General features: G+C 63.6%; 52 protein-coding genes and 1 tRNA gene (1 of these 53 running past the window's edge). 32 read left to right on the top strand and 21 right to left on the bottom strand.

All coding sequences use genetic code 11. The features are described 5' to 3' along the window. Together ruvX and EC86_RS0119805 are read right to left on the bottom strand one after the other, a co-directional pair. A protein-coding gene (gene ruvX, locus EC86_RS0119810) for a Holliday junction resolvase RuvX (protein ID WP_051676079.1) crosses the window boundary here: on the bottom strand, positions 1–38 show its beginning. The gene continues 433 nt to the left of window position 1, outside the view; only the first 38 of its 471 coding nucleotides appear in the window; it begins with the start codon at positions 36–38; its stop codon lies off the left edge, out of view. After that, positions 31–621 carry a YqgE/AlgH family protein gene (locus EC86_RS0119805; RefSeq protein ID WP_029527614.1) on the bottom strand — a complete coding sequence of 197 codons (591 nt, stop codon included), beginning with the start codon at positions 619–621 and terminating at the stop codon, positions 31–33. The genes ruvX and EC86_RS0119805 overlap by 8 nt, the downstream gene beginning before the upstream one ends. 132 nt (positions 622–753) lie before the next feature. Here EC86_RS0119805 and EC86_RS0119800 point away from each other — a divergent pair, with 132 nt between their 5' ends. After that, positions 754–2226 (top strand): cryptochrome/photolyase family protein, encoded by a 1473-nt coding sequence (locus tag EC86_RS0119800; RefSeq protein WP_029527613.1) that lies wholly within the window; start codon positions 754–756, stop codon positions 2224–2226. Positions 2227–2287: 61 nt separating this feature from the next. Here EC86_RS0119800 and EC86_RS0119795 read toward each other — a convergent pair whose 3' ends face one another. From EC86_RS0119795 to EC86_RS27940, 6 genes are all read right to left on the bottom strand, one after another. Then, positions 2288–8107, bottom strand: a complete 5820-nt coding sequence (locus EC86_RS0119795; RefSeq protein WP_029527612.1) for a hybrid sensor histidine kinase/response regulator — start codon at positions 8105–8107, stop codon at positions 2288–2290. 56 nt (positions 8108–8163) lie between these two features. Next, positions 8164–10434: a methyl-accepting chemotaxis protein gene (locus tag EC86_RS0119790; protein WP_029527611.1), complete on the bottom strand. Its 2271-nt coding sequence runs from the start codon at positions 10432–10434 to the stop codon at positions 8164–8166. Between the two features lie 43 nt (positions 10435–10477). Further along, the gene (locus EC86_RS0119785; RefSeq protein WP_029527610.1) at positions 10478–11008 is read right to left on the bottom strand and encodes a chemotaxis protein CheW; all 531 of its coding nucleotides are present in this window, start codon (positions 11006–11008) and stop codon (positions 10478–10480) included. 21 nt (positions 11009–11029) lie between these two features. Next, positions 11030–11395 (bottom strand): response regulator transcription factor, encoded by a 366-nt coding sequence (locus EC86_RS0119780; RefSeq protein ID WP_029527609.1) that lies wholly within the window; start codon positions 11393–11395, stop codon positions 11030–11032. Continuing rightward, the gene (locus tag EC86_RS0119775) at positions 11395–11793 is read right to left on the bottom strand and encodes a response regulator (protein ID WP_029527608.1); all 399 of its coding nucleotides are present in this window, start codon (positions 11791–11793) and stop codon (positions 11395–11397) included. The genes EC86_RS0119780 and EC86_RS0119775 overlap by 1 nt, the downstream gene beginning before the upstream one ends. A 77-nt stretch (positions 11794–11870) precedes the next feature. Beyond that, the gene (locus tag EC86_RS27940; protein ID WP_084181462.1) at positions 11871–12044 is read right to left on the bottom strand and encodes a rubredoxin; all 174 of its coding nucleotides are present in this window, start codon (positions 12042–12044) and stop codon (positions 11871–11873) included. Between the two features lie 82 nt (positions 12045–12126). Between EC86_RS27940 and thiD the strand changes: the two genes are divergently transcribed. Next, entirely contained in the window at positions 12127–13089 is a 963-nt protein-coding gene (gene thiD / locus EC86_RS0119770; RefSeq protein WP_029527607.1) for a bifunctional hydroxymethylpyrimidine kinase/phosphomethylpyrimidine kinase, read from the top strand. Beyond that, positions 13070–14401 (top strand): glutamate-1-semialdehyde 2,1-aminomutase, encoded by a 1332-nt coding sequence (gene hemL / locus EC86_RS0119765; protein WP_029527606.1) that lies wholly within the window; start codon positions 13070–13072, stop codon positions 14399–14401. The genes thiD and hemL overlap by 20 nt, the downstream gene beginning before the upstream one ends. Positions 14402–14564: 163 nt before the next feature. Here hemL and purH read toward each other — a convergent pair whose 3' ends face one another. The 3 genes from purH to dusB are packed head-to-tail and all read right to left on the bottom strand — an operon-like array spanning position 14565 to position 17516. Then, on the bottom strand, positions 14565–16163 hold the full coding sequence (purH, locus tag EC86_RS0119760; RefSeq protein WP_029527605.1) for a bifunctional phosphoribosylaminoimidazolecarboxamide formyltransferase/IMP cyclohydrolase: 1599 nt from the start codon (positions 16161–16163) through the stop codon (positions 14565–14567). 49 nt (positions 16164–16212) lie between these two features. Next, on the bottom strand, positions 16213–16449 hold the full coding sequence (locus EC86_RS0119755) for a helix-turn-helix domain-containing protein (protein ID WP_029527604.1): 237 nt from the start codon (positions 16447–16449) through the stop codon (positions 16213–16215). Beyond that, on the bottom strand, positions 16446–17516 hold the full coding sequence (gene dusB, locus EC86_RS0119750; protein ID WP_029527603.1) for a tRNA dihydrouridine synthase DusB: 1071 nt from the start codon (positions 17514–17516) through the stop codon (positions 16446–16448). The genes EC86_RS0119755 and dusB overlap by 4 nt, the downstream gene beginning before the upstream one ends. 142 nt (positions 17517–17658) lie before the next feature. Between dusB and EC86_RS0119745 the strand changes: the two genes are divergently transcribed. Then, positions 17659–18141 carry a YqaA family protein gene (locus EC86_RS0119745; RefSeq protein ID WP_029527602.1) on the top strand — a complete coding sequence of 161 codons (483 nt, stop codon included), beginning with the start codon at positions 17659–17661 and terminating at the stop codon, positions 18139–18141. 7 nt (positions 18142–18148) lie between these two features. Here EC86_RS0119745 and EC86_RS0119740 read toward each other — a convergent pair whose 3' ends face one another. The 4 genes from EC86_RS0119740 to EC86_RS0119725 all read right to left on the bottom strand — a co-directional run bounded on the left by EC86_RS0119740 (position 18149) and on the right by EC86_RS0119725 (position 23141). Then, entirely contained in the window at positions 18149–18904 is a 756-nt protein-coding gene (locus EC86_RS0119740; RefSeq protein ID WP_029527601.1) for an RNA pseudouridine synthase, read from the bottom strand. Between the two features lie 153 nt (positions 18905–19057). Continuing rightward, entirely contained in the window at positions 19058–20149 is a 1092-nt protein-coding gene (ychF, locus tag EC86_RS0119735) for a redox-regulated ATPase YchF (RefSeq protein WP_029527600.1), read from the bottom strand. Between the two features lie 217 nt (positions 20150–20366). Next, positions 20367–22157 (bottom strand): SulP family inorganic anion transporter, encoded by a 1791-nt coding sequence (locus tag EC86_RS0119730; protein WP_029527599.1) that lies wholly within the window; start codon positions 22155–22157, stop codon positions 20367–20369. Between the two features lie 75 nt (positions 22158–22232). Beyond that, positions 22233–23141, bottom strand: a complete 909-nt coding sequence (locus EC86_RS0119725; RefSeq protein ID WP_029527598.1) for an MOSC domain-containing protein — start codon at positions 23139–23141, stop codon at positions 22233–22235. Positions 23142–23278: 137 nt separating this feature from the next. On the opposite strand from EC86_RS0119725, the gene EC86_RS0119720 reads away from it, so the two are divergent. The 4 genes from EC86_RS0119720 to EC86_RS0119705 all read left to right on the top strand — a co-directional run bounded on the left by EC86_RS0119720 (position 23279) and on the right by EC86_RS0119705 (position 27938). Continuing rightward, positions 23279–24391: an FAD-dependent monooxygenase gene (locus EC86_RS0119720; protein ID WP_029527597.1), complete on the top strand. Its 1113-nt coding sequence runs from the start codon at positions 23279–23281 to the stop codon at positions 24389–24391. 35 nt (positions 24392–24426) lie between these two features. Continuing rightward, positions 24427–25164: a DsbC family protein gene (locus EC86_RS0119715; RefSeq protein WP_084181460.1), complete on the top strand. Its 738-nt coding sequence runs from the start codon at positions 24427–24429 to the stop codon at positions 25162–25164. A gap of 156 nt (positions 25165–25320) precedes the next feature. After that, complete coding sequence (locus EC86_RS0119710) at positions 25321–26013, top strand: MarC family protein (protein WP_029527595.1); 693 nt, start codon at positions 25321–25323, stop codon at positions 26011–26013. 44 nt (positions 26014–26057) lie between these two features. Continuing rightward, a complete protein-coding gene (locus EC86_RS0119705; RefSeq protein WP_051676078.1) occupies positions 26058–27938 on the top strand; it encodes a M61 family metallopeptidase in 1881 nt (626 codons plus the stop codon). A 147-nt stretch (positions 27939–28085) separates the two neighbouring features. Here the strand turns inward: EC86_RS0119705 and EC86_RS0119700 are convergent, their stop codons facing one another. After that, positions 28086–28904, bottom strand: coding sequence for an enoyl-CoA hydratase-related protein (locus tag EC86_RS0119700; RefSeq protein WP_029527593.1), 819 nt, complete (start codon positions 28902–28904; stop codon positions 28086–28088). A gap of 128 nt (positions 28905–29032) precedes the next feature. On the opposite strand from EC86_RS0119700, the gene EC86_RS0119695 reads away from it, so the two are divergent. Together EC86_RS0119695 and EC86_RS0119690 are read left to right on the top strand one after the other, a co-directional pair. Beyond that, a complete protein-coding gene (locus EC86_RS0119695; protein ID WP_029527592.1) occupies positions 29033–29821 on the top strand; it encodes an enoyl-CoA hydratase in 789 nt (262 codons plus the stop codon). A 38-nt stretch (positions 29822–29859) separates the two neighbouring features. Beyond that, positions 29860–29936 (top strand) — tRNA-Met (locus tag EC86_RS0119690). A gap of 476 nt (positions 29937–30412) precedes the next feature. On the opposite strand, the gene EC86_RS0119685 is transcribed toward EC86_RS0119690, so the two are convergent. After that, entirely contained in the window at positions 30413–31750 is a 1338-nt protein-coding gene (locus tag EC86_RS0119685) for a sigma-54 dependent transcriptional regulator (RefSeq protein WP_232229940.1), read from the bottom strand. Positions 31751–31763: 13 nt separating this feature from the next. Continuing rightward, positions 31764–33059, bottom strand: coding sequence for an acetate kinase (locus EC86_RS0119680; RefSeq protein ID WP_084181458.1), 1296 nt, complete (start codon positions 33057–33059; stop codon positions 31764–31766). Between the two features lie 626 nt (positions 33060–33685). Between EC86_RS0119680 and EC86_RS29000 the strand changes: the two genes are divergently transcribed. The 13 genes from EC86_RS29000 (at position 33686) to mdoH (ending at position 47380) form a co-directional block, all read left to right on the top strand. After that, the gene (locus tag EC86_RS29000) at positions 33686–34900 is read left to right on the top strand and encodes a hypothetical protein (RefSeq protein ID WP_029527589.1); all 1215 of its coding nucleotides are present in this window, start codon (positions 33686–33688) and stop codon (positions 34898–34900) included. Positions 34901–34981: 81 nt separating this feature from the next. Then, positions 34982–35350 (top strand): hypothetical protein, encoded by a 369-nt coding sequence (locus tag EC86_RS0119665; protein WP_029527588.1) that lies wholly within the window; start codon positions 34982–34984, stop codon positions 35348–35350. 6 nt (positions 35351–35356) lie between these two features. Then, positions 35357–36043 carry a C39 family peptidase gene (locus tag EC86_RS0119660; protein WP_036772461.1) on the top strand — a complete coding sequence of 229 codons (687 nt, stop codon included), beginning with the start codon at positions 35357–35359 and terminating at the stop codon, positions 36041–36043. Then, positions 36043–36591: a hypothetical protein gene (locus EC86_RS0119655; RefSeq protein ID WP_051676077.1), complete on the top strand. Its 549-nt coding sequence runs from the start codon at positions 36043–36045 to the stop codon at positions 36589–36591. Before EC86_RS0119660 ends, EC86_RS0119655 begins: the two co-directional genes overlap by 1 nt. A 112-nt stretch (positions 36592–36703) precedes the next feature. Further along, positions 36704–37321: a PAQR family membrane homeostasis protein TrhA gene (trhA, locus tag EC86_RS0119650; protein ID WP_029527585.1), complete on the top strand. Its 618-nt coding sequence runs from the start codon at positions 36704–36706 to the stop codon at positions 37319–37321. 167 nt (positions 37322–37488) lie between these two features. After that, positions 37489–38124: a UbiX family flavin prenyltransferase gene (locus EC86_RS26345; protein ID WP_029527584.1), complete on the top strand. Its 636-nt coding sequence runs from the start codon at positions 37489–37491 to the stop codon at positions 38122–38124. Between the two features lie 138 nt (positions 38125–38262). After that, on the top strand, positions 38263–38673 hold the full coding sequence (locus tag EC86_RS0119640; RefSeq protein WP_029527583.1) for a hypothetical protein: 411 nt from the start codon (positions 38263–38265) through the stop codon (positions 38671–38673). 108 nt (positions 38674–38781) lie between these two features. Then, complete coding sequence (gene miaB / locus EC86_RS0119635) at positions 38782–40125, top strand: tRNA (N6-isopentenyl adenosine(37)-C2)-methylthiotransferase MiaB (protein WP_029527582.1); 1344 nt, start codon at positions 38782–38784, stop codon at positions 40123–40125. A gap of 31 nt (positions 40126–40156) precedes the next feature. Further along, on the top strand, positions 40157–41578 hold the full coding sequence (locus tag EC86_RS0119630; protein ID WP_029527581.1) for a sensor histidine kinase: 1422 nt from the start codon (positions 40157–40159) through the stop codon (positions 41576–41578). After that, a complete protein-coding gene (locus tag EC86_RS0119625; protein WP_029527580.1) occupies positions 41562–42233 on the top strand; it encodes a hypothetical protein in 672 nt (223 codons plus the stop codon). Before EC86_RS0119630 ends, EC86_RS0119625 begins: the two co-directional genes overlap by 17 nt. After that, complete coding sequence (locus tag EC86_RS0119620; protein WP_029527579.1) at positions 42230–43627, top strand: sigma 54-interacting transcriptional regulator; 1398 nt, start codon at positions 42230–42232, stop codon at positions 43625–43627. Before EC86_RS0119625 ends, EC86_RS0119620 begins: the two co-directional genes overlap by 4 nt. Before the next feature lie 202 nt (positions 43628–43829). Beyond that, complete coding sequence (locus EC86_RS0119610; RefSeq protein ID WP_029527578.1) at positions 43830–45419, top strand: glucan biosynthesis protein G; 1590 nt, start codon at positions 43830–43832, stop codon at positions 45417–45419. Further along, positions 45395–47380, top strand: a complete 1986-nt coding sequence (mdoH, locus tag EC86_RS0119605; RefSeq protein ID WP_029527577.1) for a glucans biosynthesis glucosyltransferase MdoH — start codon at positions 45395–45397, stop codon at positions 47378–47380. The genes EC86_RS0119610 and mdoH overlap by 25 nt, the downstream gene beginning before the upstream one ends. A gap of 188 nt (positions 47381–47568) precedes the next feature. Here the strand turns inward: mdoH and EC86_RS0119595 are convergent, their stop codons facing one another. Beyond that, on the bottom strand, positions 47569–48696 hold the full coding sequence (locus EC86_RS0119595; RefSeq protein WP_029527576.1) for a class I SAM-dependent methyltransferase: 1128 nt from the start codon (positions 48694–48696) through the stop codon (positions 47569–47571). A 73-nt stretch (positions 48697–48769) separates the two neighbouring features. Here EC86_RS0119595 and EC86_RS0119590 point away from each other — a divergent pair, with 73 nt between their 5' ends. The 8 genes from EC86_RS0119590 (at position 48770) to EC86_RS0119550 (ending at position 54557) form a co-directional block, all read left to right on the top strand. Beyond that, positions 48770–49537 (top strand): SDR family oxidoreductase, encoded by a 768-nt coding sequence (locus EC86_RS0119590; protein ID WP_029527575.1) that lies wholly within the window; start codon positions 48770–48772, stop codon positions 49535–49537. A gap of 70 nt (positions 49538–49607) precedes the next feature. After that, positions 49608–49979 carry a dihydroneopterin aldolase gene (locus EC86_RS0119585; protein ID WP_029527574.1) on the top strand — a complete coding sequence of 124 codons (372 nt, stop codon included), beginning with the start codon at positions 49608–49610 and terminating at the stop codon, positions 49977–49979. Between the two features lie 5 nt (positions 49980–49984). Further along, the gene (gene ttcA, locus EC86_RS0119580) at positions 49985–50929 is read left to right on the top strand and encodes a tRNA 2-thiocytidine(32) synthetase TtcA (protein ID WP_029527573.1); all 945 of its coding nucleotides are present in this window, start codon (positions 49985–49987) and stop codon (positions 50927–50929) included. Positions 50930–50963: 34 nt separating this feature from the next. Further along, the gene (locus EC86_RS0119575; protein ID WP_029527572.1) at positions 50964–51581 is read left to right on the top strand and encodes a DUF4136 domain-containing protein; all 618 of its coding nucleotides are present in this window, start codon (positions 50964–50966) and stop codon (positions 51579–51581) included. A gap of 173 nt (positions 51582–51754) precedes the next feature. Next, a complete protein-coding gene (locus EC86_RS0119570) occupies positions 51755–52429 on the top strand; it encodes a histidine phosphatase family protein (protein ID WP_029527571.1) in 675 nt (224 codons plus the stop codon). Next, positions 52429–53625, top strand: coding sequence for a DSD1 family PLP-dependent enzyme (locus EC86_RS0119565; RefSeq protein ID WP_029527570.1), 1197 nt, complete (start codon positions 52429–52431; stop codon positions 53623–53625). Before EC86_RS0119570 ends, EC86_RS0119565 begins: the two co-directional genes overlap by 1 nt. A gap of 350 nt (positions 53626–53975) precedes the next feature. After that, positions 53976–54287: a hypothetical protein gene (locus tag EC86_RS27185; protein ID WP_051676076.1), complete on the top strand. Its 312-nt coding sequence runs from the start codon at positions 53976–53978 to the stop codon at positions 54285–54287. 87 nt (positions 54288–54374) lie between these two features. Then, positions 54375–54557, top strand: coding sequence for a DUF3606 domain-containing protein (locus tag EC86_RS0119550; protein WP_029527568.1), 183 nt, complete (start codon positions 54375–54377; stop codon positions 54555–54557). Between the two features lie 135 nt (positions 54558–54692). Here the strand turns inward: EC86_RS0119550 and EC86_RS0119545 are convergent, their stop codons facing one another. Beyond that, entirely contained in the window at positions 54693–55820 is a 1128-nt protein-coding gene (locus EC86_RS0119545; RefSeq protein WP_029527567.1) for a beta/gamma crystallin-related protein, read from the bottom strand. 92 nt (positions 55821–55912) lie between these two features. After that, on the bottom strand, positions 55913–56047 hold the full coding sequence (locus EC86_RS29570; RefSeq protein ID WP_198026827.1) for an RcnB family protein: 135 nt from the start codon (positions 56045–56047) through the stop codon (positions 55913–55915). Positions 56048–56132: 85 nt separating this feature from the next. On the opposite strand from EC86_RS29570, the gene EC86_RS29565 reads away from it, so the two are divergent. Next, positions 56133–56571, top strand: a 439-nt coding sequence (locus EC86_RS29565; protein ID WP_198026826.1) for a helix-turn-helix domain-containing protein, incomplete at its 3' end; no start/stop codon positions are given.

Raw genomic sequence — 56571 nt, 5'->3', positions numbered from 1 at the left:
AAACCATCGGGTTGCGCCAGGCTTTTCGGTTCATCCATGTCCGGCGACGGGGGAAATCATCCAGCTTTCAAGGCCGAGCAGCTTGAGCGCCTTGTCGTAGCGCTCCTCGACCGGCGTGTCAAAAATCACGCCCAGGTCGGCGGCCACCGTCAGCCAGCTGTTGTCGAGCAGTTCCGATTCAAGCTGGCCCTCGCCCCAGGCGGAGTAGCCGAGCGAGACAAACACCTTGCGCGGGCCGGCGCCGGTGGACAGCGCTTCGAGCACATCCTTGGACGTCGTCATTTCCAGCCCGCCCGGGATCGACATGGTCGAGGCATACACCGATTCGCTGCCCGGCAGCATGGATTCGTGCAGCACAAAGCCGCGCTCGGTCTGCACCGGTCCGCCCTGGAACACCGGGGTGGTCGTCAGGTCTTCGCGGCGCAGCGGCAATTCGACCTTGTCGAACAAGCCCTGGACATTGATGTCGCTGGGCTTGTTGATGATCAGGCCCAGCGCGCCGCGCTCGCTGTGCTCGCACATGTAGACCACGCTTTTTGAAAAGCCTTCATCCTCCAGCCCGGGCATGGCAATGAGAAAGTGGTGCGTGAGGTTGATCGAAGGTGGGGGTTCCGTGGCCATCGCTGGATTTTACGCGTTGCCTTGCGGCTGGCGTGGCACGCCGATTGGATGTATCCGCGGTCCGGGATCATTTTTCCCGGTGAAAAGGCATTCAGGCTTCAGGTCTGGGTTCTTTTCACTACCATCGACCGCATGCAAAAAAAATACAAGACAGGGCTGATGTGGTTCAGGCGGGATTTGCGGACCGAGGACAATGCGGCGCTTCACCATGCGCTCAAATCGTGCGAGCAGGTGTACTGCGCCTTTATTTTTGACCGTTCCATTCTGGATGCGCTGCCCAGGGCCGACCGGCGCGTGGAATTCATCCGCGAATCGCTGGTGGATTTGAACGGCCAGCTGGCGAAACTGTGTTCCACGGAGTCGGCACCTCCCGCCGGTTTGCTGGTGCGGCACGAGGCGGCAGGCAGCGCCCTGCCCGCGCTGGCGCGGCACGTGTCAGCAAATGCCGTGTTCACCAACCACGACGACGAGCCCTACAGCCTGGGGCGCGACGCGCAGGTTCAGGCTACGCTGGAAAGCCAGGGGGTGGCGTTTCACACCTTCAAGGACCATGTCATTTTTGAACGCCAGGAGGTGCTGACGCTGGCCGGAAAACCGTACAGCGTGTTCACGCCCTACAAGAATGCCTGGCTGAAAAAGGTCGATGCCTTTTACCTCAAGCCCTATCCGGTTGAAGAATACGCCGCCGCATTGGCGCCCTTGCCCGCGAACGAAGCACCTGACATGCCGTCGCTGGCCGAACTGGGGTTCAAAACCACTAACTTGTCAGCGCTCAGACTGCCGGCGGGCAACCAGGGCGGGAATGCGCTGTTTGAAGACTTCCTCGGTCGAATGGAAAATTACCGGGAAACCCGCGATTTTCCCGGCATCCGGGGTCCGAGTTACCTGAGCGTTCATTTGCGCTTCGGAACCGTCTCGATCCGAAAACTGGCGGCCTGTGCATTGGCGCAGCAAGCGGGCAATGAAGGCGCGGCCACCTGGCTCGGCGAGCTGATCTGGCGGGACTTTTACGCCCAGATCCTGTCGAACTTTCCACATGTTGCCGATAGTGCCTTCAAGCCCGAATACGACGCGGTTCAGTGGGAACAGGGCGAAAAGGCCGAGTCGCTGTTCCTTGCCTGGTGCGAAGGCCGGACCGGGTATCCACTGGTCGACGCCGCCATGGCCCAGCTCAACCAGACCGGCTACATGCATAACCGCCTGCGCATGGTGACGGCCAGCTTCCTGGTCAAGGACCTGGGCATCGACTGGCGCTGGGGCGAGCGTTATTTTGCCGAAAAGCTCAATGACTTTGACCTGGCGTCAAACAATGGCGGCTGGCAGTGGGCCGCCAGCACCGGCTGCGATGCCCAGCCCTATTTCCGCATCTTCAACCCCGTCAGCCAGAGCAAAAAGTTCGACGCTGACGGAAAGTTCATCCACCGGTACCTGCCGGTGCTGGCCCGGCTGCCCAAGCCTGCGCTGCACAGCCCCTGGCTGGCTTCCGGGGTGGAACTGATGGCCGCGGACGTGACACTGGGCAGCAACTACCCGATGCCGGTGGTCAGCCATGCTAGAGCACGGGCGCTGACCCTGCAGCGTTACGCGATCGTGAAAAAGGCCTGACGCTTACATGCTATTTTTTTAATAGCATACTACGCCCTACCCGCCTGCGCAAAAGGCCTTTTTAAACCGGAACAGCGGTCAGCACCGAGCAGTACTGCCGGATCAGCCCCAGCAACTCGTCTTCGGAGTAAGGCTTGCCCAGATAATGGTTCACGCCCAGTTCCACAGCATGCTCGTTGTGCTTTCCGGCAATACGCGACGTGATCATGATGATCGGCAGGCCTTTCATGCGCTCATCGGCCCGGATGTTGCGCGCCAGGTCAAAGCCGTCCATACGCGGCATTTCAATGTCCGAGAGCACCACGGCCGGGAGTTCTTCATGCAGCCTTTCGAGTGCCTGCAAACCGTCGGCGGCCATGACCACCCGATAGCCATCGCGCAACAGCATGCGCTGGGTCACACGGCGCACGGTGATGGAGTCATCGACCACCAGAATCAGGGGGGCTCGCGGCGCGGCCAGCGCCGGTGCAGTGATTCCCGTCGGGCGACCGCCAGCCTGTTCCAGGTAGTCCTTGCTCCACACCCGTGCCTGCTTGCCATAGACGGCGGCCAGTGCCACGGGGTTGTAGATCAGCACCACGGCACCAGACGGCAGCATGGACATGCCGGTCAGTCCTGGCAGTCCCGACAACTGGGGCCCGAGGTTCTTCACCACCACTTCGCGGTTGCCCAGCACCTCGTCGACGTGCATGGCGATCCGCTGGGCGGCGCTTCGGAAAACAACCACTGGCGTGGTCTTGGCCTGGGCTTCGCTGCTGAAATGCGAGGCCTGCAGCAAGGCGCCCGACCAGAAAAACGGCACGGACTCGCCGCTCACGTCAAGCATGCCGGAGCGGTAAGCCTGTTGCAGCTCGGCAGCGGTGGCGCGCCGCACGGTTTCCACCACGTTGGCCGGCACACCGACCGACATGCTGCCCGCGCGAAGCATCACCACCTGCGTCACGGCCGTGGTCAACGGCAGCACCATGGTGAATTCCGTGCCTTTGCCCGCAACGGTCGAGGTCTTGATCCGGCCACCGAGCGAAATCACCTCGCTTCGCACCACATCCAGGCCAATGCCACGCCCGGCCAGTTCGGTCACTTCCTGCGCGGTTGAAAAGCCGGGAAGGAAGATCAGATTGGCCGTGGCTTCATTGTCAGTGGACTGGCTGGCCGTCACAAGCCCTTGCTTGATGCCCTGCGCACGGATGCGGGCCAGGTCCAGGCCGGCGCCGTCATCACCCAGCTGCACGGAAATATCGTTGCCTTCTTGGCGAAGCTGGATGGTGATCAAGCCCACAGCGTCCTTGCCAGCGCGAATCCGATCCTGGGGCGCTTCGATTCCATGGGTCAAACAGTTGCGCAGCAGGTGCTCAAAGGCAGGCATCATGCGGTCCAGCATGCCCCGGTCCATTTCAAGGTTGCCTCCGTGCAGATCCAGGCGCACCTGCTTGCCGGTTTCCTTGGACGTTTGCCGTACCACGCGGTACAGCCGCTCGGAAACGCTTTCAAACTGCACCATTCGGGTGCGCAGCAAATCGCGCTGCAGTTCCCGCGCCTGGCGGCCCTGTGCGACCAGATCGTCTTCGGTCGCTTCAATGGTTCGCTGAATGGTGCGCTGGACGGTGGCCACGTCGTTCACCGACTCGGCCATCATGCGGGTCAGCTCCTGAACACGGGTGAAGCGGTCGAACTCCAGCGGATCGAAACCGGCCTTGGCTTCCTTCGCCAGCGCCAGGCGCGACTGCATCTGCGTTTCAGCCTGCAATTCGATGTCGCGCAGCTGCTGGCGCAACCGTGTCAGGCTGCCGGTCATGTCCGTCAGGGACATGCGCAACTGGCCCACTTCAGCCTCAAGGCGTGAACGGCTGATCATGACTTCACCGGCCTGGTTGACCATGCGGTCAAGCAACTGCGTGCGTACCCGTATGCTCGCATTGGCAGCCTGGCGCAAGGGCTGCATGACCATGGCTTGCGGCCCGGGGATTTCAATTTTTCTGGCATGGACATTAGCACTGGCGGCATAACGGGTGCTGTCGATTGCAGGGGAAATTTCAACATCATTTTCCTCGACATCATTTTTGGAAAGGAAGACATAAGGATCCTGCGGATCCGGTTCAATGGCAATGACAGGCAGGGTTTCAGCCTGGGTCGGCATGGCCTGCGGCGTTGCCGCATCGAGACGGCGCAAACGCTCAAACGCGTTTTGCATCCCGTCAAAACGGGTCAACAGGAATTCAATCTCCTGGCTGGCAGGCGCATGCGAGCCAATCGACGTGAGCTCGGACTCGATGCGGTGGGCCATTTCCCCAAGGCGCATCGCCCCGGCAAGGCGTGCACTGCCTTTGAGGGTGTGCAGCACGCGCGACACTTCCGACCGGGGTCCGGAGTCAGCCGGCGCCCGTGCCCATTGGCGCAGGGCCGAACCCAGACGAGGCATGAGCTCGGCGCACTCCTCCTCAAAAATCGGAAACAGGTCAAGGTCGATGACGTCGACGGCGTCGATATCATCGATGTCATCGATGTCGTCATACGCTGCCTGGCTGATGACCCTGCCAAGTCTCGAAAGAGAACTTTCTGCGGGCAGGGGCAAGTCGGCGTTATTGGCAGGTATCAGGTCATCAAATCCGCCAAGCACGGCGTCGTCTGTTTCCGGAAAAACCGAGTCGGAAAACTCTAGCCCGGCCAGCCGCTCAAGGATGCCAGGCAGGGGCTGCTTGAGGAAACCGGCTGCAAACTGGTTCAGCAAGCGGCGTACGTCCTCGGACGCTTCGATGAACAAGCGACCGTAGGCACTGGCGCAATGACTGTGGTGGTTGCGGGAATTTTCAAGCGCATGTTCCAGCGCACGCGCCAGGTCGGACAAGGCCATAAAACCCACCGTTGCAGAACTTCCTGCCAGTGAATGGGCGAGCGCCACGCTGGAAGCGCTGATGGGCTGATGGCTTTCAAGTGCCCATTCGGCCACTTCAATGACCAGGCGGCGCGACCATTCGTCAGCTTCATTCACATACACGTTGTAAAGCGGAATGCCTATGCGCAAGCCATCGATGACCTTGATCGCGTCATCTTCTCTTTCCGTCTCGTCAGGCTGTCCGCTTTCGTGCGCTGGTTCCTGCCTGGTGCCGCTGTTGTCTGCTGGAATACCAGAAGGTGTTTCGGGCAGGAACGCAGCATCCGAAACACTGGACGCATTGACAGAATCCGCAACTGTAGCCAGAGCGCTACTTTCGAAGGCCATGGGGAACAAGCTGTCGAAATCCAGTTCTTCGAGTTCGACGGGAACAAGATCGGCTTGTCCGGCCGACCGGGAGGTCGCTGCGATGCCGGTTTCTTCTTCAAAGAAGAACTCGGACATGGGCTCGCTCTCGAAGCCAGTCCCGATCCGGGGGGCGGTCTGCGAAACAGGCACGTCGCCCAGAGAGAGAATTTTCTGCACCTTGCCAGACTGACCAGAAAGGTCCAGAGCAAGGTAACGACCGTCCGTACGCATGGCTTGTGCGCTGTCGCAAAACGCAAGGGCTGACCACGCGCCGTCTTGGTTTCCCTCGATATCTCCGATCCAGCGCTCCAGGCCGGCCATGACCTCGCTGCACAAAGCACGAAATTTGCTGCTCGCCGCATTCTGGTCAGCCAGCCAGCTATTGAGCAATTGCTCCATAGCCCAGGAGGCTTCGCCAAACTCGTCCAGCCCGACCATTCGGGCACTTCCCTTGAGTGTATGGAAGGCGCGCCGCAATACCGTCAGCTGCTCCAGGTCGTCAGGATGGCTTTCCAGCATGGCGATGGCAAGCATGGCATGGCCGGCGACTTCACGGGCTTCCTCAAGGAAGATATCGCGTAAATCGTCTTCTTCAAAATCGATGGAAGCCGGCGTCTCAAGCGTCGCTGGCGGCAAGGACAGTTCAATGGCCATCGTGCCGGTCAGTGCCGGGGCGTCAGCCGGCAGATGCAACACAGCCTCGTCCGCAAGCGGCGCAACCACGCCCTCCAGGCTTGACACTGCGTCAAGACGGGCGCCAGGCAGCTCATGCAAAGTCTTGTCAGTGGTTTTCTCCACGGCAACGACAGGGTTCGGCGAAAGCGGCTCGATGTTCACCGTGATGCTCGAAGCAGCATCGCCGGCAGCTGGCGGACGTCCCATCAAGGAGGTTAGCTGGTCTTTTTCCTCATCGTAAACAAACAGTTTTTTCACCAGCGCTGGCTGGTAATTGAGCATGTCGATGAGGAAACTTAAGACCCCCAGATTGTTGCCCAGTTGCTCGAAGGTTCCTGCCGCGCGCACCTGTTGATCATCGATCTCGGTGTCGAGCATTTGCTCGACAGTGCCCTTCATTTGCAAAACAGCCCGGGAAGCCTGGTCAAGGCCCAGCACCGACAGTACGCCACGCATCTGCGCCAACTGTCTTGGCACCGGTTGCAGACGGGTCTTGTCACGCGAATCGCGAAAAAACAGATCGAGCGAGCTTTCAACCTCAGCCAGCGCGACGCGCAGTTCGCTCACCACGCTGCTCATCGTCTGTTTGTCGCTGACCCGACGGTACAACTCCTCCATCCAGGCTTCAAGCGGCTGGGGCGCTCCGCCATCAATGACGTCTTCAAGCCGCTCTGCCAGACTGGCGGTCCGGATCGCCAGTTGTGGATCGGAAGGATCGAGGTCATCGAACACGGCTTCAAGATAAAGCATGGAAGTGGCGACTTCCATTGCCATCGCAATAGCGGGCACCTGCTTTCTGCTTTCCGTGGTTTCAATTGCCCGGGCCAGCGCCTGCGCAAGCGGCTCACTGGCTGCATGAAGTTTTCGCAGCGAATCAGTCACCAGGCTGAACTGGTCGGCTACCTGCTTGATTTTTGTGATTTCACCCGCGCACAGGGAAGACCAGGCATCCTTGGCCAGAACAATGCGCTTGCGCGCCTGTGCCAGCAGCGCGGGGTCAAAGCGGCCGAATTGAACCAGTTCATAGTCCACGGGCTTAAAACGGGCCAGGCCATAGGCAAAGCGCACAGCCGAAAGCACCGGCGTGTCGCTGGCACGGCCGGACACCGCCTGAAAGCAGAAGAACAGCAGATCCAGGACCAGCCGCTCCGGGATGGCGGCCTCGCCTCGGGACAAGGCGGCGTATTGCAACAGGACTCGGGAGGCGGCTCGCCTGACGTAAAGGTCGGAACCTAGCAGGTTGTGGGCAATGGCCTCGAAAAACCCGGCGGCAAGCAGCCAGAAAATTCTTGGCTGCCGTTGGGTCTGGCCCGCTGCGAATCCGAGGCCTAGATCCCTGAGGCTGGCGGCGGCTTGCGGAGCCTTGCCTTTCATCAGTTGCAAAATGGCCTTGTCGAGCATTTCACGCGCATCGTCGCCGTAGGAATGCGGCTCGGGCATTGGGGACACTTCCGGCTCAAGCCAGCGCCACTCGTAGGACCACAAATCGGCAGGATGAATGCGGTCGGCTCGCACCAGCTCCTGAACATCGCGGTATTGGGGAAACAGGGACACGGCGGAAAATGGCTTGTCGGCCAGTATGCCTTCGAGATACTCTGTCAAGGCGAAGCTGGCGTACTCGATTTTGGCAACTGCGTCCTGGCTGCACAGCTCTGGCTGCTGTACGAACTTTTGTACAGCGACTTCCATGGCGCGGAGCACTATGGCAGGCTCCGCAAGGCCGACCACTTCCAGGACGCCAACGGCTTGATGGAGTTGCTGGCGCGCGGCACGCAGCTGGCTGGCGTCCATCGCAGCCAGATCGGAACCGCGCGCGGCCTCAGTCTCTTTTGTAAATCGCCTGAGCGCCTTGGTGGCAGCCTCCAGCGATTTGCACAGTTCATTGAGCACCCAGGCCAGCGGGCCCAGGTCATTCATGACGACATCGGGTTTGGCGGCAATTGAATTCGTGACCATGGGGTGCATAAATAACAGGCAGGTTCAGGAATCGGCGTTCGCAGTCAGGGGCTTGGCGAGGGGCATCACACGATCTTGAATCGGGACACCGACTGCCGGAGATCTTCAGCCATACGGGAAAGATCGCGCACCTGCTGCGCCGTGGAACGGGTGCCTTCTCCCGTTTGCTCGGTCACTACGAAAATATGCTGGATGTTGTCGGCCACCACATTGGCCGAAGCCGCTTCCCTGGAGGCGGAATCGGAAATCTGCTCAATCAGTTCGGCCAGACGACGCGACACCTGGTCAATTTCACTCAATGCCGTGCCGGCGTTGTCGGAGAGCTTCGCGCCTTCGACCACACCTTGGGTCGAGCGCTCCATGGCGGCTACTGCATCCTGGGTATCGGTCTGAATGGCCTTGACCAGCACCGAAATCTGCCGGGTCGCATCGGCGGAACGTTCAGCCAGGCGCTGCACTTCCTCGGCCACCACAGAGAAACCCCGGCCCGCCTCGCCCGCCGACGCAGCCTGAATGGCTGCGTTGAGCGCCAGTACATTGGTCTGCTCGGTAATGTCCGAAATCAGTTCGGTGATTTCACCAATTTCCTGGGACGACTCACCAAGGCGCTTGATGCGCTTGGAGGTTTCCTGGATCTGGTCACGAATGGAATTCATGCCGCCAATGGCGTTTTGCACCGCCTGCAGACCGGACTCGGCCGCCGACAGCGACTGGCGGGCTACCAGCGACGATTCCTGAGCCTGGGTGGACACTTCATTGATTCGGGTGGCCATGTCAAGTACCGACTGGCCGGTTTCACGAATCTCTCGCAGTTGCTGAGTCGAAGCTGCAAGAAGTTCCGTGGAAGTGTTTTCCACCCGCGCAGTCGTCTGCGCAACCCGGGTCGCCGTGTCCTGCACATTGCCAACCAGGAGGCGCAATTCTTCTACGGTGTAGTTGACCGAGTCGGCGATGGCGCCGGTGATGTCTTCGGTCACGGTGGCCTCCTGCGTCAGGTCGCCCTCGGCGACATTCTGCAATTCATTCATCAGGCGCAAGATGGCGGCTTGGTTGGCGTCATTGACGCGCTTGGCATCCTGCTCCTGGCTCTTGGCATCTTGCCGCTGACCTTCAGCCACAGCCTGGCGCTGCTGGCTGTCAATCACCTGCAGGCGAGCCAGGCCTGCTGCGCACAGCAGGGCAACAACGGCTGCGGCAACCAGGGTCGCAAGCGGCACTATGCCCATACCCGTCTGGGAAGACAGCTTTTCCTGCAAATCCTCAAGATCACGACGCAGGGGTTCACTGTCGGCAATGATGGCTGTCTGGGCTTCCCGGGCTGACACCAGGCCTTGAAGATTGCCCAGAATGGCGCCAGCCTGGACGCGCGTTTGTTCGTAAAGCGCGATCAGGGCTGTAAGGCTTTCTCGCGTCTGCGTGTCCTTTGATGCGCCCAGACGCAACTCGGGGCTGCCATCGAGCAGGCCCTGGGCAATTTCCTTGAAGGAATTCAGGTCCTTGCCCAGCAGGAAGACCGCCTCGGGGCTGACGCCTTCCATGGTCAGGAACTCGTTGGCGGACTTGCCGATCCGCTGGGTCAGCATCACCAGTTGGCCGGACGCGGAAATCTCTGTCGGCGCGGCATTTTGCTGAAGCTTGAGCGAAGAAACCGTTTCGGCAATTTCGAGCAGGTCGGAGGACTGCCGGTTGATGGTGCGCAAGGCCTCACCCACCTGAAGCAGGATGGCTTTTTGGCCCATCACGGTATTTGCATTCTGCTCGGCCCGTTCGACCAGCGGCGTGACCTTTGTCACTTCAGGCTGCAACGCGTCACTGACCGGGGACAGGCGCAGGGTGTCGTCGCCCGATTTCATTCCGGCCACTGTCTTGCTGAGGACATCGGCGCTCTCACGCACATCAGGGAAGGCCTGGGCACTGCCGACCAGTGCCTGCGAAGCCGATTTGGCGAGGCGCTGGGACTGCATCAGCGCTTGTCCCGTTGCCGCCACCTGCTGCGCGACACGGTCAGACTTGCTGAGTGCAAAAAATGTAACCCCCGCCAGGGCAGCAACGGCAAGCGCAAGTACCACGACCAGTATCTTCTGGTGTTCCCCAAGCGGCCGTACACCCAGCACGGGAAGGCTGAGAAGTTCGGTATTCATCAGCACGCCGTCTTCCGTAACAGCCATACCGCTGGATGAAAAAATCTCCTCTTGCGCTTGCGCGACTCCAGCCCGGCCGCGTTCCGTTGTGGTGCCGGCAACAGCCCCATCCGTCATGCCAAAAGCGCTCGTACTGTCGTCAGGCCGGTCTGACTTCGTTTTAAACAGCTTCTGGATATTTTCTAGAACAGACATGAATGAGCCTTCATAAAACGGGTAAAACGTATGCCAAGATGCACTAGGCGGCAATGGTCAGGAAATCAACCTGTTGCGCAAGCAGCTGCAGATTGATTTCCTGCCAGCTAGCGCCATTGAGATCGATGTACTGGTTTCCAAAAAATGCACCGGCGCCGGCCTCGGGAGCAGAAAAATCGATGAAGTCATCCTGCTTGCGCAGGCCTGCCAGTTTGTCGATCCGCAAGACACAATTGACTTCAAGAGCGCTATTGAGCGAAACCAGGCGCGACTCGGTGCGAGCAAGTTCATTTCTGGAACCGGATGCCTGTCCGCATACAAATCCGGCCAGATCCACCACGCCATAAAGACCGCCGCGCAAGCTGGCCACACCCAGAAACCAGGAATGTGTGTAGGAAACCGGCTGGACTCCGGCCCAGGGAAAAATTTCTCCTGACTGGTCCAGCGGGAAAAGGTATTTTTTCTCACCAGCCTCGACGGCCAGCCAAGAGGGCGCGATGCCCTGTGTTTTGGCAAGCTGCAATCGCTCTGCCAAACGCATTTGCAACTCTTTGAGGGCTTGTCTGTTTGCCATGGTGTGGTTTTACGCCAAATCTTAACCAAGAGCCTTGATTTTGGCCATTAGTTCGCTGGCATTGACCGGTTTGGTGATGTAGTCACGCGCACCCTGGCGCATGCCCCAGACCCGGTCGGTTTCCTGGTTTTTACTGGTGCACATCATGATGGGGATATCCGCATACAGAGGGTCACGCGCGATGGCGCGGGTCAGCTGGAAGCCGTTTTGACCAGGCATGACCACATCCATGAGAATCAACTCCGGCTTTTCCTCGGCCAGCCGGCGAAAAGCGTCTTCCGCATTTTCCGCTGTCTTGACGCTGAAGCCGTTTTTCACCAGCAAATCGGTCAGGAACATCAATTCGGTTTTCGAGTCGTCCACCACCAGCACTTTATTGATTGCCATTAAATTTCCCTTTGTTTTGCAGAGCCCAAAGCCTGTACGGTTTGCAGCAGTTGATCTTTGGTGAATGGCTTGGTCAGGTAGTCCTGCGAGCCCGCCATGCGTCCGCGTGCCTTGTCGAATACGCCATCCTTGGACGACAGCATCACAATCGGCACATTCGAAAATTTGGCATTGCGTTTGATAATTGCACAGGTCTGGTAGCCATCGAGGCGTGGCATCAGGATGTCGCAAAAAATGAGGTCGGGCTCGAAGTCATTGACCTTGGACAGGGCATCAAAGCCGTCTTCCGAGAGCAACACCTCATGGCCTCCCTGCTTGAGGAAGATTTCTGCGCTGCGCCTGATCGTATTGCTGTCGTCGATGACCAATACCTTCAAACTGGAACTGGAAATGCTCACTGTGTTACTCCTGTTTTGCAGCCGCCGAAGCAGTTGGATTCACTGTGGCCATGTTTTTCAGCAAGCAAGCCTGATGCCTACATCTGAACCATTTCAAAGTCTTCCTTGCGTGCCCCGCATTCAGGACATGTCCAGTTCATCGGAACCTGGCTCCATGGCGTACCCGCAGCAATGCCATGTTCGGGCGAACCCAGCGCCTCATCGTAAATCCACCCACAGATCAAACACATCCAGGTCATTGATTGAGTCACAGCTTAAATTGCCTTCAAATAGAATGCAACAATTGTATCTAGATGGTGTTGCTAATTTGCGCACAGGGCAAAATCATAGTCTATGGCAAACCTCCACACACCTGAACTGGACAGCCGGCAACTCCAGATCGAGGACAGCGATGCGTCCCCGGCGTGCGTCATGACGTTCAACGCCAATGACCCGAGCGGCGCAGGCGGCCTCACGGCGGACATCACGGCCATCACGTCGGCAGGCGCCCATCCACTGGCCATCGTCACGGGCACGTACCTGCGCGACACGGCGGAAATATTCGACCACTTGGCGTTTGACGACGAGGCCGTCACCGAGCAGGCCCGCGCCGCGCTGGAAGACATGCCGGTGGCCGCCATCAAGGTCGGTTTTGTCGGCAGTCCGGAGAACATCAGCACGATTGCCGAGATTGCATCCGACTACTCGGACGTGCCACTGGTGGCCTACATGCCCAGCCTGTCCTGGTGGGACGAAAGCGAGATCGACAGCTACCTCGATGCCTTTCGCGAACTGATGCTGCCGCAAGTTACCCTGTTGATCGGCAATCACAGCACGCTTTGGCGCTGGCTGCTGCCCGACTGGTCCACCGAACGCAGCCCATCGGCCCGCGACATCGCCAAGGCGGCTGCCGCGCTGGGCGTTCCCTACACGCTGGTGACCGGCATGCCGCTGCCGGACCAGTTCATCGACAACGTGCTCGCCACGCCGCAGGCCGTGCTTTACAGCGAAAAATTCGAGCGTTTCGAGGCGGTTTTCGAAGGGGCTGGCGAAACGCTGTCGGCCGCCCTGTGTGCCCTGCTGGCCAACGGCCACGACCTGCAGGCCGCCACGTCCGAAGCGCTGACCTACCTGGACCACAGCCTGGACGCCGGCTTTCACCCCGGCATGGGCCATATCATTCCGGACCGCCTGTTCTGGGCGCAGGCCGAGCTCGATGAAGAGCCTGACGACGAAACGGCCGCTGGCACCGACGATGCCGACCTGACTTCCCATCCACCTCTCGAATTCCCCCCCAATGGAACAACCAAACACTAAGCCTCCTCTCTCCACGACCATGTCCCGCAACGCATCCCTGTTCGAACGCGCCCAAAAACTGATTCCCGGCGGCGTCAACTCGCCGGTCCGGGCCTTCAGGGCCGTAGGCGGCACCCCGCGCTTTATACAACGCGCGCAGGGCGCCTACTTCTGGGACGCCGACGGCCAGCGCTACATCGACTACATCGGCTCGTGGGGGCCGATGATCCTGGGCCATGGCCATCCGGCGGTGGTGGAAGCCGTGCAGAAAGCCGTGCTCGAAGGCTTTTCCTACGGCGCGCCGACCGAGCGCGAAGTCGAGATGGCCGAGGAAATCGTCAAGCTCGTGCCGTCGATCGAAATGGTGCGGCTGGTCAGTTCCGGCACCGAGGCGACGATGAGCGTGATCCGGCTGGCGCGCGGCGCAACCGGGCGCAACAAGATCATCAAGTTCGAAGGCTGCTACCACGGCCACTCCGACGCCCTGCTGGTCAAGGCCGGCTCGGGCCTGGCGACCTTCGGCAGCCCGACCAGCGCCGGCGTTCCGCCCGAGGTGGTCAAGGACACCCTGGTGCTGGAATACAACCACATCGCCCAGCTCGAAGAAGCCTTTTCGCTGCATGGCCGGGAAATTGCCTGCCTGATGATCGAGCCGATTGCCGGCAACATGAACTTCGTGCGCGCCAGCGTCCCGTTCATCCAGCGCTGCCGCGAACTCTGCACGCAATACGACACGCTGCTGGTGTTCGACGAGGTGATGACCGGCTTTCGGGTGGCGCTGGGCGGCGCGCAAAGCGTCTATGCGCAAAGCATTCCAGGCTTCAAGCCGGACCTGACCGCGCTGGGCAAGGTGATTGGCGGCGGCATGCCGATGGCGGCCTTTGGCGGAACCCGCGCCGTGATGGAACATCTGGCGCCCATTGGCGGGGTTTACCAGGCGGGAACCCTGTCGGGCAACCCGATCGCCACCGCCTGTGGCCTGGCCACGCTGCGCGAAATCCAGAAACCTGGTTTTTACGAGGCGCTGGGCGCGCGCACCAGCAGCCTTGTGGAGGGCCTGACGAATGCGGCGCATCAGGCCGGCGTGCCTTTTTGCGGCGACAGCGAAGGCGGCATGTTCGGCTTTTTCCTGCTGGGCACGCTGCCGCAGAACTATCCGCAGGTCATGAAGACAGACGGCCCGGCCTTCAACCGCTTTTTCCACGCCATGCTCGACAGCGGCGTGTATTACGCGCCTGCGCTCTACGAAGCCGGCTTTGTCAGCGCGGCGCACACGGCCGAGGACATCGACGCCACGGTGGACGCGGCAAGCCGGTTTTTCTCTAGCCTCTGAACGGGAGTAACGGTTGGGGTGGAATCATCCACGCGCCGTTGCTTGCTATGAATAAAATAGCTGCTTGCGCATACCCAGCGTGCGCAAACACCTTCTTTCTTATAAAAAAAGCGGCCACGGCCGCTTTTTTTGATTCCAGGCCAGCGATTCGCCAGCGCCAGGCTCAATGCCTGAAATGGCGCACGCCGCTCAGGACCATGACCACGCCGCGCTCGTCGGCGGCATCGATCACTTCCTGGTCGCGCATCGAGCCGCCGGGCTGAATCACGCACGTCGCGCCGGCATCGACCACCACGTCAAGCCCGTCGCGGAACGGGAAGAACGCATCGCTCGCCACCGCCGTGCCCTTGAGCGACAGGCCGGCGTGCTCAGCCTTGATGCTGGCGATGCGCGCCGAATCGAGGCGGCTCATCTGGCCGGCGCCGACGCCCATGGTCATGCCGCCGGCGCAGAACACGATGGCGTTGGACTTGACGTACTTGGCGACGGTCCAGGCGAACAGCAGGTCCTGCAGCTGCCCGGGCGTGGGCTGGAGCTTGCTGACCACCTTCAGGTCGGAAAGCTGCAGCTCATGGTTGTCGGCGGTCTGCATCAGGAGGCCCGAACCGACGCGCTTGATGTCGATCAGGTTGCGGCCCTGCGCCCAGGCGGTCGCGCCGCCGGGCGGCAGGTCGATCTGCAGGATCCGCACGTTGACCTTGGTCTTGAACACTTCCAGCGCCTCGGGCGTGAAGCTTGGCGCCATCAGCACTTCGACGAACTGCTTCGAAATTTGTAGCGCCGCGCGCTCGTCCACCGTGCGGTTGAGGGCAATAATGCCGCCAAATGCCGAGGTCGGGTCGGTCTTGAAGGCCTTGCTGTAAGCCTCCAGTGCATCGGCGCCCACGGCCACGCCGCAGGGGTTGGCATGCTTGACGATGACACAGGCCGATTCGCTGAAGCTCTTGACACACTCCCAGGCGGCGTCGGCGTCGGCGATGTTGTTGTACGACAGTTCCTTGCCCTGCAGTTGTTTTGCGGTGACCAGCGAGCCCGGCGCCGGGTGCAAATCGCGGTACAGCGCGGCCTGCTGGTGCGCGTTTTCGCCGTAGCGCAGGTCCTGCAGCTTGGTGAACTGGCTGTTGGACTGGCCGGCGAACAGCGCGCGCTCGGGCACATAGTCCGGAGCGAGCTTGCCGGCGTCAAACGTGACCGACGACAAATAGTCGCTGATGGCGCCGTCGTACTGGCTGATGCGGTTGAACGCGGCGACCGACAGGGCAAATTTGGTCTGGTCGGTGAGCTTGCCGTCGGCCTGCAGTTCGGCCAGCACGCTGGCGTATTGCGACGCGTCGGTCAGCACGCCGACATCCTTCCAGTTCTTGGCCGCCGAGCGCACCATGGCCGGGCCACCGATGTCGATGTTTTCAATCGCGTCTTCCAGCGTGCAGCCGGGCTTGGCCACGGTCGATTCAAACGGGTAGAGGTTGACCACGAGCAGGTCGATGGTGTCGATGCCGTGGGTTTGCAGCGCCGCCATGTGCTCGGGCAGGTCGCGCCGCGCCAGCAGGCCGCCGTGGACTTTCGGGTGCAGCGTCTTGACCCGGCCGTCCAGCATTTCCGGAAAACCGGTGTGGTCGGCCACTTCGGTCACGGGCAGGCCGGCGTCCGCCAGCAGTTTGGCGGTGCCGCCGGTGGACAGCAGCTTGATGCCCAGCGCGTGCAGCGCCTGGGCGAATTCAAGGATGCCGGTTTTGTCGGAAACGGAAATCAGGGCGTTCATGGGGTTCTTTTGTGGGGAAAACAGAGTAACGGGTCTGGAGAAAACCGGCCTACTTGATGAGCTTGTGCTCGACCAGCTTCTTGCGCAGGGTGTTGCGGTTCAGGCCCAGCCATTCGGCGGCGCGCGACTGGTTTTGCTCGGCATGCTGCATGACCACTTCCAGCAGAGGCTTTTCGACCACGCGGACCATCATGTCGTACATGCCGCCCGGCGCGGTGCCGCCGAGGTCGGTGAAATAGCCTTCCAGGCTGGTACGCACACATTCCTCCAGGTTGATTTTGCTCATGGTGCAGCTTCCTCCTTCTTTTTATCGTTGTTCATCAATTCTTCTACCGTGGCATTGGGGTCATGCAAAGCGGCCGGGATGCGGTCCATGCGCTCGCCCAGGCCGTCAAAAAATTCGTTCACCGCTTCCAGTTGCGCACGGCAATCCTCCAGGGCGTTCATGCGGCCGCGAAACGCCTCCCCGCCGGGCAGCGTCCGGACATACCAGCCAATGTGCTTGCGCGCCGTGCGCACGCCAGAATATTCGCCGTAGAGCTGGTAATGGTCGAGCAGGTGGTCGAGCAGCAGGCGCTTGACGTCGGCGACCAGCGGCGGCGCCAGGTGGCGGCCGGTCGCCAGGAAATGCGTCAGCTCGCGAAAAATCCAGGGCCGGCCCTGCGCGGCGCGGCCGACCATCAGCGCATCGGCGCCGGTGTAGACCAGCACGTCGCGCGCTTTTTCCGGGCTGTCGATGTCGCCGTTGGCCACCACCGGGATGCGCAGCGCGGCCTTGACCTCGGCGATGGTGTCGTATTCGGCCAGGCCCTTGTAGCCCTGCTCGCGGGTTCGGCCATGCACGGCGATCATCTGCACGCCGGCGCTTTCGGCGGCGCGGGCAATCGTCAAGGCATTCTTGTGGGTTTGCGCCCAGCCGGTGCGCATCTTGAGCGTGACCGGAACACCATGCGGCTGGCAGGCGGCCACCACCGCCTCAATGATCTGCAGCGCCAGGGTTTCGTCCTGCATCAGTGCCGAACCGGCCCATTTGTTGCAGACCTTCTTGGCCGGGCAACCCATGTTGATGTCGATGATCTGCGCGCCCCGGTCGAGGTTGTAGGCGGCGGCGTCGGCCATCATTTGCGCGTCGGTGCCGGCGATCTGCACGGCAATCGGCGCCGCTTCGCCGTCATGGTTGGCGCGGCGCGAGGTTTTCAGCGTGTCCCACAAATCGCGGCGCGAAGTCACCATCTCGCTGACCGCGTAGCCGGCGCCAAGCTTCTTGCACAGCTGGCGGAATGGCCGGTCCGTGACGCCGGCCATGGGCGCGACAAACACATTGTTTGCCAAGGCATAGGGACCGATGTTCATGGGGGAGTGAAAGCCTGGGGGTTGCCGAAAAAGGAGGCACGATTGTAGCTGCCCAAAATTTCAGCACTTGAAATCCGGGCGCGAAATTTGTAAATCCAGGGCGCCAGCTTGCGGCGCCTGGCCTGCCTATACTCAGGCCCCTATGCAAGCCTGGATTCAACACCTGATCGAACTGCTGGCGCTGCCCGAATTCGGGCTGAGCACGGTATTTATCGTCTCATTCATCTCGGCGACGCTGCTGCCGCTGGGCTCCGAGCCGGTGGTCTTCGGGCTGGTCAAGCTCAACCCGGCGATGTTCTGGCCGGCCGTGCTGGTCGCCACCGCCGGCAACACGCTGGGCGGCGCGCTGGACTGGTGGATTGGCTTTGGCGCGCACCGGGTGGCCGACAAGTACACGCATTCATCGCACCACGGCCGCGCCGTGCGCTGGCTGGAAAAGCTCGGCCCCAAGGCTTGTTTGCTGGCCTGGCTGCCCGTCGTCGGCGACCCGCTGTGCGCCGTGGCTGGCTGGCTGAAGTTTCCATTCTGGCCGTGCCTGGCCTACATGGCCGTCGGCAAGTTCATGCGTTATTTTTTGATGACCGGCAGCCTGATCTGGGCATTCCCGGGCGTGATCGGCAATTGAGCCTGGTTCAAAAGCGCTCGTAGGGCATCAGGTAGCGCCACTGGCCAGGAGGCAACTGGCTGAGCGGCATGCGTCCGACGCGCAGCCGCTTCATCGATTCAATCTTCAAGCCCACGCCATCGCACATGTAGGCGATCTGGCCGGGCACTTCGCCCTTGAGCGCAAAGCGCAGCCGCTTTTCGCTCTGCCAGCTGACCTTGGCCGGCGGCAGCAGCGCGCCCCGGTAGGTAAAGCCATGGTCGATGCGGTTCAGGCGTTCCAGGCCGCCGGGCTTGACCTCGCCGCTGACCTCGACCACCACCTCGTGTTCCAGCACCCGGGCGTCTTCGCGCAGCTTGCGCACCACGCGCCAGTCGCCGGAAAAGACCACCAGTCCGCTGGCCGCCGTCGCCAGCGGCGTGAGCAGTTCGGCGCCGGAGAAATGCTTTCTCAAAGGCCGGATGCCCGAACGGTCATCGGAGGCATGGTTGGCGGCCGTCAGCAGCCGGGCGGCAGTCTTGCCGGCGGAGGCATTGGCGTCGCCCGGCGGAATGCTGGCTTCGTAGCCGGCCGGCTTGTGCAGCAGGATGGTCACCGGCGTCAAGGCCAGCAGGCTGGCGTCGGGCGACACCACGATGGCCTGGTTGCCGACGCGGAACTGGGGCTCTTCCACCACCACGCCATCGACCGTGACAAAGCCGCCCTCGATGTACTGTTCGGCCTCGCGGCGTGAGCAAGCCAGCATTTCAGCGAGGCGTTTGGCGAGTCGTACCGGTTCGGTCATGGCTGCAGGCGTCCTGGTGTGTCCGGTTGAAATAAAACTGAACGCTATCAAATAAATAGCTACTTGCGCCCGTGAATAGTGCGCAAATAGCCAATAATGCTTAAAAATTGGCAGGCGCCGGTAGCTTCCGGGAGCCGCCCGCCAGTGCAGGCTTCAGGAGCTGAACAGGAAGTTCATCACGTCGCCATCCTTGACGACGTATTCCTTGCCTTCGGCGCGCATCTTGCCCGCGTCCTTGGCGCCCTGCTCGCCCTTGAAGGCGATGAAGTCGTCAAACGCGATGGTCTGGGCGCGGATGTAGCCCTTCTCGAAATCGGTGTGGATCACGCCGGCGGCCTGCGGGCCGGTGTCGCCGACATGGATGGTCCAGGCGCGCACCTCCTTCACGCCGGCGGTGAAATAGGTCTGCAGGCCGAGCAGCTTGTAGGCGGCGCGGATCAGGCGACTCAAGCCCGGCTCGCTCTGGCCGAGTTCTTCGAGGAACATCTGGCGGTCTTCGTCGTCCATCTCGGCCATCTCGGCTTCCATCTTGGCGCTGATGGCGACCACCGGCGCGTTCTGCGACTCGGCGTAGGCTTTCAGCCGGTCGAGGAAGGGGTTGTTCTCGAAACCGTCCTCGGCCACGTTGGCGACGAACATCGCCGGCTTGGCGGTGATCAGGAAAAATTGCTGCAGCAGCGGCAGCTCGTCCTTGCTGAAGTCGAGCGTGCGCACCGGCCTGGCTTCGTTCAGCGCGGCCTGGCATTTCTCCAGGATGGCGACGAGCTTGGCCGAGTCCTTGTCGCCCGAGCGGGCGAGCTTGCCCACGCGGTGCAGGGCTTTTTCGACCGCCGCCAGGTCGGCCAGGCACAGTTCGGTCTGGATCACCTCGATGTCGTCGATCGGATCGACCTTGCCGGCGACGTGGATCACGTTGTCGTCTTCAAAGCAGCGCACCACGTTGACAATGGCGTCGGTTTCGCGGATGTGCGCCAAGAACTTGTTGCCCAGGCCTTCGCCGGTGCTCGCGCCGGCAACCAGGCCGGCAATATCGACAAACTCGACAATCGCGCGCTGGACCTTTTGCGGGTTGACGATGGCCGACAGCGCATCGAGCCGCGCGTCAGGCACCTCGACGATGCCCACATTGGGCTCTATAGTGCAGAAAGGGTAGTTTTCCGCTGCGATGCCCGCTTTGGTCAACGCATTGAACAGGGTGGATTTTCCGACGTTGGGCAAGCCAACGATGCCGCACTTCAAACTCATCAATATTCCTTAGAAATCATTACGCCATTGCCCCCGCCGAGCACCAGGCGATGTCGTGGAGCGGCCCGACGTGGACCTGCAGGAGGCTTCAGGGCTGGGGACAACCCCGTCCGGACCCTGTGCATGTACCCGGCTTTGTACCGGGTTTTGTCCGGAAAGAACTGCGGCAATTGTAATGAGTCGTCAGGCCCGGGCTCGCGCGGCGGGCCGCACCGATTCATCCTTTCCCGCCCTCCCGGTCTTCCCAGTCCACCCACGGCACCTGCATGGCCTTGAGATAGCCGCTCACGGCCTGGCCCAGCGTGGCAAAGAAGCGCTGCTCGCCCAGCGTCGAGAAAAGACCGAAACGCTTGAGCTTGTCCTTGACCGGGTCCTTCATTTCCGCAAAGCACAGCTCGATGCCGGCGGCGCGCAAGGTGCGGTCGAGTTCTTCCAGCATGTCAGCGGCGGTGACATCCACGCTGGTGACCGGCTCGGCGCTGACGACCAGCCAGCGCACGGGTGTCGGCGACGCGGCCACGGCGTCCAGCGCATGGTCCCGGAACAGCTCGGCATTGGCGAAGAACAGCGGCGCATCCCAGCGGAACAGCACCAGCCCCGGAACGATGCGGGCGTGCGGGTAGCGGCTGATGTCGTGGTAGCCCTTGACGCCATCGACCCGGCCCAGCACCGCGAAATGCGGGCGCCAGCCGTCCCACAGGAACTCGATGACGGCCATCACGATCGCCAGGGCGATGCCCTCGATGGCACCGAGCACCGCCACGCCGGCCATGCAGGCGATGGACAGCCAGAACTCCCAGCGCTGGATGCGGTAGATGCGGCGCAGGTCCTGGACCTCGATCAGCGCGATGGCCGAAGCAATCACCACGGCGGCCAGCGTGGCGGTGGGCAGGTTGCCGAGCAGGCTGGGCGCCACCAGCAGCAGCCCGGCCACCGCGACGGCCCCGACGACGCCCGCCAGCTGGGTCCTGGCCCCGGCCGCCTCGGCCACCGGCGTGCGCGAAGCGCTCGCGCTGATCGGAAAGCCCTGGAAGATGCCCGCCGCCAGGTTCGCCATCCCCAGGCCGACCATTTCCTGGTTCGGGTCGACAAAAGTGCCTGCGCGCGCTGCATACACGCGCGACAGCACGCTGGTGTCGGCAAACGACACCAGCGCCACGGCCAGTCCCCCGAGCAGGACGGGGAAGATGTCGCTGGACGAGATCAAGGGAAACGCCAGCGCTGGCAATCCCTGGGGAAGCGCACCGAGGACCGACACGCCCGCGCGCGTGGCCAGGTCCAGTGCGGCGACGGTGGCGGTCGCGCCGACCACGGCGATCAGCACGCCCGGCAGGCGTTTGCTGCGCTTGAGCCCGAAAATCACCGCCAACGTACACAAGCCGAGCAGCAGCGCGGCCCCGTTGGTCCTGCCGGCCATGACTGCCTGGCCAAACGCCAGGGTTTTGTCCAGCAGCCCGTCGCCCCGGACCGAAAAGCCGAACAGCGCAGGCAGCTGGCTGACCAGCACGGTCAGCGCAATGCCGTTCATGTAGCCGTAGCGGATCGGCTTGGAGAGCAGTTCGGTGACAAAGCCCAAACGCGCCGAGCCCGCCGCGATGCACAGGACGCCGGAAACCACCGCCATCATTCCCGCCAGCGCCAGCGCACGCTGCGGATCGCCCCCGGACAGTGGCAGCACGACGCCCAGGATGAGGGCCACGAGCGAAGAATCCGGGCCCAGCACCAGCACCCGGCTGGGGCCGAACAGCGCGTAGGCCAGCAGGCCGAAGATGGTCGCGTACAGCCCCGAAATGGCCGGCAGGCCGGACGCCACCGCATACGCGATGCCGACCGGCACCAGCACGGTGGTCAGCACCAGGCCGGCCACCAGGTCATGGCGCAGCCAGGCCATCTGGTAGTGGCGCAAGGCCCGCAAACCCGGCAGCCAGCGCAGCCAGCCGGTCGCTGGCGCGGGGCGCGCCAAGCGGGCATGTTCCGGCGGTGCGGACGGGGGTGTGGAATCGCTCATCAACTGGGTCGGACGGTCAGCCGCCCGTCAAAAACACGGGACGGCCGGGTAGCGGATAGCGGAGATGGCAGGAAATCACTCAAACCGGTAGTTGGCGCCAACCGGCTGGCCAACCCTGAGCAGATGGTCGATGCCGGCAAGCACGATGGCGTTCATGCCGAAGGTCACCGCGCCCTTGAGCCGCGCATCCTGGCGGTAGCCTTGCAGCGTGTCGCCGACCTCATGACTGCTGGCGGCGGTGGCCGGGTCGATGTCGGGGATCGGGCAGCGCGCGCACGGCTTGACCGGTTTGAGGCGGACCGGGCCTTGCCCGGTGTCAACCTGGAACTCCTCAAGCCGGTCTTCGTCATGCGGCGCCAAGGCCACTTCGCCCGGTGCATCGCCCAGCACGATGTTGGGGCGAAAGCGCTCCATGCCGACGGCGGCAAAGCCCCGGGCGGCCAGCTTGTCATTGAACTGGTCCAGCGACGCCTGGCTGATGACCAGCACCGGATAACCGTCGTTGAACTGGTTCAGGGCCAGGGCGCCACCGGTCCAGTCCAGATTGCTGATGCGCTGGTGGTCCGGGTCAAAGCGCACCATCCGGGCCGGAACGCCCAGAAAGTCGGTGAACCACTGGGCGGCAATCGGCCCCATGTCGAAGGCGGTCACGTCTTCATTCCAGATCCTGACCCGCGCCGGGGCTTCGACCTGGTCCAGCGCGATGTGCAGCGCCAGCATGCCGGGCGCGCGCAGGATCATCTCGAAACGCCTGAGCTGCGGCTTGATGAGCGCCATGCGCGGCAGCTCGCGCTGCGTCAGGAAATGGCCGTTGCCGTCCACCACCATCCAGGCGCGGTCGAATTCGAGCCCCGTATCAAGCACGATGGCCTGCTGCACCTGAACGCCGGCGCAGGACTTGACCGGATAGACGTAAAGCCCGGTGATGATGGCGGCCAAGTCGGAAGGCTTGCCTTGCGCTGCAGCGTCTGCCTTGTCCGGCACGGTTTCGTTCAATGAATCGTTCACTTTTATATCCAGTCCTTGCCGTTTTGAGGGCTGCCACAGGGAAATTCCTCGCGCTTCAACCTTCACTCCAGCCCTGCAAAGCAATGATTCTGCACTGCCTCCTAAAATGGGGCATGTCCAAAACCTTTGATGTCTGTATTCGTGGCGACGGCGTGGTGGGCCGCACCCTGGCGCTGCTGCTGGCGCGCGAGCGTCTGCGCATCGCCCTGGTCAGCCGGCCTCAGCAGGCGCCGGGCGAACTGCCCGCTGCCGATGATGTGCGCGCCTATGCCCTGAACAGCGCGTCGCGCAAGGTGCTCGACGCCCTGCGGGTCTGGCCCGATGCGCCGTTTGCCACGCCGGTGCGGGAAATGCAGGTCTGGGGCGACGATGGCGGCCAGATCGATTTCACCGCCGACAGCGTCGCGCAGGAGGCGCTGGCCTGGATCGTCGATGTACCCGCGCTGGAGCAGCAGCTGATCCAGGCGGTGCGCTACCAGCCGCAGATCGAACTGGTGACCGCGCCCGCCAAGGCCGCGCTGACGGTGATTTGCGAAGGCAAGAAAAGCGCCAGCCGCGATGAATTCGGCGTGCAGTGGACGGTCAAGGCTTATGCGCAAAAAGCCATTGCCGCGCGGCTTGAAGCCGATATGCCGCACCAGGGCATTGCGCGCCAGTGGTTCGTGAACGGCGACATCGTGGCGCTGCTGCCGCTGGGCGGCAGCGACGCGAGCGCCGTGGCGCTGGTCTGGTCAGCGTCGCTGGAGCGCGCCGATTCGCTGGAGCAGATGCCGCCGGAGCAGTTCTGCGCGGCACTGCAGGCTATTTGCGGCCCCGAGGCAGGCCAGCTGCAGTTGACCAGCGAGCGCGCCAGCTGGCCGCTGGCGCTGTCGAATGCCGGCCACTGGGTCGGCAGCGGCTGGGCACTGGCCGGCGATGCCGCGCACACGGTGCATCCGCTGTCGGGCCAGGGCCTGAACCTGGGGCTGGCCGACGCCGCCTGCCTGGCCGAGGTGCTGGCGCAGCGCGAATACTGGCGCGCCCTGGGCGATGAAAAATTACTGCGCCGCTACGAACGCGCGCGCAAGGCCGACGTGGCCACCATGGGCGCCGTGACCGACGGGCTGCACGGCCTGTTCGCCCAGAGCGATGGCCGCTGGCAGGCGCTGCGCAACTGGGGCATGAAGGGTTTCTCGCGCAGCAGCCTGCTCAAGCGCTGGGTCACGCGCCAGGCCGCCGGCCTGTAAGGCCCCCGAAGAATTCGTTGAATAACAGGAACACCATGAAACACCATCGACTGACTGCCGGCCTCAGGCTTGCAGGACTTGCCGGCCTGCTGGCCTGCACCCTGGGCTCCGCGCTGGCGCAGGAAGCCGTGATCCGCAAGAACCTGGCCGAACGGCTGCCGGCGCTCTCAAAAATCGATGAAGTCAGCAAGACGCCGATGAACGGCCTGTATGAACTGCGCGTCAACGACAGCGACATTTTCTACACTGACGCCGAAGGCAACTTCCTGATCCAGGGCAACCTGATCGACACCCGGGCCAAGCGCAACCTGACCGAGGAGCGCGTCGAGAAACTCAGCGCCATCGAGTTTGATTCGCTGCCGCTGAAAGACGCCTTCACCCAGGTGCGCGGCAACGGCAAGCGCAAGCTGGCGGTGTTTGAAGACCCCAACTGCGGCTACTGCAAACGCTTCGAGCGCGACCTGCAAAAGGTCGAAGATGTGACGATCCACACCTTCCTGATTCCCATCCTGAGCGCGGACTCGGTGGAAAAGTCGAAAAACATCTGGTGCGCCAAGGACAGGAACAAAGCCTGGCTCGACTGGATGGTGCGCGACCAGCCAGCGGCCAAGGCCAGCTGCGACACCACCGCGCTGGATCGCAACCTGGCCTTCAGCAAAAAATACAAGATCACCGGCACGCCGACGGTGTTTTTTGCCAACGGCACGCGCGTGCCAGGCGCCATCAGCGCGCAAGAAATCGAAAAGCAGCTTGCCAGCGCCACAGGCAAATAAACCCCGGGCTGGATGATTGTCCAGCCTTTTACAAACAAATAATGCCTCCAGCGCTTGTCCATCAGGCGCTTGCAGCTGCTATTTTCATAGCAAATCAGACTGCCGGATCGTAACCACCCGCACGGCCTTGGCAGGGTCTGGCGACGAAAGCTGCATGTGTTCATCGAATTACTGATTCTGTTCGGCAAGAGCTTTCTGTTTGTGCTGGCCGCGCTGCTGCCCATCCTGAACCCGGCGGCCACGGCGCCCATCTTCCTGGGGCTGACCGAGGGCGCTTCGATCAGCACCCGCGCGCTGCTGGCCCGGCGCATTGCGCGCAACATGTTTGCGCTGATGACCGGCTCGATGCTGGTGGGCTCGTATGTGCTCGATATGTTTGGCATCTCGCTGCCCATCGTGCGCGTGGGCGGCGGCCTGATCGTTGCCGCCAATGCCTGGCGCTTGCTCAACGCCAGCCATGCCGCGGACGACAGGCGTGCCGAACTGGCCGAATCGTTCACGGTCGAGCATGCGCGTCGCCAGGCTTTTTACCCGCTGACCTTTCCCATCAGCTGCGGCCCGGGCTCGATTGCCGCAGCCATCACCGTGGGCGTGTCGCTGCATGACCAGAAGCTGACACTGTCGCTGGCGCGCATGGGCGGCGGCGTGCTGGCGCTGTTTGTCATCGGCATCGTGCTGTACCTGGCGCTCAAGTATGCGCAGCGCCTGCTCAAGCCGCTGGGCGATGCGGGTTCGGTGATTTTTCTGCGCCTCTCGGCCTTCATCCTGCTGTGCCTGGGCGTGCAGATTGTCTGGGATGGGCTGGAAGAGCTGTTGCGCAGCGTGATTCAGACGCAGTCCTTCACCTGACGCCCGCCGGGGCGCTGCGCCGCTTGGATTATCCTTGCAGGCCTATGCCCGCCTCCACGCCCAACCCCTCCCCCATCCCGAAAACCCCGAAGTCCAAAAACTCCAGCAAGCCAGCCCCCGCCTTGCCAGCGCATCACTACCGCGTCGAGATTGGCGACCTGCACGCCCACCTGTTTCAGGTCACGCTGACGATTGCCAGGCCCGCCGCGCTGCAGCGCGTGTCCCTGCCGGTGTGGATACCGGGCAGCTACCTGGTGCGCGAGTTCTCCAAGAACCTGCAGGGCCTGCAGGCGCATCAGGGAAGCCGCAATCCGCATCCGCTGGCCGTGGCGCAACTGGACAAGTGCAGCTGGCAGATCGCCTGCGCGCCGGACAGTGCGCTGGTGCTGCGCTACCAGGTGTATGCGCATGACAATTCGGTGCGGACCGCCTGGCTCGATGCGAATCGGGGTTTCTTCAACGGCACCAGCGTCTGCCTGAAGGTAGAGGGCCAGGAGGCGATGCCGCATGTTCTGGAAATTCCTGCGCCCAAGGCCCTGGACGACTGGTCGCTGGCCACCGGATTGACGCCGCGAACCATCGACAGCCGGGGCTTTGGGTCTTACCAGGCCGCCGACTACGACGAGCTGGCCGATGCCCCGGTCGAGATGGGCGCGTTCTGGAGCGGCAGCTTCACCGCGCGCGGCGTGCCGCACCGTTTTGTCGTGGCTGGCGCGGCCGACAGCTTCGACGGCGCGCGGCTGCTGGCCGACACGCAAAAAATCTGCGAGGCCGAAATCCGCTTCTGGCACGGCAACCGCAAACCGCCGCACCAGAACTACCTGTTCATGCTGAACGCGGTCGATGACGGCTACGGCGGGCTGGAACACCGCAACTCCACGGCGCTGATCTGCACGCGCAAGGACCTGCCGCGCCAGGGCGACGCCAAGACTTCCGACGGCTACGCCCTGCTCCTCGGCCTCATCAGCCACGAGTATTTCCACACCTGGAACGTCAAGCGCCTGCGCCCGGCCGAGTTTGAAAGTTACCAATATGAGCGCGAGAACTACACCGAACTGCTGTGGTTCTTTGAAGGCTTCACCAGCTACTACGACGACCTGCTGCTGCGCCGCGCCGGGCTGCTGGACAACGCCGGCTACCTGAAGCGGCTGACCACCACCGTCAACCAGGTCGCGCAGGCGCCCGGCCGGCTGGTGCAGTCCGTGGCCGAGGCGAGCTTCGACGCCTGGGTCAAGTACTACCGGCCCGACGAGAACACGCCGAATGCGACGACCAGCTACTACGCCAAGGGCGCGCTGGTCGCCCTGTGCCTGGACCTGACGCTGCGCAGCGAAGGCCGCACGACGCATGAAAAAACACTCGACGACGTGATGCGCACGCTGTGGAAGCGCTGCAAGGCCGGGCCGATGCGCGAGCTGGACGTTGCCGCCGTGCTGGAAACGCTGGGCCTGCGCTCCTTTGCGCCCGAACTGGCCGCCTGGGTGCATGGCCGGGACGAGCTGCCGCTGAAAGACTTGCTGGAGCAGCATGGCGTGGCGGTGCTCGATGAACCAGCCCAACTGGCGCAGCGGCTGGGACTTCGCGTCAGTGAAAACCACAGCGTCCAGGTCAAGACCGTGCTGCGCGGCGGGGCGGCCGAACAGGCTGGTTTCTCGGCTGGCGACGAATGGCTGGGGCTGGAGTTGCCAGACCCGACAAAGCCCCAGACCGGCCGGGCGGCTGGCGCGGGCTGGCGCATGGGCAAGCTCGATGACCTGCTGCTGTATGCCGGCGAGGCAAAAAAGGTCATGGCGCTGGTGGCGCGCGACAAGCGCCTGATGCGGCTTGAACTGACCCTGCCGCCCGCGCTCACGACCTGGCGGCTGACAGTCAGGAACGAGGCGCGCATCAATGAATGGCTGGACCCAAGCGGCAAATCAGCCTGACTTTCCATCCCTGGATGGGAGGCCTCCTGCAAAATTTTGCTACTGAATTAGTAGCTGCTTGTGCATACCAGACGTGCGGAAGAGGCCTATTTTATGCTGAAAATTTGCTTGCTGCCCAAAACAAACGCGCCTAAAGCTTGCGCCCGGCTACTCGCCCCTGAAGGCTGCCGGACGCTTTTCAAGGAAAGCCGTCACGCCCTCGATGTAGTCGTGCGTTCGCGACAAGGCCGACTGCTGGTCGCGCTCCTCGTCGAGTTGCCGGTCCAGCGTGCGGGTGATGCCGCCCTGCAGCAGATGCCGGGTGGCCACCAGCGCCCGGGTCGGCATCAGCGCCAGCCGCTGGGCCAGCGCCATGGCGGCGGCCAGCGGGTCGTCGGCCACGTCCCAGATCATTCCCCACTCCTTGGCCTGCGCGGCCGGCAGCTTGTCGCCGGTCAGTGCCAGCCCCATGGCGCGCGCCAGCCCCAGCTTTTGCACCAAGAGCCAGCTGCCGCCCGCGTCGGGAACCAGCCCGATCTTGCTGAAGGCCTGGATGAAGCCGGCGGTCGGCGCGGCCACGGCCATGTCGCAGGTCATGGCCAATGACGCACCGGCGCCTGCCGCCACGCCATTGACGGCGGCCACCGTCGGCATGCGAAGCGCCAGCAGGCGGCGCGCCGTCGGGTTGAAGGCCTGCTCGATCAACGGCCCGGGGTCGGCGCGTTCGATCAGGTTGGGGCCGGGTGCGAAATCAAATTCCGACAGGTCGGCGCCAGCGCAAAAGCCCCGGCCCGCGCCGGTGATGACCAGCGCACGGACCGCCGGATCGGCTTCGGCCCGGTCCAGCGCGGCCCACAGGTCATGGTGCATCTGGCGGCTGAAACTGTTCAGCGCCTGCGGGCGGTTGAGCGTCACGACGGCGACGGCGCCCTGGACGGCATACAGCACCGTGGATTCGGTGCGGGGTACGGATTCTGCAAGGGTCATGGTTTTCTTTCTCCTGCCCTGAATTTAGCATTGCGGCCCAGGCCTTGAGCGACCCGGTTTTCCCTGCCCTGCGGGGATGAAAGCCAGCCTCGGCATGGCATGATGGAAGGCTATTTAAGGACCGCACCATGACCTATGAAACGATTGTGACGTCTACCCAGGGCCCGGATTCACGCCAGGTAGGCATCATCACCCTGAACCGGCCCAAGCAGCTCAACGCGCTCAACAACCAGCTGATGGACGAGCTGGGCGCAGCGCTCAAGGCCTTCGACGCCGACGACAGCATCGGCTGCATCATCCTGACGGGCAGCGAAAAAGCCTTTGCCGCCGGCGCCGACATCGGTGCCATGGCGCAGTACAGCTTTGCCGACGTGTACAACGGCGACTACATCACGCGCAACTGGGAACAAATCCGCAGCGTGCGCAAGGCGGTGATTGCGGCCGTCAGCGGTTTTGCGCTGGGCGGCGGCTGCGAACTGGCGATGATGTGCGACTTCATCATCGCCGCCGACAACGCCAAATTCGGCCAGCCCGAGATCAAGCTGGGCATCATTCCCGGCGCCGGCGGCACGCAGCGCCTGCCGCGCGCCGTCGGCAAGGCCAAGGCCATGGACCTGGCGCTGACCGGCCGCATGATGGACGCCGTCGAGGCCGAGCGCGCCGGGCTGGTTAGCCGCGTCGTGCCGCTCGAAAAACTGATGGACGAGGCGCTGGGCGCGGCCTTGATGATCTGCAGCTACGGCCAGCCGAGCGTGTTTGCCGCCAAGGAAGCGGTGAATCGCGCGTTTGAAAGCGGCCTGAGCGACGGCGTGATGTTCGAGCGGCGCCTGTTCCATGCGCTGTTTGCCACCGAAGACCAGAAGGAAGGCATGGACGCCTTCGTCAACAAGCGCAAGCCCGTCTTCAAGAATCGCTGAAAAATCGCCTCAAAAATTGGCTATAATTTCGCTCTTGAGGTGATATAGCTCAGTTGGTTAGAGCGCAGCATTCATAATGCTGATGTCGGTGGTTCAAGTCCACCTATCACCACCAAATTTCTCAAAAGCCCCGAAAGTCCATGACTCTCGGGGCTTTTTGCTGTACGGAGTCATTTCAAGCACAAAGTCACGCCAGCGGGCAGACCGCTCCGGGCTGGCCGTCTTCCTCCATCGGCGCATTGTCCCCAACTGCCAAGCAAAGCGCGCAAGGTGACGGACAGCCATTGCTACTGAATTGATAGCTGCTTTCGCACGCAAGCCGTGCGCAAAAGGCATATTTAATGTTGAAAAAAAGGCTACTCAGCTTGCTTGGCTCGAACTGCCGTCTTTTCTTTTGTCATTGCGGGCCTGACCCGCAATCCACGGCGCCCCAACAAGCCGCAATCAGGCAGCAGCTGGAATTCGCCGCGTGTTTGGCGGTGCGTAGATGGATTGCGGGTCAGGCCCGCAATGACAGAGGGCAGAAAAAGCCGTTTGCCAGTCAAAACGCATGCGCTCTGGCTGGCGCCTGCCGTCCCAGGCTTTGCTTTTTTACTGCATCTGGTGCGCCAGCCCATGCTTGTCCATCAGCCGGTACAGCGTCATGCGGGAAATGCCCAGTTCGCGGGCTGCATGGGTGATGTTGCGGTCAACCCGTCCGAGCGTGAGGGAAATCGCATTGCGCTCGGCAAGCGTGCGCACTTCATCGAGCGCGGGACCGGTGGACGGGTCCTTCACGCTAAAACCCAGGTCGCACGGCGTGATGAAACGCTGGTCGGTCATGACCACGGCCCGCTGCACGCGGTTGAACAGTTCGCGAACATTTCCAGGCCAGTCATGCGACATCAGGCTGGCAATGGCCTGCCGGCTGAAGCCTTGCACCGGCCTGCGGTGCCGATCTGCCCGGCAGCACTGCAGGAAATGCTGGGCCAGCATCGGAACATCGGCAAGACGTTCGCGCAGGGAGGGAACGGTGATCGGCAGGACATTGAGGCGGTAAAACAAATCCTCGCGAAACCGGCCTGCCGCCACGGCCTGTGACAGTTCCACATGCGAGGCGGCAATGACCCGGGCATTGACTTCCAGGCTCCGGGTCGAGCCCACGCGGTGAATGGTGCGCTCCTGCAGAAAGCGCAGAAGGTTGGTTTGCAGTTCCAGCGGCAGGTCGGTGATCTCGTCGAGAAACAGGGTTCCGCCGTTGGCCGATTCGATCAGCCCCTGCTTGCCCGCCGTCGCGCCGGTGAATGAACCGCGCTCATGCCCGAACAGTTCGGTGTGGATCAGCGAGGGCGAAATCGCACCGCAGTTCACCGCGACAAACGGCCCTGAAGCCCGCGCCGAGCCCTGGTGGATGGCACGCGCCGCCAGCTCCTTGCCGGTGCCGCTTTCACCGCCGATGAGCACGGGCGCTTCGCTTTGCGTGACCTTGCGGATCTGCTGGCGCAACTGGGCAATGGCAGCGCTGCTTCCGACCATTCCCATGCTGTTGATGACCTCCGGCGACACCTCCTGGCGCTCGCGCAGGCGGGAGCGCCGAAAGGCATGGCCCAGCGTCAGGTCCAGCACGCGCCAGTCCACAGGCAGGGTGTGGTAGTCAAACAGGCAGTCCAGCGCCAGCTGGCGAAGCACCGCGCTGTCCAGCGCTTGCGGCGTGAACACGCCCACCCATTCCACCTCGGGCGACGAGCGCAGGAGTTGCTGGACGGCAGTGAGGCGGCTGGCCGCAAGATGACCGAGCAGCAGCACCCCGACCTGCGCCGAAGCCTGCGCCAGAAGGCGTTGCGCTTCAGGCAGGTCGGTCGCGTGCCAGGCATTCCAGCCCTGTTCGCGCAAATGATCTTCGATACCCGCGCAGGCATCGCCCAGATTGACGCAAACAACATTTTTCAATTTCCCAACCCCTTCAAAACAAGGACATGGGAACCTTCAGGTTCACGGTCAGGTCAGGCGTGTCCCGCGTCATTCCCGCGCCCACCGTGAGGCTGAAAGTCGTCTTCTCGCTATACCGGTAGGAGTAACCCAGCAGCAGGCTGGCCAGCTGCGTGCGCACCGAGCCGCGCACCGGATCGCCGTTCTGGCGGGTCCGGCCCACCGAATTGAGATCGACCCCGATGCTGAGCGAAGACTTGTCGTTCAGCGCCAGTCCGACGCCGAAATTGGCGCCCAAGATGCCGCCGGGCTCGACGCTGCCGATGGCCTCGCGCTCGCCATTCAGCACCAGCCGGCTGACGTTGCTGCGCTTGAAATTGTGGGTGTAGCTGAAGCCGCCAAAGAAGACCGCCGGGTCGGAGGGAAACAGCCAGGTCAGGCCCGGCTGCAACGAATAAAAACCCGAGCCGGTCGGCAAATCGAGCGGCAGGCCGGTTCCGGTGGTGTTTCCCAGGCAGCGGGTCACGCAATCGGTCACCACCTCGAACGGGTCCTTGCCGGTGCGTGACTTGAAGCGCAGGGTGCCCAGAAAATAAGGCTGGTTGGCGCCGCCTTCGTTCAGCTGGTAGCGGGCTGCCACCTCAATGTCGCCGATGGACTTGCCGCTGTTGTTGAAGGCGTTTTCCGTCGCTGAACCGGTGAAGATCTCCCGGCTGATGGAGGCATCGGACCGGTACACATAGGGCAGCCGGGCTTCGAGTTCGAGCCGGTTGCTCAGGCCGTAGCGCGTCGTCAATGCGCCGGTGACGGTGTTGCGCTTGACCTCGCGCACATCGACCAGGCCAATCAGCAAGGCCGGAATGATGGTGTAGCCCACCAGCGCCACCCGGTTGCTCGACGAATAGCCGTATTGCAGCGATGGCTCCAGGACGAATTTTCCTTTGGGCGTCAGGATGCCTTGCTGGTCAAACAAGGGGGCGACAACCGGTGGCTGGAACTCCTGGGGAGGCGCACTTCCCACCTGAACGGCGCGCCGGTCGGTATCGGGCGTTCGGGATGCAGCCGCCGGCTGAGGCGCTGGCTGGCTAGCAACCGGACGGGGTTCCGGCCCCAGCAAGCGCTGCAATTCACGCTGCCGCGCATCCTGTTCGGCGACGGCCTGCCTGAGCGTCTCGATCTGGCGCGCCTGGTCGTCAAGTTGCTGCCGGAGCTGTTGGATGCTTGCCTCGCTGCCTGCTGCGGGAACACGCTGTGCGTGCGAGACGGCCGTGAAGGACAGCAGCGAACAGACGAGAACTGTTGACGGCTGCCCAAGTCGATTTATTTTCATGACGCTCCTCCCTTCTTCTTGTCGTCCGCATCGCGTGGGCGGACACCTTTTGCCAGCCGTAGCGTAGACCATCCGATCAAGAGATCGAGCAATAAAAAACCGAAAATAAAAGTAACTTCTTGCTTGAAAAAGCAATCACAGCTTCAAGCAGTCGCACGGATGAGACAGTTGCTCCGCCCCTTTCCACGGCCCTTGAATCCCTGCGCCGAACCTCTGAAACGGCTCTCTTTTTATCAGTTTGCGCTTGGTTCAAGAGCGGGCATTTCCTTCAAAGCGTCTCAGGATTGAGACAGTCGTCCTTGAAACATTTCTTTCGTCTTGCCGGGAAACTTTTTGTCCCCGTGGCTAAAAGCCGGGCCTGTGCTGGAGCCAGGCCAGCATGAAACCATGCCTATGGATCAGGTGTCACGCAAGCGTGACAGTTGCGCCGTTCCATCACCCTTCAAGGTATTCACCAAGCACATCAATTTCTCATCTTTTTTTTATTTTCTCTTCTGAGTTTGTCGATTTAACGATTTTGTTGATTTCTTTGGCATCGAAGTTGCTGTTTGTGCCCTCGATTTGCGGCCACGCATTTCAACCGGGAATGTTTTTCAAATCGACGTTCATCAATTCAAGGAGATTTCATGAAAAAGACACTTTTGGCTTCGGCCGTGGCGGTGGCGTTTGGCTTTAGCGGAGGGGCTTTCGCGGTCAGCGACCAGTCCTCCGTGATTGGCGACAACACGTCCACCACCACCACGACCAGCACGTCCGTTCCCACCACCACCACCAACAATTCGGACAACAGCGCCAACAAAGGCTCGGGCGCTGCACTGGCCAGCGCGGCAAGATCGGCAGCGGTCAACAACGGCGCGACCGGCCTGTTCACCAATGCCTTCAACCAGTCCACGGCGACGGCCACCAGCAGCCTGACGGGCACGGTATCGGGCAATGCGGTTTACGGCCTGGGCAATACGGCCTACAACACGGGCAGCGCACAGGGCGGCACGGGCAACGGCGGCCTTGGCGGTGCTGGCGCGACGAGCCAGGCCACGGGTACAGCTGCCGGGGGCACGGGCAACGGCGGCGCTGGCGCGGCGGGCGCGGTCGGCGGCACGGCGTCCAATGGCGCCATCAACCATGGCAGCGCCTACAACGGCAACGCAACCGCGGGGGCAGGTGCCACGGGCACGGGCGGCGCGGCCGCCGGAACCAGCAGCGGCGGACCAGTCACTGCCAACAGTGGCAGTGGCGGCAACAGTGGCAGCGCCAATGGCGGCCTCGGTCTGGGCCTGGGGCTTGGCGCAGGCCTGGGCGTGGCCACGGGCGGTGATGCCGGTGGCGGCGGCGGGACGGGCGGCGGCGCTGGCGCTGGCGGACTTGGGGCAGGCCTGGGACTGGCGAGTGCTGCCGGCGGCGGTTCCGGGGCTGCTGGCGCCGGTGGCGCTGGCGGTGCGCCCTCCAGCACGGGCGGTACCACTACCCCCGTGGCAGGACTGGGCGCTGGCGGCGCGGGCGGCGCCGCGACCAACGGCAGTGCCACCAATGGCAATGCCAGCAACGGCAACAACACCGCTGGCAATGGCGGCAGTGGTGGCAGCGGCACGGGCGGCACGGGCGGTGCGGGCAATGGCGGCGTCAACACGGCAACCGGTGGCAATGGCGCCACCGGCCAGGGCGGAACGGGCGGCGCCGGCGGGTCGAACTACGTCACCGCCGGGACGTTCACCCTGGCCAACACCATGACCAGCGTCGGACAATCGGCGGCCGGCATCATGCTTGCAAGCCAGAACAGCGGCGTCTCCTCGCTGGTCCAGCAAAGCGTGAACGTCCAGGCCAACCTGGCCGTCGGCAAGTAAGCCCCACCACCGGCATGGGCCCCGGGCGCCAAAGCCCAGGCCCCTGCCGGCGTGCCGCCACCGCACACCAAAGGAATGAAAATGAAATTTCTTGACCGCTTGTGGCTCGGATGCAGCGTGCTGGCCCTGCTGCTGCCCGTGGCCGCGAAGGCGCAGACAGCCGTGCCGCAAGCTGATGAAAGCACGCAGTCCGGCCGCCCTGCAGGCTTCTCCAGCCCGGTGGCGCTGGCCACGCTGGAACAACAGCGCGGGGGCGCGCAGGGCATGTCCACCGACCTCAAACTCAGCGGCATGACGGCCGGCAACTCGGCCACCCATGTCGTCACCGGAACCAATGACATCAGTGCGGGCGCGTTTGCCAACATGAGCGGGCTGCCGGTGGTCATCCAGAATTCTGGCGCCAACGTGCTGATCCAGAATGCGGTCATCGTCAATCTGCAGATGAACTGACAGGAACTGGCTGTGCGAAAGCTGCTTGTACCCGTCTGGTTTGCCGCCCTGGCAGCGACCGCTGCCGCGCAACAGGCTTACCTGCCGTCCATGGGCGGTGGCGATGTCGTCATGCCCGTCACCAGCATCCGGCAGTCGCGCCTGGCGGGCACCGTGCTGCAGCAGTACGACTTCAGCTGCGGCTCGGCGGCCGTGGCAACGCTGCTGACCCATCACTACGGCCTGGCGGTGTCGGAAACCACGGTGTTCGAGGCGATGTTCCGGCAGGGCGACCAGCAAAAAATCCGGCGCGAAGGCTTTTCGCTGCTGGACATGAAGCGTTTTCTCAAATCACAGGGCTTTGAGGCCGACGGCTTCGAGCAGCCCCTGGACAAACTGCTGGAAGCGCGCGTGCCCGCCATCGTTCTGGTCAACGAGAACGGTTACCGCCATTTTGTCGTGGTCAAGGGGCTGCGCGATGGGCGCGTGCTGGTCGGTGATCCGGCCAACGGCACGCGCGCGATGCCGCGTGCCGGTTTTGAAGCCCTCTGGCAGGGCCGGCTGCTGTTTGTCATCCACAACCGCATGGAGCAGGCCAGGTTCAATCAGGCGGCCGACTGGCGCGCGGCACCCCGGGCTCCGCTGGCCGCTGGCGTCAACCGCGACGGGCTGGAAGGCGTGACGCTGCCCGCCCGAGGCCCGGGAGATTTCTGATGCAGAGCAGCAAGGCCCGGACCGTCCCGAAGCGTCGCAGTCGCTGGCTGCTGCTGCTCCCTGGCCTGTGCGCCTTTTTTTTAGCGGGCGGCTGCCAGGCGCAAAATCTCGCCCCGCAGCCTGAAAAACACACCTGGCTCGCCGTCAGCAACCGGACGCTGGAGCAGCTTCGCGGCGGCTTTGACGTGGCGCCGGGCCTGACGGTGTCATTCGGCGTCAGCCGTGCGGTCATGGTCAATGGCCAGTTGCTCACCAGCACATCGTTCCAGGTCGATGACATTGCCAAACTCAGCGCGGCACAGGCCCGGCTTGCGGGACTGCAGAGCGGCCTGGCATCGCAGGTCGTGCAAAACGGCCCGGGCAACACCATCGCGCTGGGGGCCGCTGGCATTCCCCTGGGAATTTATGTGCAGAACACACTGAACCAGCAGACGATACACAGCGAAACCGTAATCCAGGCGGCAAGCAGCGGCCTGAGCATGGTCAAGAGCCTGAACCTTCAGGCCACGCTCAGCGAATCGATCAACAACGCCATCAGCAACCGTTGACGCCGCACAAGCGGTCGTCAACAGGCCGGGCAAGCGGCCGCGAAGCGCCAGGACAAAAGAGTATTCTTGGCCGATGAACAAAACCCCCGTGACCGTGGCGGCCTGAACCCCGATGTACCCCGGCGAACGCTTCAACAGCATCACGCACCTGGTCGGCGCGGCGCTGGCGCTGGCCGGCTCGGTGGTGCTGGTCGTGCTGGCGGCCCGCCTGGGCGACCCCTGGAAAATCGTCAGCTTCAGCATTTACGGCGTGATGCTGGTCGCGCTTTACGTGTTCTCGACGCTCTACCACAGCGTGCGCGGCCCGGCAAAAAACGTCTTGCGCAAGTTTGACCACTACTCCATCTACCTCTTGATTGCCGGCACCTACACGCCGTTCGCGCTGGTGTCGCTGCGGGGCGTCTGGGGCTGGTGGATGTTTGGCGTGATCTGGGGACTGGCGCTGGTGGGCATCGTGCAGGAAATCTGGCTGGCCAAGGGCGCGCGAATCGTGTCGCTGATCATTTATATACTCATGGGCTGGTTGGCCATGGTGGCGGTGATGCCGCTGTGGCGCGCCTTGACGCCTGCCGGCTTTGCCTGGCTGGTGGCGGGTGGCGCCTGTTACACGCTTGGCATTGTGTTTTATGCCCTGGACCACAAGGTGCGCCACGGCCACGGGCTGTGGCACCTGTTCGTGCTGGGCGGCAGCATCTGCCATTTTTTCACCGTGCTGCTTTATGTGGCCTGACGACCCGGACCGAATGACCGCATTTTTCAGCTCTCTTTTCCCATGCCCCGGCGCGTGGCGCTCCTGCGACAAGAAACAGCGGGCGCAACGCCCTTTAATGCCATGATGCAGTCATCTGCCAGGCTCCACCACCACAACACCACACGCGCTGCGGCCGTGCCAGTTTCATGAACACTGCTTTCACCCATACCCACACCTACACCTACACCCATGTCCCTTCGCCGCGCCGCATCATCGTCGGCATCTCGGGCGCCAGCGGGGCCGTCTACGGCGCGCGCCTGCTGCAGGTGCTGCTGGACACGCCGGGCGTCGAGTCGCACCTGGTGGTGACAGACGCCGGCTGGCACCATCTGCAGAACGAACTGAACATGGACCGTGATTTCATCGAACGCATGGCTGGCCAGGTGCATGACGTGCGCGATGTCGGCGCCTCGGTTGCCAGCGGCTCGATGGCCAATAGCGCCATGGTGATCGCGCCGTGCTCGGTGCGCACGCTGGCAGCGGTGGCGCACGGGCTGGGCGACAACCTGCTGACGCGCGCGGCCGACATGATGCTCAAGGAGCGCCGCCGCCTGGTGCTGCTGACCACGGAGGCGCCCCTGCACCTGACGAACCTGCGCAACATGCTCAGCGTGACGGAGATGGGCGGCATCGTCTGCCCGCCGGTGCCCGCCTTCCACCTGCATCCGGAAACCCTGTGCGACCTCGTCAACGACACCGTGGCCCGCACGCTCGACCTGCTCGATGTGCCGCACAGCCTGTCGCAGTACGACAGCGACGTCGAACTGGCCGAGGCGGCCTGAAGCGCCTGGCGTCAACGGTTTTCGCTTGCGCCGTTTTGCTGACGGCGCGGTCAGCAGCCACAGCGTCCCGAAAGGAATGGTTAGTCTGCGGCCTGAGATAATGGCGGGCTTTCCCAACCCAGCCTCTGGACACACACCATGAACCGCTGCACACCGCACACCCTGGCCCTATTGGCCGTTCTGGCCGCATCGGCCCTCTTGGCGGCCTGCGCCAAGGACTCCACCGGCGGCGCCTTCGCCGTCCGGCAATTTCCCGCAGCCGCCCTGCGCGGCGAAATGGTGGTGACCGCGCCGCCGGTCATCACGCTGGATGGCAAGCCCGACCGGCTGTCGCCCGGCGCGCGCATCCGCGACGCCAACAACATGCTGGTGCTGTCTGGCGCGCTGGTGAATCAGAAGGTCGTGGTCAACTACCTGCGCGAAAACGCCGGCAATGTCCATGAGGTCTGGATTCTGAACCCTGCCGAAGCCAGATTGAAACGGCCCAACACCAAGGCGTCGTGGTTCAGCTTTGGCGGCGCGGCGACCCCCACCACGACAGCGCCTTGAGACGCTGCGGGCCAGCCGGCCAGCCGCTGTTTTCCTGAATTTATCAATCAAACAAGCCGTTTGCGCAATACCCACGTGCGCAAGCAGCTATCAATTTAGCAGTTCGCCATGTCCAAAAAAGTCTTTATCAAAACCTTCGGCTGCCAGATGAACGAGTACGACTCGGACAAGATGAGCGACGTGCTGCATGCCGCCGAAGGCTACGAGAACACGCCCAACATCGACGAGGCCGACCTGATTTTGTTCAACACCTGCTCGGTACGCGAGAAGGCACAGGAAAAGGTCTTCAGCGACCTGGGCCGCGTCAAGCACCTCAAAGCCAAAGGCGTGCTGATCGGCGTCGGCGGCTGCGTGGCCAGCCAGGAAGGCGAAGCCATCATCGCGCGCGCGCCCTATGTCGATGTGGTGTTCGGCCCGCAGACCCTGCACCGCCTGCCGCAACTGCTCGCCAGCCGCGCCCGTCTGGGCAAGCCGCAGGTGGACATCAGCTTTCCGGAAATCGAAAAGTTCGACCACCTGCCGCCGGCCCGGGTCGAAGGCGCCAGCGCTTTTGTCAGCATCATGGAAGGCTGTTCCAAGTACTGCAGCTACTGCGTCGTGCCCTACACGCGCGGCGAGGAAGTCTCGCGGCCGTTCGAGGACGTGCTGGTCGAGGTCGCCGGCCTGGCCGACCAGGGCGTGAAGGAAGTCACGCTGCTGGGCCAGAACGTCAATGCCTATCGCGGGACGATGGGCGGGACGGCGGAGATTGCCGACTTTGCCACGCTGCTTGAATACGTGTCGGAGATTCCAGGCATCGAGCGCATCCGCTACATCACCAGCCACCCCAACGAATTCACGCAGCGCCTGATCGACGCCTATAGCGCCCTGCCCAAGCTGGTCAACCACCTGCACCTGCCGGTGCAGCACGGCAGCGACCGCATCCTGATGGCGATGAAGCGCGGCTACACGGCGATGGAATACAAGAGCACGATCCGCAAGCTGCGCGCCATCCGGCCCGACCTGGCGATGAGTAGCGACTTCATCGTCGGCTTTCCGGGCGAGACCGAGGATGACTTTGAAAAGCTCATGAAGCTGGTACACGATGTCGGCTACGACACCTCGTTCAGCTTCATCTTCAGCCCGCGCCCCGGAACGCCGGCGGCAAACCTGGCGGACGACACGCCGCACGAGGTCAAGCTGCGCCGGCTGCAGCACCTGCAGGCGGTGCTCGACGACAGCGTTCGCGCCATCAGCGCCAGCCGGCTTGGCACGGTCCAGCGCATCCTGGTCGAGGGCGCGGCACGAAAAGACCCGACCGAGCTGATGGGCCGCACCGAATGCAACCGGGTCGTCATTTTGAAAGGCCAGCCGCGCCTGATCGGCCAGATGGTCGATGTGCGCATCACCGAGACCAGCCAGCGTTCCCTGCGCGGCGAAGTTTTGACGCAAGGCCACGCCCTTGCGGCCTGAGCGCGCCTTCCAGCACCCGCCCGCCAAGCCCATGCTGCAGCGGTTTTCATTCCGGCCCCTGCTGGTGATTGCCTTCCTGCTGATTGCCGCCCTGCTGGGCACGGCTTCGGTGCGCGCGCTGTTCGCGCTGGAAGACCTGACGCTGCAAAGCCGCGACAACGCCGCCAGGGCACTCGACCTGAGCGGCGCGGCGCAGTCGCTGCGCGAGCGCAGCGTGTCGATGGAACGCTCCTCGCGCCAGTCGGTGGTGCTCGATGACCGCATTCTGCGCCAGCGCTTTCGCGACGAAGCCCGCGATGCCTCCGCCATCCTCGCGCGGCTGGCGCAGGAAGAAATTCCCGCTGCCAAAGAAAAGCCGTGGCGCGCGCACCTGGACACCATGCTCGACCTGCTCACCGGCCCGCTGGACACGGCGCTGGACCGCGAACACCAGCTGGCGCAGGAATTTCGCGAACTGGAAAGCATCAACACCGCCATCGCCCTTCAGGTGCAGCAAGCCATCCAGCAGCGCAACCGGTCGCTGCAGGACCGGCTGGAGACCAGCCGCCAGCACCTGGCGCAGCAGGTGACCTGGGCCATCGTGCTGGCGGTCTTCATGGCGCTGGCCTTCGGCGTGTGGTTCACGCGGCCGCTCAAGCGGCTGGAAAACGCCATCGTCGGCCTGGGCGAGAACCGGCTCGACGAGGTGATCGCCATCAACGGCCCCGCCGACCTGGCGCTGGTCGGCGAGCGGCTGAACTGGCTGCGGCTGCGCCTTAGCGAGCTGGACGCCGACAAGTCGCGCTTCCTGCGCCACATCTCGCATGAACTCAAGACGCCGCTGGCGTCGCTGCGCGAAGGCGTGTCGCTGCTCGAAGACGGCGTGGCCGGCCCGCTGAGCCACGACCAGCGCGAAATCGCGCAAATCCTCAAGCACAACACCGGCGTGCTGCAAAGCCAGATCGAAGACCTGCTGCGCTTCAACACGGCGGCGTTCGAGGCGCGCCAGCTGCGCCGGCAAACGGTTGACCTGCTCCAGCTGATCGAAGACCAGGTCGATGCGCAGCGCCTGCAATGGCGCGCCCGGGAACTGACGGTCAACGTCAAGGGAGAGCCGCTCAAAATGGAGGTGGACCCGGAAAAAATCGGTACCGCGCTCGCCAACCTGCTGTCCAACGCCATCCGCTACTCGCCGCTCAAAGGTACGATTGAGCTTTCACTGAGCCAGCAGCCTGGCCTGGTGCATATCGACATCGAGGACCAGGGGGCCGGTGTCGCGCCAGCGGACCGGGAACGCATTTTCGAGCCCTTTTACCGGGGCGAGCGCCAGCCGGATTGGGGCGTTCGCGGCAGCGGGATCGGGCTGTCGATCGTGCAGGAATACATTGCCGCGCACGGCGGACGCATCGAGTTGCTGCCGCAGGAAGCGGGCTCCCATTTCAGAATCGAGTTTCCCCATGTTTACAAGAGCTGAGATTTTTTCGTGCTTCGGCCGGACCGGCTGGCGCCTGCCAGGCGCCACGCTGGCGGCGGCCCTGCTGGCGGCCTGCTCGCTGGTTCCGCCGCCCCAAGGCGTCCAGCCCGCAGCGCCGGCCCCGGCGGCGCCCGCCAGCAGCGCCGCCGCCAACGGCAACGCAGCAGCGCCGTCCGCGCCGGGCACGGCGCCAGCGCCCGAGCGCGACGCGCTGGTCCGCGTGCTGGCCTATGCAGACCGTGTCCGTTCGATGTCCAACGCAGAACTGAACCAGGAAGTCGCGCGTCTGGGCAATCCCTACATCCCCGCCAGCCAGCTGCAGCTGGCCATCGTGCTCGGCCAGCTGCGCCAGACGCCGGAGTTGATACGGGCGCAGGAGGTGCTCACGCGCCTGCTGGCCAATCCCGACGCCGAAGCCCAGGCGCTGCATCCGCTGGCCCGCCTGCTGGCCACCCGCTATGGCGAACAGCGCCGCATCGAAGACCTGCTGGAAAAACAGAACCAGCAAACCCGCGAGGTCCAGCGCCGGCTCGACCAGACCAATGAAAGGCTGGAAGCGCTCAAGGCGATTGAACGCAGCCTGACCAGCCGCGCCGCCGTGCCAGCTGCGTCGGCACCCGCCAGCCGTGGCCGCACGCCCGCACCCGCGCCATGAGCCCGGCGCCTGTTGCCCTCTCGCCAACGGCAGCCCACCTGCTGGTGGTTGACGACGACGCCGACATGCTGCGGCTGCTGACCATGCGGCTCACGGCGGCGGGCTACCGCGTCACCGCCGTCACCTCGGCCGAGGCGGCGCTGACCGAACTGCAGCTCAAGCGGCCCCAGCTGGTGCTCAGCGACGTGCGTCTGCCCGGCAAGGACGGGCTGGCGCTGTTCGACGACATCCGCACCCTGCACCCTTCCCTGCCGGTGATTTTGCTGACCGCGCACGGCACCATTCCCGACGCGGTCGAGGCGACCGAGCGCGGCGTCTTCACCTACCTGACCAAACCCTTCGACGGCAAGGGCCTGCTCGACAAGATTGCCGAAGCGCTGTCGCTGAGCGCGCCGGCACATCCGGCCCGCCACGGCAGCTTTGACGCCTGGCAAACTCGCATCATCAGCCGCTCCAGCCGCATGGCCGAGGTGCTGGCCGAAGCCCACATGGTGGCCGCCACCGATGCCAGCGTGCTGCTGCGCGGCGAAAGCGGCACCGGCAAGGAGCTGCTGGCCCAGGCGATCCACCAAGCCAGCCGGCGCGCCGCCAGGCCCTTCATCGCGGTCAACTGCGGCGCCATTCCGGAGGCATTGCTCGAATCCGAACTGTTCGGCCACGTCAAGGGCGCCTTCACCGACGCGGTCAACAACCACAAGGGGCTTTTCCAGGCGGCCGACGGCGGCACGCTGCTGCTGGACGAGATCGGCGACATGCCGCCGGCGCTGCAGGTCAAGCTGCTGCGCGTGCTGCAGGAGCGCGAGGTGCGGCCGGTGGGCGCCAGTCAGTCGATTCCGGTGGACGTGCGCATCATCTCGGCCACGCACCGCGACCTCGATGCCGCCATGGAGGCCGGCGATTTCCGCGCCGACCTGTACTACCGGCTCAATGTCGTGACGCTGAGCCTGCCGCCGCTGTCCGAGCGTCGCGAGGACATACCGCTGCTGGCCAACCACTTCCTGGTGACGCTGGCGGCCAAGTACCACAAGCGCCTGAGCGGCTTTGCGCCCGAAGCGCTCAAGGCCTTGGGCACCGCCGCCTGGCCGGGCAATGTGCGCCAGCTCTACAACGTGGTCGAGCAGGTCTGCGCCCTGTCGAGCACGCCCTTGGTGCCGCTGGCGCTGGTCCAGCGCGCGCTGCGCTCGCCAAGCATCCAGGTGCTGACCTTCGCCGAGGCCAGGCAGCGTTTCGAGCGCGACTACCTGGTCGGCCTGCTCAAGCTGACCGATGGCAACGTCGCCGACGCCGCCCGGCTGGCCGACCGCAATCGCACCGAGTTTTACCGGCTGATGCAAAAGCACGGCCTCACGCCCGGCCACTTCAAGGCCGACAGCTCGCAGCCGTCCCCGGAGTGAGTCGCTTTCTGGCGACAGGCTAAGCCCTTGATTTAAAACAACTTTCGGATCAAGCCCGGAATGTTGTCGCTGGCTGGCGACAAAAACCGGGTTTTTCGGGCTTTTTGCCCGGCTTTTCGCTGCAAAAAATCATCTTGCGCATCCAAGTTGTTGATTTAAAAAGGCTTTTAGAAGCTGGCACAGGGTTTGCCCTAGTGATTCCATGCAAGCCTTTTTTCATCGTTTCAAACCTGCCGGCGCGCCAAGCTGGCGGATCTCTTTTTCAGCCGTGGCCTGCGCCGCCGTGCTGGCCCTGGGCAGCAGCCCGGCACTGGCATGGAATCTCGAAGATGTCGCCAAACTCGCCAGCCAGCGTGCCAAGACCCCGTTCAAGCAAGCCTCGCAGGCCGTGCCAGCCGAGCTGGCCAAGATGGAATACGACGACTACCGCGACATCCGCTTCAAGCCGGAAAGCACGCTGTGGCGCGCCGACAAGCTGGCTTATGAAGCCAACTTTTTCCATGTCGGCCGGCATGGCGACTCGGTTCGCGTCCATGAAATCACGCCTGCAGGCGCCAAGCGCATTCCTTACGACCCGGCGCGGTTCAACTTTGGCAAGAACAAGCTGTCGCCAAAAAGCTGGGGCGACCTGGGCTATGGCGGCGTGCGCTTTTTCAGCAACCTGAACTCGCCAACCTATAAAGACGAACTGGTCGTTTTCTCCGGCGCCAGCTACTTCCGGGCGCTGGGTTCCGGGCAGCTGTATGGCCTGTCGGCGCGCGGCCTGGCGGTGGACACGGCCGGCCCCGGCCAGGAAGAATTTCCGCGCTTCACCGACTACTGGCTGGAAAAGCCCGCCACCGAAGGTGCGCCGCTGACGATTTATGCCCTGATGGATTCGGAGCGCATGACCGGTGCCTACCGCTTCGATGTCAAGCCCGGCGAGCAGACGGTGACCGAAGTGCGCGCCCGCCTGTTCATGCGGCCCACCGACAAGCCGGTGACCACATTGGGCATCGCGCCGCTGACCAGCATGTTCTTCTTTGGCGAGAACCAGCCGCGCCCCGGCGACTTCCGGCCGGAAGTGCACGACTCGGACGGCCTGATGATCGCCACCGATGACGGCAAGGGTGGCGGCGAATGGCTCTGGCGCCCGCTGCAAAACCCGGCGTCGCCGCTGGTCACCTCGTTCAGCATGCAAAAACTCAAGGGCTTTGGCCTGATGCAGCGCGACCGGGCGTTTCGCAGCTACGAAGACACCGAGGCGCGCTACGAACAGCGCCCCAGCGCCTGGGTCACGCCTTTGAGCGACTTTGGCGCCGGCCGGGTCGAGCTGCTGCAATTTGCCACCCCTGACGAAACCCACGACAACGTGGCCGCCTACTGGGTGCCCGAAAAAATGCCGGCACCCGGCCAGCCGCTCGACCTGGCCTACCAGATCGCCTGGCAGGGCAAGAACCAGCAACTGCCGCCCAACGGCTGGGTGACGCAGTCGCGGCGCGGCATCGGCTACAGCAAGCTCGGCGCCGACGCGCTGGGCCAGCAGATCCAGTTTGTCGTTGATTTCGCCGGTCCCGCCCTAGACGCGCTGCCCGAAGGCGCCAAGGTCGAGGCCATCACGACCGCAGGCAGCAATGCCCGCGTGGTCGAAAGCCTGGCCTACCGCAACCCGGCCACCGGCGCCTGGCGCATGACGCTGCGGGTCGAGCGCCTGAAAACTGCCGAGCCGGCCCAGCCGATTGAACTGCGCGCCTTTCTCCAACACAACAACCAAACCCTGAGCGAAACATGGACCAACCTGATCACAAACTGAATCGGCGCAGCCTGCTGCGTGAAGAGCGTCATCCCAATGCGGTCACGGCGCCGCCGGTGCATCGGGGTTCGATGGCGCCGCGTCCATGGCGCGGTTTCTGGAACAGCCTGGGCACGGCGGCGCTGCTGCCGGTCCTCAAGCTCACCGGACGGGAGACGCTCAAACAAGCGGCATCGGCCGGGGCGATGGAGCCGTGGCAGCATGCTGCCAAGCGCCGCCGCACGGTGTTCATGCTGCTGACGCTGATCAGCACGGTGGTGGCGACAGCGCTGTTTGCCGACATGCAGCCGGTCTATGACAACGCCTTCCTGCAATACGGCCAGCTGGGCCTGTTTGCGCTGCTGTCGGCGTGGGTGGTCACCGGCTTCATGACGGCGATGATGGGTTTTTACGTCACGCTGTTCGGCGACGCCCACACGCTCTCAAGCAAAAAGGTCCAGCACCACATACTTAGCAAGACCACGCGCACCGCCATCATCATGCCGATCTGCAACGAGGACGTGAGCACCGTGTTTGCCGGCTTGAGGGCCACCTGCGAATCGGTCGCGGTGACGGCCCATGTGCAAAATTTTGACGTGTTCGTGCTGTCCGACAGCAACGACCCGGCGATCATCAAGGCCGAACGCGCCGCCTGGGAAGACCTGCGCGGCCAGCTCGCCAGCCAGCCCCACCAGCCGCAGATCGAGGTCTACTATCGCCTGCGCAAGCGCCGCACCGACCGCAAGGCCGGCAACGTCGCAGACTTCTGCCGCCGCTGGGGCAAGGACTACCGCTACATGGTGGTGCTGGACGCCGACAGCGTGATGAGCGGCGACTGCCTGGTGTCAATGGTCAAGCTGATGGAAGCCAACCCGACCGCCGGCATCATCCAGACCGCCACGCAGGCCATCGGCCATGTGACGCTGCATGCGCGCGCGCAGCAATTCGGCTCGCGCGTGACCGGCCGCCTGTTCACGCTGGGCATGCAGTTCTGGCAGATGGGCGAGTCGCACTACTGGGGCCACAACGCGATCATCCGCATCGAGCCCTTCATGCAGCATTGCGCGCTGGCGCACATCAAGGGAACGGGCGGCATGGCCGGCAGCATCATGTCGCACGACTTCGTCGAAGCCGCCCTGATGCGCCGCGCCGGCTACCACGTCTGGCTGGTGGCCGACCTGATCGGCAGCTACGAGCAGCAGCCGCCCGATTTGCTGGCCGAGCTGCAGCGCGACCGCCGCTGGTGCCAGGGCAACCTGCAGAACTCGCGCCTGATCGCCGAGCCCGGCATGCATCCGGTGCACCGCTCGATGTTCGCCACCGGCGCCATGGCCTACCTGTCGGCGCCGCTGTGGCTGTGCTTCATGACCATGGGCACGGCGCTATGGCTGTCGGGCTCGCCGATGGTCAGCGACTGGGATGTGTTGCCCGGCGAGTTGCTGTCGCTCTGGGCGTGGACGCTGTCCATGCTGTTCCTGCCGCGCATCCTGGGCATTGCTGCCGTGCTGTTCAAGGGCCAGCAGCAGGCCTATGGCGGCACCGCCAGCCTGCTGCGCAGCGCGCTGCTGGAAACGCTGATCGCGCTGCTGCAGGCGCCCATCCGCATGCTGGCGCACTCGCTGTTCGTCGTCATTGCGCTGACCGGCCTGAAGCTGGAATGGAAATCGCCTCCGCGCGAGGCCGCCGCCGTGCCGTGGCGTCATGCGCTGGCGCAACTGGCGCCCATGAGCAGCGTGGTCCTGGTGCTGGCTGCCGGCATTGCGATGATCGATGCCAGCGCGCTGATCTGGCTGGTGCCGGTCGGCCTGCCGCTGCTGCTGTCGATCCCGATGACGGTGCTGACCAGCAAGGTCGGCGTGGGCACGGCCATGCGGGCGCAGAACTACCTCTTGATTCCCGAAGAGACCCGTTCGCCCGCCGTGCTGCGCCGCGCCTGGCTGCATGCCAGCCAGTTTTCCAAGCCGCGACTGAAAGCGGCCTGAGCTTCAGGCGCGCATCAGCAGATTTTCAGTCTGCTGGCCTGGCACGCCCAGGCGCTCACTGTTGCAGCAGGGGCGCTTGAGCGCCATGGCCCGAGCCGCGCAGGCGCTTGCCGACCTTATGGGGTCAAAAATAACGCATTCGAATACGCCATGGTCATTCGCACTGATTTCGATAAGGTTCCTGCAGGCTACAAGGTATGCGTGCGGTCGCCCGCCGAAAAGCCCAGCGGCTCCCACGCCAGGCTTCCTTTGGCGGCAAACGCGATCACCTTGAACAGCTCGCCCATTTCATGCTCGTTGACCAGCTTTTGCGCCATCGCGCGCTCGGCCAGGGAAGCGTTTTCCAGCCCGTCCAGCAACCCGCAGTTCAGCAAAAACCGCCCCTGGCTGGTGTAGCCCAGCACCTCCAGCCCCGCTTCCTGCCCGGCCAGCGCGATGCCGGTGAAGTTGACATGGGCGGTGATGTCCTTTTCGCCGACATCGGCCAGCGCGTCGCCATCGGAACGATGGGCGCGGTGGCACATCACCGTGCCCATGCTGCGCTGCGGATGGTAATACTCGTGCTCGGGAAAGCCGTAGTCGAGCAAAAACACCGCGCCGGCCTGCAGCCGGTCGGCCAGCGTGCGAATGAAGCCTTCGGCCTGTGCGTGGATTTCGGTGACATAGTCGTGGTTTCCGGCGACTTCCAGCGGCGGTCGCAGGTCGGTCGGGCAGTCGGCGTAGGTGAAACGCCCTTCATGCAGCGCCACGCCACGCTCGTGCCACACGCCGCCCAGGCGCGCCAGCAATTTCACCGGCATCGCATCGAGCACTTCATTGCCCAGCACCACGCCGCGCATCTGCGCCGGCAGTTCGCTGGCCCAGGCGACCTTGCCGGCGTGCGCGGCCAGCCGTTCGCGCTGGCGTTCGCGCAAGGCGCTAGAGAGATCGACAATCGTGTAGCGCGCGATCTGGCTGCCCAGCGCGTCGAGCACCTGCTGCGCCAGCGCACCGGAGCCAGCGCCAAACTCCCATACTTCGTCCGTGCCAGAGGCCTGCAGCGCCTGCGCCACCTGCCGCGCCAGTGTCCGGCCGAAATGCGGCGACAGCTCGGGCGCGGTCACGAAATCACTGCCGCCGCCCTGCACGCCATCGATCGCATGGGTCCCTGAAGGCATCCGTCCGAATTTCAGCGAGTCGTTGGCGTAGTAACCCAGGCCCGGCTGGTAGAGCGCCAGCGCCATGAAGGCATCAAAACCCAGCCAACCGCCAGCCTCGCCTATCGCCTTGGCGATCAAGGCCTGCAGGGTGGTCGTTAAAATAGAGGAATTCGTCATGTTTGTCACCTAACATGATTGTCTGCGATTCCTCTGGCCATCCCGCCGCCTCCCTGACCTGCTGCTCCACCCGATGACACCTACCTTGTCCCGACCCGTTGTCCTTGTGACCGGCGCTGCCTTGCGGCTGGGCCGCGAAATCGCGCTGGCGCTGGCAGCCGGCGGCTGGCAGGTCGCCGTGCATTACCGCAGTTCTGAAGCAGATGCTCTTAAAACCGTAGCTGACTGCGCCCGCCTGGCGTGCGGATCAGCCGCTTTTGATGCTGATCTGTCGAGTGAAACCGCCGTGCGCGGCCTGCTGCCCCGCGTCATTGCGCATTTTGGCCGGGTCGATGCGGTGGTCAACAGCGCCTCGACCTTTGAGCACGACAGCGCCGAGACCTTTGGCTTTGCCGCGCTGGACAAGCACCTGCGCAGCAACACTGGCGCGCCCATTTTGTTGGCACAGGCGCTGCATGCGCATGCCGTTGCGCAGGGCACCACGGGCGCGGTCGTCAACCTGCTCGACCAGAAGCTGTGGAACCAGAACCCGGATTTTTTCAGCTACACGCTGTCCAAGGCGGCACTGGAAGCGGCCGGCACGATGCTGGCGATGGCGCTGGCGCCGCAGGTGCGGGTGGTCGGCGTCGCGCCCGGCCTGACGCTGACCAGCCACCTGCTGACGGGCGATGCGTTCGCCGCGCGCCACAAGCTCTCGCCGCTGGGCCGCTCGTCCACGCCGGCCGACGTGGCGAGCGCGGTGAAGTTCGCGCTGGAGAATTCGTCGATCACCGGCACCACGCTGCTGGTCGATGGCGGCCAGCACCTGATGCGCTTCGAACGCGATTTTTCGCTGATGTAAGCCTTGCCACTTTTCCAAGCGTCGGCAATGGCTGACAGACCTCTTTCCTTACTTATTACAGACTGTCAACATGTTCACCACCCGGGGCACCCAGATCCTGCACCTCACCGGCTTGCGCTTTGACGCCAACCTGGGCATCCTGGCCCACGAAAAAACCGCGCCGCAGCCGATCCAGGTCGATGCCGAACTCAACCTGGGCACGCAGCCGCTGCTGCCCCACGACGACGACATCACCCATGTGCTCGACTACCGCAAGGTGCGCCAGATCATCATCACCGAATGCACCGCCGAGCATGCCAACCTGCTGGAAAGCCTGATCGGCAAGCTCGCGCACCGGCTGATGCAACTGCCCGGCGTGCTGGGCGTGCGGGTGAAAATTGCCAAACTTGAAATTTTTGACGACTGCGAAGTAGCCATTCGCGTCGAGACAGGACAGTGGTAACCGACATGAGCGCACTCTGGATAGACGAACAACTCGAAACCTCGGCCCGCGTGCAGAACTCGATGAAGATCGAGCGCGAGGACCACAAGCTGGAAAAGCGCCTGTGCCGCGAGGTCGGCCGCGCCATCGTGGACTTCAACATGATCGAGGAAGGCGACAAGGTGATGGTCTGCGTCTCGGGCGGGAAAGACAGCTACGCCATGCTGGACATCCTGCTCAAGCTGCAAAAGCGCGCACCGATCAACTTCAAACTGGTCGCCGTCAACCTCGACCAGAAGCAGCCCGGGTTCCCGGAGCATGTGCTGCCCGAGTACCTGGCCAGGCTGGGCGTTCCATACCACATTGAAAACCAGGACACCTACAGCATCGTGACGCGCGTGATTCCCGAGGGCAAGACGCTGTGTTCGCTGTGCTCGCGGCTGCGGCGCGGCATCCTGTACCGCGTGGCGGGCGAGCTGGGCTGCACCAAGGTCGCGCTGGGCCACCACCGCGACGACATGCTCCAGACCTTCTTCCTGAACATGTTCTTTGCCGCCAAGCTCAAGGGAATGCCGCCCAAGCTGGTCAGCGACGACGGCAAGAACATCGTGATCCGGCCGATGGCCTATGTGACCGAAAAAGACCTGACGCGCTGGGCCGAAGTGCAAAACTTCCCGATCATTCCGTGCACACTGTGCGGCAGCCAGGAAAACCTGCAGCGCAAGCAGGTCGGCAACATGCTGCGCGACTGGCAAAAACAGTATCCAGGCCGCATCGAGAACATGTTCGCGGCGCTGCAGAACATCGTGCCCTCGCACCTGATGGACAGCAAGCGCCACGACTTCAAGGGCATCAAGACCACCGGCGTGGCCGACCCCGAAGGCGACAAGGCCTTCGATGCCGAGGAATTCACGCAGGCGGCACCCCCGGGCCATGCCGTGATCGGCATCCGCCCGCGAACGCCAAACTGAACCGTTTTTTGCATCCATCCCCACAGGAGGCCTTATGAAACGCGTGCTTGCCGCTATTTTTTCAGTCGCATTGCTGGGATTCTTCATGGCCGGCTGTTCCGGACTGCAGGTGGTTGAAAACAAGGTCACCGCCTTCCATGGCTGGAATGCGGCGCCGCCCGGACCCGGCACGCCCTACCGTTTCGAGCGCCTGCCGTCGCAGCAGGTGACCGCCGCCTACCAGGACCGTGTCGAGGAAGCGGCGCGCAGTGCGCTGGCCAGGGTCGGCATGGAGCTGAACCCGGCGGCGGCGCGCTTCAGCGTGCAGGTGCGGGTCAGCACCCAGGTGATCGAGGCGTTGCCCTATGGCCCCGGCTATGACGGCTTCGGATTTGGCATGCCCGGCGTTTTTCTGGGCGGCGGCAACCGGGGCGCGGCTTTCGGCATGTCTTTTCCGCTGGGTTATTCAACCCCCAGCCCCTACTTCCACCGCGACCTGACGCTCTTGGTGCGCGACCTGGGCAGCAGCCAGATTGTGTTTGAAACCCGCGTCACCAATGATGGCGTCCAGAACGAGACGCCTGCGGTGCTGGCGGCCATGCTGGACGCGGCGCTGCAGGGCTTTCCGCAACCGCCGCCAGGGCCGCGCCGCATCGACATCCAGATACAGTAATGCCCCCACGCTCCCCACTTCGTGTGGTTCGCAGCCCCCCCCGAGGGGGCCGCTGCGCCTGCGGCCCGGCGGAGCCGGTTCCGCGGCCCTGGCTGGGGTGGAGCGGGTTCACCTCCGTTTATCGTTTTGCGCCCTTTTACTTTCGCATCTGCCTGTCAACCTGACTTCATCCCATGATTGAACCTACCCGCATCATTGCCATTCGCCACGGTGAAACCAACTGGAACGTGGACACCCGCATCCAGGGCCGCCTCGACATTCCCCTGAACGCCACCGGCCGCGTGCAGGCCGCCCGCATGGCGCGGGCGCTCAAGCACGAGCCGATCACGGCGGTGTATGCCAGCGACCTGGTGCGCGCCTGGGAAACGGCGGAGTACCTGGGGCGCGTGCACGGGCTGCCGGTCAACGCTGAAACCGGCCTGCGCGAACGCGGCTTTGGCGACTTCGAAGGCAAGACCTTTGCCGAGATCGAGGCCCTGCTGCCCGACCAGTCGATGCGCTGGCGCAAGCGCGATCCGGAATTCGCTCCCGCTGGCGGCGAGTCGCTGCAAGACCTGAACCGCCGGGTGGTCGAGGCCGTCGAGCGGCTGGCCGCCAGGCATCCGGGCGAGCTGATCGCGGTGGTCGGCCATGGCGGCGTGATGGATGTGCTCTATCGCGCGGCCACGCGCCTGCACATCCAGGCGCCACGCACCTGGACGCTGGGCAACGCGGCCATCAACCGGCTGCTCTGGACGCCGCAGGGCTTCAGCCTGGTCGGCTGGGCGGACACCCAGCACCTGGACGACGAATCTCTGGACGACGGCCTGTTCGCCGCCGGACCCGTTTACATGGGCGCTTGCACCTGATGAGCAAACTGATTGCGCACCTGTCCGAACTGATCGGCAAATCCGTCCACGACATCGACACCCCGGCGCTGGTGGTTGACCTGGACGCCATGAAACGAAACCTCGGCCGCATGGCCGAATTTGCCCGGAAGCACCACGTCCGCTGGCGCCCCCATGCCAAGCTGCACAAAAGCGTGCTGCTGGCCAAGATGCAGATCAAGGCCGGTGCCGTCGGCGTGTGCGTGCAGAAAACCGCCGAGGCCGAAATCATGGTCGCTGGCGGCGTGTATGACGTGTACATCAGCAACGAGGTGATTGCGCCGGCCAAGCTGGCGCGGGTGGCGGCCCTGACGCAGGCGGTCGCCGCGCATAACGGCAAGATCGCCATCGCCGTGGACAGCGTGGAAGGCGTGCGCCGGCTGGCGCAGGCCATGACCGACGCCCGGACTGGCGCGCGCAACGGCGCGTCCAGCACGGCCACGGTGATTGACGTGTTCGTCGAGATCGACGTCGGCCAGGGCCGCTGCGGCGTCCAGCCCGGGCCGGACGCGGCCCTGCTGGCGCTGGAAATCCGCAGGCATCCGGCGCTGCGCTTTGCCGGACTGCAGGCTTACCACGGCAAGGCCCAGCACTTGCGCAACGTGCAGGAGCGGCGCATGGCCTGCGCCGAAGCGATGAAGTCGGTCGAGACGACGTGCCAGTTGCTCAAGGCCCAGGGCATGCTTCCAGCGCTGGTGACCGGCGCCGGAACCGGCAGCTTCGCGCTGGAGGCCGCCAGCGGTGTTTACGGCGAGCTGCAGGCCGGCTCCTTCATCTTCATGGATGCCGACTATGCGCAAAACCAGCGCGACCCGGTGCAGCCCTACTTCGAGCACGCCCTGTTCGTCAGAACGCAAGTCATCAGCCGCCACGCCGGCCACGCGGTGTGCGATGCCGGCCACAAGAGCCACGCCATCGACGCCGGCCTGCCCCGGGTGCATGACTTCGATGGCCAGGGCGGACTGGACTATTTCAACGGCGGCGACGAACACGGCATCTTGCGGCCCTCTAGCGGCCACACCCGCCTGCCCGACCTGGGCCAGCAGTTGTGGCTGATTCCCGGCCATTGCGACCCGACGGTGAACCTGCACGACGCGATGATCGGCGTGATCGGCGGGCTGAAAAAGGGCATCGTCGAACGCATCATCCGGGTGGACGCGCGTGGTGCGATGACCTGAAACTCAAGCCAAAAATGGCTTTTTCGCAATACCGGCGGGCGCAAGCAGCTATTTAATCAATAGCAACCAAGCCATTTTTCATTGCCAGCCAAGACAAGCCCGCGCTGCCGGCTGGCTTGAGGCGTTGCGGATGCAGGCCTGGGGCACCGGTGCATCCGGCCACGGCCAGCGCGCTGCGATCAGCCATTTGAACGACTTCATACCGAATTTACGCCTGCGTCCAGCATGTAAAACCGGCATCAGGTCGTTGACATTTCGGGCCTGCCGGGGCAGCGCGAAATGCTCGCAAGTCCTACAGTGAACGGCGGGGAAACTGCCTATGCTCAACCTCAACGATTTGGAGCCTGATCTTGAAAAACGTTTTTGCCATTCTTGCGGCCTGCGGCCTGTCCATGTCAGCCCATGCGGGCTGCTACAGCGTGTACCACCCTGGCGGCAAGCTGATTTACCAGTCCAGCGAGGCGCCGGTGGACACACGCCATGAATACCACCGCACCGTGCCCCAGCGCTTCGGCCAGGGTGCGACGCTGGTGTACGTCAACGACAACCAGCCCTGCCTGGACATGGGCGCGCTGGTCGGCGTGTCGGGCTCCAGTGCCGGTCGAGTCGCGGGAATGGACGGCAGAACCCAAGCCAGGCCAGGCCGGGCGGACAGGGGCTGAGCCGGCGGCCGGGGGGTCTGAAGGTATTGCCTGGCGGCAGCGACGCCAGTATCGTTTCAGGGCGCAACCAACCCACAGGAGCCCCACATGCCCGACCACCCAAGCCCTTTCAAACCACTGGACCCCGGTCGCATCGACATCATCGACCGGGAAGAACTGGCCTACTGGAGCCAGGAGCTTGGCTGCACCGAGCCCGAACTGGCGCAAGCGGTGACCCAGGTCGGCGAACACGTCACGGCCGTGCGCGAGTATCTGGCGTCGCGCAAATAAGCCAGGGGGAAACGGCATTCCCCGAGCATGCCGGGCGCGGCCTGAATGCACGAACAAAAAAAAGGCCGGCTGAAAATCCAGCCGGCCTTTTCCTTCACGTCAATCCCAAGGCAGCCATCGCTGCGGCGCTTCCTTTCAGACGCGGGGCTCGCCCTGGCCGTTCACCGTGATGGTCCTGCCCGGCTGCGACGTGGTCTGGATCGTGTGCTCCTGGCCCCGGAAGGTGTAAGTCACGTCCCAAAACTCCGTCTTGGCCTGGCTTGGCACCGTCTCGCATTTCTGCACATCCTGGCCCGCGACCTGCGGACCTGCCGACGTGGCGCGGCCCACGTTGGCGCCTACCGCCGCGCCCGCCACGGCGCCGCCAACCGTCGCGATCTGCTTGCCGGTTCCGCCGCCGACCTGATGGCCGAGCACGCCGCCAATCAGGGCGCCGGCAAGGGCGCCGCCAATGTTGTAGTTGCCGCCCGGCTGCACCGTCACCAGCTCGCGCTCCATCCAGCAGCGCTTTTCGGGAGCGGCCAGCACGGCGCGCACCGACGTGACATCGACGTCGTACAAGCGCTCCTCGCTGCGGCGGCGGTTGTCATACACCGGGGCGGGCAGCGGCGCATAACGCTCATTGCCGACCCGCGCATTGGCCGCCACACCGCGGATCGACGACACCCGGTCCTCCATGCCCATGGACACCAGCGAGACATAGCGGCCCGGCCGCAGCACGACACAACGGCCGCTGAACCGCACGTTCTCGCACACTTCCCACTGGTCGCCCAGTACCACGGCAGAAGAAGCCCGGTCGTTGAAGCCGTAGCGGGTGAAATCGTCAATCTGGCTCTGCGCGGTGAACGACTGGCCCTGGAAGTTTTCGTTCGCGTAAAAAATCACCTGGGCGTTTGACGGCACGGCAGCGGCTACCGGCGCGTAACGGCTTTCATCGATGCGTTCATTGCGGTCCACGACGCGGACAGACGCCACGCGCTGCGCCAGTCCCAGCGCCGCCAGCGACGGGTACTGGCCCGGGCGCAGCACGGTGCAATGGCCGCCAAAGCGCGGCCGGTCGCAGACTTCCCACAGCTTGCCGGAAACGATGACCGATGCCGCCTTGTCATTGAAGCCGGACTGCCTGAGGTTTTCGACGGGCCGGTCTGTGGTGAAGGTGGCCCCCTTGTAATTGTCGTCCTGGTAGAACGTGGCCTGCGCCATGGCCTGGCCAGCCGACACCATGGCCAGAGTGACCAGGGTGGCCTTGAAGAATGATTTCATGCGGGTTTTCCTGTTGGTGGAACTGGCGCTGTCACCAGTCCGGGGGCTGAGGGTTCTGCGGCGAATGGCCGTTTTTTTCAGGCTTTGTCCATTCAGCCGAGCAAGCCCACGATGATGTCAACGATCAGCTTGTTTTGCTGCTGCACCAGGACGATGTCGCCGCCAATGCGCGCGTACCGGTAGCCATAGGGCGCGGGCGGCAGGCGGCGCAGCACCGGCGGAGCCACCGAGTAATACCAATCCCGACAGACAAAGAACCAAAGCCAGCGATCGGAGTCTGAGACATATTGGCTCTCGCAGGAGGTTACGAAAATGTTATCTCAGCACATCATTGATCAGCTGCAGCCCTATGATTTCGACCGACTGGCCCACAAGGAAAAGGATGGGCGCCGGCGACTGCGCCTGATCGCGCTGGCGCACCTAAAGGACGGCAAGAGCTATACCGAAGTGGCGGCTGCATTGCGCGTGACCCGCCACGCGGTCATGCGCTGGGTGCAATGGTTCCTCGCTGGCGGCGTGGCCCGTCTGGCCGGCATGCCGCATGACTGGAGCACGCAGCGCCTTGCCAAAGCACAGGAGGAAGCGTTTCGCCAGGCGGTCGAGCAACTGCAGGGCGAACGCGGCGGCGGTCGGGTGCGGGGCGAAGACATCCGCCAGTTGCTGGCCGGGCAGTTTGGCGTGGCCTACAGCCTGAACGGTGTGTATGACCTGATGAAGCGCCTGGGGCTGGTATCTGCTCAAGCTGCAAAAG

The organism is Polaromonas glacialis (assembly GCF_000709345.1).
Classification (GTDB): domain Bacteria; phylum Pseudomonadota; class Gammaproteobacteria; order Burkholderiales; family Burkholderiaceae_C; genus Polaromonas; species Polaromonas glacialis.
The sequence above is the reverse complement of the archived record's forward strand: the minus strand, read 5'-3'. Positions and strand labels throughout refer to the sequence as shown.

What these genes read in the sequence shown, in the direction of transcription:
- EC86_RS0119590 (WP_029527575.1), top strand. Translation starts at nt 48,770, where the DNA reads ATGACACCTACCTTGTCCCGACCCGTTGTCCTTGTGACCGGCGCTGCC.
- EC86_RS0119785 (WP_029527610.1), bottom strand. Translation starts at nt 11,008, where the DNA reads ATGGCAAACAGACAAGCCCTCAAAGAGTTGCAAATGCGTTTGGCAGAG.
- ttcA (WP_029527573.1), top strand. Translation starts at nt 49,985, where the DNA reads ATGAGCGCACTCTGGATAGACGAACAACTCGAAACCTCGGCCCGCGTG.
- EC86_RS0119565 (WP_029527570.1), top strand. Translation starts at nt 52,429, where the DNA reads ATGAGCAAACTGATTGCGCACCTGTCCGAACTGATCGGCAAATCCGTC.
- miaB (WP_029527582.1), top strand. Translation starts at nt 38,782, where the DNA reads ATGTCCAAAAAAGTCTTTATCAAAACCTTCGGCTGCCAGATGAACGAG.
- EC86_RS0119625 (WP_029527580.1), top strand. Translation starts at nt 41,562, where the DNA reads ATGTTTACAAGAGCTGAGATTTTTTCGTGCTTCGGCCGGACCGGCTGG.
- EC86_RS0119730 (WP_029527599.1), bottom strand. Translation starts at nt 22,157, where the DNA reads ATGAGCGATTCCACACCCCCGTCCGCACCGCCGGAACATGCCCGCTTG.
- EC86_RS0119780 (WP_029527609.1), bottom strand. Translation starts at nt 11,395, where the DNA reads ATGGCAATCAATAAAGTGCTGGTGGTGGACGACTCGAAAACCGAATTG.
- EC86_RS0119800 (WP_029527613.1), top strand. Translation starts at nt 754, where the DNA reads ATGCAAAAAAAATACAAGACAGGGCTGATGTGGTTCAGGCGGGATTTG.
- EC86_RS0119680 (WP_084181458.1), bottom strand. Translation starts at nt 33,059, where the DNA reads ATGAAAATAAATCGACTTGGGCAGCCGTCAACAGTTCTCGTCTGTTCG.
- EC86_RS0119640 (WP_029527583.1), top strand. Translation starts at nt 38,263, where the DNA reads ATGAACCGCTGCACACCGCACACCCTGGCCCTATTGGCCGTTCTGGCC.
- EC86_RS0119740 (WP_029527601.1), bottom strand. Translation starts at nt 18,904, where the DNA reads ATGACCGAACCGGTACGACTCGCCAAACGCCTCGCTGAAATGCTGGCT.
- ychF (WP_029527600.1), bottom strand. Translation starts at nt 20,149, where the DNA reads ATGAGTTTGAAGTGCGGCATCGTTGGCTTGCCCAACGTCGGAAAATCC.
- EC86_RS0119620 (WP_029527579.1), top strand. Translation starts at nt 42,230, where the DNA reads ATGAGCCCGGCGCCTGTTGCCCTCTCGCCAACGGCAGCCCACCTGCTG.
- EC86_RS0119745 (WP_029527602.1), top strand. Translation starts at nt 17,659, where the DNA reads ATGCAAGCCTGGATTCAACACCTGATCGAACTGCTGGCGCTGCCCGAA.
- EC86_RS0119595 (WP_029527576.1), bottom strand. Translation starts at nt 48,696, where the DNA reads ATGACGAATTCCTCTATTTTAACGACCACCCTGCAGGCCTTGATCGCC.
- EC86_RS0119550 (WP_029527568.1), top strand. Translation starts at nt 54,375, where the DNA reads ATGCCCGACCACCCAAGCCCTTTCAAACCACTGGACCCCGGTCGCATC.
- EC86_RS0119570 (WP_029527571.1), top strand. Translation starts at nt 51,755, where the DNA reads ATGATTGAACCTACCCGCATCATTGCCATTCGCCACGGTGAAACCAAC.
- EC86_RS0119610 (WP_029527578.1), top strand. Translation starts at nt 43,830, where the DNA reads ATGCAAGCCTTTTTTCATCGTTTCAAACCTGCCGGCGCGCCAAGCTGG.
- EC86_RS0119665 (WP_029527588.1), top strand. Translation starts at nt 34,982, where the DNA reads ATGAAATTTCTTGACCGCTTGTGGCTCGGATGCAGCGTGCTGGCCCTG.
- thiD (WP_029527607.1), top strand. Translation starts at nt 12,127, where the DNA reads ATGGCAAACCTCCACACACCTGAACTGGACAGCCGGCAACTCCAGATC.
- EC86_RS29000 (WP_029527589.1), top strand. Translation starts at nt 33,686, where the DNA reads ATGAAAAAGACACTTTTGGCTTCGGCCGTGGCGGTGGCGTTTGGCTTT.
- EC86_RS26345 (WP_029527584.1), top strand. Translation starts at nt 37,489, where the DNA reads ATGAACACTGCTTTCACCCATACCCACACCTACACCTACACCCATGTC.
- EC86_RS0119545 (WP_029527567.1), bottom strand. Translation starts at nt 55,820, where the DNA reads ATGAAATCATTCTTCAAGGCCACCCTGGTCACTCTGGCCATGGTGTCG.
- EC86_RS0119720 (WP_029527597.1), top strand. Translation starts at nt 23,279, where the DNA reads ATGTCCAAAACCTTTGATGTCTGTATTCGTGGCGACGGCGTGGTGGGC.
- EC86_RS0119630 (WP_029527581.1), top strand. Translation starts at nt 40,157, where the DNA reads ATGCTGCAGCGGTTTTCATTCCGGCCCCTGCTGGTGATTGCCTTCCTG.
- EC86_RS0119790 (WP_029527611.1), bottom strand. Translation starts at nt 10,434, where the DNA reads ATGTCTGTTCTAGAAAATATCCAGAAGCTGTTTAAAACGAAGTCAGAC.
- EC86_RS0119805 (WP_029527614.1), bottom strand. Translation starts at nt 621, where the DNA reads ATGGCCACGGAACCCCCACCTTCGATCAACCTCACGCACCACTTTCTC.
- EC86_RS0119585 (WP_029527574.1), top strand. Translation starts at nt 49,608, where the DNA reads ATGTTCACCACCCGGGGCACCCAGATCCTGCACCTCACCGGCTTGCGC.
- EC86_RS0119795 (WP_029527612.1), bottom strand. Translation starts at nt 8,107, where the DNA reads ATGCACCCCATGGTCACGAATTCAATTGCCGCCAAACCCGATGTCGTC.
- EC86_RS0119575 (WP_029527572.1), top strand. Translation starts at nt 50,964, where the DNA reads ATGAAACGCGTGCTTGCCGCTATTTTTTCAGTCGCATTGCTGGGATTC.
- trhA (WP_029527585.1), top strand. Translation starts at nt 36,704, where the DNA reads ATGTACCCCGGCGAACGCTTCAACAGCATCACGCACCTGGTCGGCGCG.
- purH (WP_029527605.1), bottom strand. Translation starts at nt 16,163, where the DNA reads ATGAACGCCCTGATTTCCGTTTCCGACAAAACCGGCATCCTTGAATTC.
- EC86_RS0119655 (WP_051676077.1), top strand. Translation starts at nt 36,043, where the DNA reads ATGCAGAGCAGCAAGGCCCGGACCGTCCCGAAGCGTCGCAGTCGCTGG.
- EC86_RS0119705 (WP_051676078.1), top strand. Translation starts at nt 26,058, where the DNA reads ATGCCCGCCTCCACGCCCAACCCCTCCCCCATCCCGAAAACCCCGAAG.
- dusB (WP_029527603.1), bottom strand. Translation starts at nt 17,516, where the DNA reads ATGAACATCGGTCCCTATGCCTTGGCAAACAATGTGTTTGTCGCGCCC.
- EC86_RS0119715 (WP_084181460.1), top strand. Translation starts at nt 24,427, where the DNA reads ATGAAACACCATCGACTGACTGCCGGCCTCAGGCTTGCAGGACTTGCC.
- EC86_RS0119755 (WP_029527604.1), bottom strand. Translation starts at nt 16,449, where the DNA reads ATGAGCAAAATCAACCTGGAGGAATGTGTGCGTACCAGCCTGGAAGGC.
- EC86_RS0119695 (WP_029527592.1), top strand. Translation starts at nt 29,033, where the DNA reads ATGACCTATGAAACGATTGTGACGTCTACCCAGGGCCCGGATTCACGC.
- hemL (WP_029527606.1), top strand. Translation starts at nt 13,070, where the DNA reads ATGGAACAACCAAACACTAAGCCTCCTCTCTCCACGACCATGTCCCGC.
- EC86_RS0119700 (WP_029527593.1), bottom strand. Translation starts at nt 28,904, where the DNA reads ATGACCCTTGCAGAATCCGTACCCCGCACCGAATCCACGGTGCTGTAT.
- mdoH (WP_029527577.1), top strand. Translation starts at nt 45,395, where the DNA reads ATGGACCAACCTGATCACAAACTGAATCGGCGCAGCCTGCTGCGTGAA.